This window comes from Pseudomonas sp. B414 (assembly GCF_055408445.1).
This window is the reverse complement of the sequence record NZ_JBUZTQ010000020.1, coordinates 1-57,671: the sequence shown is the minus strand read 5'-3', so window position 1 is coordinate 57,671 and position 57,671 is coordinate 1. Positions and strand designations below refer to the sequence as shown.

Here is a 57,671-nt window from a genome sequence, read left to right as displayed (position 1 = left end):
GCACCGCCCAGGGAGTTGCCGAGCAGGGTTGCGCGCTTGACCCCTACGGCCTTGAGAAAACCCGACATGGCCTTGACGAAAAAGTCGAGGTCGTACTGCACATCTTCCGGCTTGTCGGAGCGACCAAAACCGGGCAGGTCCACCACCAGATTGCGAAAGCCTGCGGCGACGAACTGCGGGTAGTTGCCTTTGAAGTTGCTGTAGCCGCTGGCGCCCGGGCCGCTGCCGTGCAGCCACAACACTACCGGGCCGCTGCCTTCGTCGAGAAAGTGCAGGCGCAGGCCGCAGTCCAGTGTCACAAAGTGGCCGACGGGCAGGGGCAGGTCTTGTTCGGTCATCTCTCAATCTCCAAAAGTCAGGCGGTGGCCGCAGCTGCCAGCGTTGGCGCAGTCGCGGTCTTGTTCATCAGGTGGTTGCGATAGCGCGGCAGGGCCATGGCCAGAAACACCGAGGCCAACACCAGCAGCGAAACACAGGAGGCCAGGGCATAGCGCAGGCCCTCGTTACCCAAACTGTGGGCGAAGCCGTCACTGAGCATGCCGATCAACAGCGGGCCGACGCCGACGCCGAGCAGGGTCATGGCCATCACGAAAATTGCCGTGGCCTGGGCCAGGCGGGTGGCCGGAAACAGGTGGGAGATGGCGCCCAGGCACGGTGTTGCCCACCAGGTGCCGAAAAAGCTGAACACGCTGTAAAACAGGAAGGCCGTCGGCACGGGGGTGTTGCCCACATAAAACGCAGTGCCCACCGGCCACAGGAAATAGGCCAGGGCGAAAGGGATGCTGATCAGAGTGCCGAGCAATGGCACACCGATTTGCCAGCCCTTGTCACGGCGTGCCAGGCGGTCGCACAGAATGCCGCAGGTCAGGGTGCCAAACGTAGCCCCGGCGCCACCTGCGACCCCGGCCAGCAGGCCAGCGTCCTGCAGGCTCAAACCGTGGGAGCGGATCAGAAAGCTTGGGCTCCAGGTGCCAATGGCATAACCGGCAATGGCTGCCGAGCCGCCGGTGAGCACGATCCAGAGAAAAGACGGGGTCTGGAACAGTTCGCGTACGGTGACCGCCCAGTGGGCTTGTGCCACCTGATCGGCGCTGACCAGCCTGGCAGGTTTGGGCGCGCGCACGGTGAGCAGCAACAGCAGGCCCAGAAATATCCCCGGGGCGCCGATGATCACAAATGCGAAGCGCCAGCCGTAATGCTGGGCAATCCAGCCACCCAGCCCGAGGCCGAAAATCGCCCCCAGGCTTGAGCCGAGCATCAAAACCGACAGGGCGGTTGAGCGGCGCTCGGGCGGGTACAGGTCCGAGACCATGGCCATGGACGGCGCTGTGCCCCCCGCTTCACCGATGGCCACCCCGATGCGCGCTATTACCAGCATGGCAAAGCTGGCGGCGAAGCCGCAGAAGATGGTCATGACGCTCCAGGCAATGCAACTGAAGGCAATCACCTTCTTGCGCCCGATACGGTCGGACAGGCGCCCCAGGGGAAAACCGAAAAGGGTGTAGAACACCGCAAAGGTCACGCCAGACAGCAGGCCGATACCTGTATCGGAAATGCCGAACTCGGCTTTTACCGGCTCAATCAAAATGGCCATCAGCAGCCGGTCTATGTAGTTGAAGATATAGATGGCTGCCAAAACGCCTAATGCGTAATGAGTTCGCCAGGTGGGGCGCAAGGGTATGGACACGACGGGCTCTCCCGGTTTTTGTTCTAGTGGATGAGTTATTCCACGAACTGGGTCGCAGGTACATCGTCCATTTAGACCAGCCGGTCATGTTCTCGGTGCAATTGGACTCTGTGGTAGCGGGCTTGCTCGCGATGCAGCTGCGATTTGTCAGGTGAACCACATGGATGCCATCGCAGGCAAGCCTGCTCCCACAGGTTTTGCGGTGCTCACAAAATTCGGAGCTTGCCGGGATCATTGTGTGGGAGCGAGCCTGCTCGCGATGGCATCACTGCGGTTCGCCCTGCATCGCAGGCAAGCCCCACAGGATTTGTGGTCGAGTGAACAGATGCTTAGTCCCATCGGACGATGTTCAGCTTTTTCCTCCAGTCAATGATTGCTCCCATACACCGTCCGGGTTTACCGGCGGGCCGACATCGGGCAGGTGGGAGAACAGAATGAAATTGCTGAATAAGGTGGCTTTTGTAACCGGCGCAGGCCAGGGCATGGGACGGGCGATAGTGCGCCATTTTGCCGAGCAGGGCGCCAAGGTAGTCGCGGCCGATATCAATCTTGAAGCCGCACGCCAGAGCATTGAGGGCTTGGGCGACCAGGCTCTGGCTGTGAGCTGCAACGTGGCCGACAGCGATTCGGTCGCCACCGCCATGGCTGCGGTGCACGCGCATTTCGGCAGCCTCGATGTGCTGGTCAACAACGCCGGTATCGGCTCCATCGATGCCTTCGCGCAAACCCCTGACGAGCACTGGCAGCGAGTGATCGGCGTCAACCTCACCGGCACCTTTTTCTGCAGTCGTGAGGCCGTGAAACTGATGCTGCAGGCCGCCACCCCTGGCGTAGTGATCAATATCTCCAGCACCGCCGCCCTGACCGGTGAAGGCCCGAGCCATTACTGCGCGGCCAAGGCCGGTGTAATGGGCCTGACCCGCAGCATGGCCCGCGAACTGGCCGGTAACGGCATTCGCGTCAACACCATCGTGCCCGGCCCCACCAACACCCCGATGATGGCCGATATTCCGGACGACTGGATGCAAAGCATGCTCAAGGCTATCCCTCTGGGCCGCATGGGCGAAACCGATGAAATCGCCCGTGTCGCAGCCTTCCTGGCCAGCGATGACGCCGCGTTTATCACCGGCCAGAACCTCGCGGTCAACGGCGGCATGGCGTTTATCTGACAGCCGAATGGGAGAGCAGAGCATGGGTACTCGTTTACAAGGCAAGGTTGCATTTGTTACTGGCGCCGGTTCCGGCATTGGTGCGGCCACGGCGCTGCGGTTTGCCGAGGAGGGCGCCCTGGTGGTGCTCTGCGGTCGGCGTATCGAGCCATTGCAGGCCGTTGCTGCACAAATCCGCGATGCTGGTGGCCGCGCCGAATGCGCGGTGGCCGATGTCAGCAATGAAGCGGCCTATGTCGCAGCCATTGGCGAAGCTGCAACGCGCCACGGCCGCCTGGATATTCTGGTCAACAACGCCATGGCCTACAGCTGGGGCGCGATTGACAGCACCTCGACCGCGGACTGGCATTCCAACTTCGCCACCACGGTGGACGGCACTTTCTGGGGCACCCGCACGGCCATGGGCCTGATGCGCACCCAGGGCGGTGGTTCGATCATCAACCTGGCCTCTATCTGTGGCCAGTTCGGCACGCCGTGGATGGCCGGTTACTCCGCTGCCAAGGCGGCGGTGATCAACTTCAGTCGCGCTGCCGCCAGCGAAGGCGCCAGCCACAATATTCGCTGCAACGTGGTCAGCCCTGGCGTGGTGGAAACCCCTGCCACCGCGGGCATGCTCACCGACGCCAAGACCCGCATCAATACCGAAAAACTGATCCCGCTCAAGCGCGTCGGCCAGCCGGTGGAAGTGGCTAACGCCATTCTGTTTCTGGCCAGCGATGAAGCTTCGTATATCACCGGCGCCTGTCTGCCGGTCGATGGCGGGCGCAGCAGTGAGCTGTACACGGTATTGGAATAAGGAATTTTTATGCAACAGAACGCCTTGCTTGAACGTCTCGATCGGCTGGAGTCAATTGAAGAAATCCGCCAGTTGGCCGGCAAATATTCGTTGTCGCTGGATATGCGCGACCTTGATGCCCACGTCAATCTGTTCGCCGAAGATATCCGTGTCGGCCGCGAGAAGACCGGGCGTGCGCACCTTAAAGCCTGGGTCGATGACACCCTGCGCGACCAGTTTCACGGCACCTCGCACCACCTGGGCCAGCACCTGATCGAGTTCACCGACCCGGACCATGCGGTGGGTGTGGTGTATTCCAAGAACGAGCATGAGACCGGCCCCGAGTGGGTGACCATGCAAATGCTTTATTGGGATGACTACGAGCGCATGCAGGGCCGCTGGTATTTCCGCCGTCGCCTGCCGTGCTACTGGTACGCCAGTGACCTCAACAAACCGCCGATCGGCACGCAGAAAATGCGCTGGCCGGGGCGCGAACCCTACGCCGGGACCTTTCACGACCTGTTTCCGTCCTGGACCGAGTTCTGGGCCAATCGCCCGGACAAGGAGCAACTGCCGCAAGTGGCGACAGCGGCCCCGGTTGAACACTTTCTGGCCACCCTGCGCCGTGGGGCTGGTGCACCGAAAATTCGCGTGCGCTGAGGATCATCTATGAGCATTTTGTTTGAACCTGTGCGCCTCGGCGAGCTGCAACTGGCCAACCGCATTGTCATGGCCCCCATGACCCGCAGTCGCGCCGACCAGCACGGCGTACCGACCCCGGAGATGGTTGAGTACTACCGCCAGCGCGCCAGCGCCGGGCTGATCGTGGCTGAAGGCACCGCGCCTTCGGCCAGTGGCCTGGGCTATTGCCGGACCCCGGCGATTTACAACGCAGAGCAGATCGCTGCCTGGAAGGCGGTGACTGATGCGGTCCATGCTGAAGGCGGTTTGATTGTGCTGCAACTGATGCACGTGGGCCGCGCCTCCAGCTTTCACAACAAGCCGGCCGGCGCCGCCACGGTGGCACCTTCTGCCTTGCGCGCCCGAACCCAACTGTTTACCGACACTGTCGGGATGGTCGATACCGACGAGCCTCAGGCCCTGTCGCTGCAGGACATCGAGCGGGTGATCGACGAATATCGCCAGGCCGCACTGAATGCCCGCGCAGCCGGTTTTGACGGGGTCGAGCTGCACTGCACCAGCGGCTACCTGCCGATGCAATTTATGGCCTCGGGCAGCAATCTGCGTGAAGACCAGTACGGTGGCAGCGTCGACAACCGGGTGCGCTTCCCGGCCCAGGTGCTGGCGGCGATGGCTGCAGCCATTGGTGCCGGGCGTGTGGCGCTGCGGTTGTGCCCGGGCAACCCGTTCAATGACATCATTGACGAAGACCCGTTGGCCACAGCCGTCGCGCTGTGCAAGGCCGCCGAACCCATGGGCCTGGCCTACGTGCATATCATGCGCTCGCCGCTGAGCGAGCTGGATGCCTTTGCTTTGGCCCAGCGCCATTGCAGCAACGGTCTGATTCTCAATGACGGTTTTGACGGCGAGTCTGCTGAAGCCGCATTGCAGGCCGGGCAGGGTGATGCGGTGTCGTTTGCCCGGCACTTTATCGCCAACCCGGATCTGGTCGAGCGTCTGCGCAAGGGCCTGCCTCTGGCCCGTTTCGACCGCAAAACCCTGTACTCCCCCGGCCCTGAAGGCTACAGCGATTACCCGCTGGGCGAGGCGGTGGCGCCATGAACGATATGTCGCGAATCAGCGCACTGACCACAACGAAACAACAACCGGTACCACGGGAACAGACCCAGGCGCTACTCGACCTGCGCTCTGCAGCCAGCGCGCAGATCAAGCCTGCCGACCTTTACACCCTGGCCGACCGCCTGGAAGCCCAGGCGCGAGCATTCCCTGAGCGCTCATTGCTGATCGACGGTGAGCAGCATTTCAGCTACGCCAGCGTCGATGCCCAGGCCAATCGCATGGCTCACGTGTTCTACGCCAAAGGCTTGCGCCCCGGTGATGTGTGCGCGATTGCGATGGAAAACCGCCCGCAGTTTTTCTTCAGCTGGTTCGGGTTGGTCAAGCTTGGCGTAGTGGTGGCTTTTATCAATACCCAGGTCAACGGCAAACCGCTGGTTCATGCACTGCAAACCACGGCCGCCAAGGCCGTGGTGGTAGGTGAGGAATGCCTGGCCAACCTGCTGGGTACTGAGGACCTGCCCGATGTGCCGTTATGGTTGGTCGAAGACTCGCTCAATCCTTTTGCGGGTGAGTTGCCAGCCAGTGTCGACAGCCAGTTTGGCGAGCTGATTGCCACTGCACCGGGCACGGCTTTCCCTCGTGACGTGCGTGCCGCGATCACCGCAGAAACCACCACGCTGCTGATTTTTACCTCGGGCACCACCGGCCTGCCCAAGGCGGCGCGCTACAGCCATATGCGCTGGATGTCCTCGGGTGATGTCATGGAAGTCACCCTGGGTGCCACCTGTGACGACGTGTTTTATTGCTGCCTGCCGCTGTATCACGGTGCGGCGGCCACGTCTGTTACCTCCACGGCGTTGCGAGTGGGTGCGAGCATCGTGGTGCGGCGCAAGTTCAGCGTGCGCGAATTCTGGTCCGATGTGCGCCGCAACCGCATCACCGTGTTCCAGTACATCGGCGAGATTTGCCGCTATCTGCTCAACCAGCCAGTGGTGGCCGGTGAGCGCGAGCACAGTTTGCGCTACATGCTCGGCGCCGGCCTGACGCCGGAGTCGTGGCAACGCTGGCTGGAGCGTTTCGGCCCGGTGCAGGTGTTCGAGGGCTGGGGTGCTACCGAGGCCAATGCCAACCTGATCAATGTCGACAACTATGTAGGCTCTTGCGGTCGTGTGCCGGACTGGAGTCGCACTAACCTGCGCCTGGTGCGTTACGACGTCGAAAGCGACAGCCACCCACGGGATGAAAACGGTTTCTACCAGCTGTGCCAGCCCGGTGAACTGGGCGAAGCCATGGGCTTTATCGTTGACCATCCGCAGATTGGCGGCGGGCGTTTCGAGGGCTATACCAGCGCAGCTGCCAGCGAGAGCAAGATCCGCCGCAATGTGTTCCAGAGCGGCGATGCCTACTGGAGTTCGGGCGATTTGCTGCGCTATGACGACGACGGTTATTTTTACTTTGTCGACCGCATCGGTGACACCTTCCGCTGGAAAAGCGAGAACGTCTCGACCCTGGAAGTGGCCGACACCCTCAGCGATATGCCGGGCCTTGAGCTGATCAACGTGTACGGCGTGCAGGTGCCCGAGCACGAAGGTCGCGCCGGGATGGCGGCGATCCTGATGCAGCCCGGGCATGCCTTCGATCCGCAGGCGTTCTATGCACTGACCGAAGCACGCTTGCCCCGTTATGCCGCACCGATATTTGTGCGGATTTCGCCAGCCGCTGACCTGACCAGCACCTTCAAGCTGCGCAAGGTCGACTTGCAGCGCCAGGGCTATGCGCCGCAATTGTTTGCTGACCCGCTGTTTGTGCGCGATGACAGCACCGGTACCTATCAGCCGTACTCGCTGCAAGTGCTGGCCCGTGCCGGTTTGCCGCCTTTTGTTGGTAACGGCCATGAGTGAACTCGACGCCCAGGGTCACCAATGGCGTGACGGGCTGCGCTACCCCTGGCCCCAGGCTCCGGCCAGCGGCCAGGTACAGCAAGTGGCCGAGGGCGTGCTATGGCTGCGCATGCCGCTGCCGTTCGGGCTCGACCATATCAACCTGTACCTGCTGCGCCACGGTGACGGCTGGGTGGCGGTGGATACCGGCCTGAACAGTGATCAATGCCGCGAGGTGTGGGAGCAGGTGTTTGTCGAGGTCATGGCAGGCTTGCCGCTCAAGGCGGTGATCTGCACCCACTTTCACAGCGACCACACCGGTGTGGTCGGTTGGCTGGCCGAGCGTTTTCGCTGCCCGGTGCTGATGACCCACGACGAGTTCGAAGCCCTGCACCACGGCCCGCCCCGTGCTGCAGAGCCGGACTGGGCATTTGTCGATTTCTATCAAAAGGCCGGGTTCAGTCCTGAGCAGACCCTAGGCATTTTGCCGCTGATCCAGGGCGAACATTTTCGTCCGCAATTGGTGGCGGGTTTTACCCGCTTAAGCCACGGCAGTGAACTGACCATCGGCGGGCGCCGCTGGCAGGTGGTGATGGGCAACGGCCACTCACCTGAGCACGCCTGCCTGTATGCACCAGACGATGGCTTGCTGATTTCCGGCGATCAGGTGCTGCCGCGTATCACTTCGACCATTGCGGTGTATGTCACTGAACCCGCCGCCAACCCATTGCGCGACTGGCTGGACTCCATCGAGCGGCTGCGGGTGATTCCCGACAGCGTGCTGGTGCTGCCGGCCCATGAGCGGCCGTTTTTCAACCTGCATCTGCGTCTGGATCAGTTGCGAGATCACCATCTCAATCATCTGCAGCAGTTACTTGAGGCCTGCGCGCAGCCGCGTACAGCGCTGGAGATGATGGCGGTGCTGTTTAAAAAGCTGTCAGGTCGTTTTGACGAACTGATGGCGCTTGGCGAGACGTTGGCACACGCCAATTACCTTATGGCCGAGGGGGCGCTCGTTCGTGAGGAGCAAGGAGGGCTGCATCGTTATCGGGTGGCCTCGACAGGAGTCGTGAAGTTCGACCCGCTTGAGTTGTTTTGAGCAGAACGCAATGACGCTTGAACCCATCGAAGCGGCCACCGAGTCGCGAATCAGGAGAGGCAGAGTGATCAATAAAAATAACAATAAATGTCTTGGGCCGCGCCCGCACAGCTATCAGGTTAGTGGCCTGGCAGTTGCCGTGGCACTGGTCAGCAGTCCGCTGTGGGCAGGGGATACCATTGAATTCGATGACGGCACCACTATCGATTGGTCGGTGACCACCAGCTACGGTATCGGCATGCGCCTGGCCAGCCCCAGTGACCGGCTGATGGGGGTCAACGCCGATGACCCGAACCGCAACTTCGAACAGCACAGCCTCACCACCAACCGGGTGGGCGCGCTGGGCGAGATGATTCTGCGCAAGGACAACTATGGCGCCGTGGTGCGTGCCAGTACCTTTTACGACGATGTCTACCACCGCAAGAACGACAACGACTCACCCGCCACCGTCAACAAATACGGCAGCAATGACGAGTTCACCAGCGACACCCGTTATTACAGTGGCGGCCGCACCCGCCTGCTCGACGCGTATGTGTTTGGCGGCTGGCGTTTCGAAAACGACACCATGCTCGACGTCAAGGCCGGTCGGCATATCGAATCGTGGGGCGAGAGCCTGTACTACCCCGGCGTAAACGGCGTGCAGAACCCGTCCGATGCGGTCAAGGCGGCGCAGCCCGGGGTTGAGGTCAAGGAAGTGTTGCTACCGGTGGGGCAGTTCTCGGCGTCGTACCGGATCAACCCGGAAATCACCCTGGGCGGTTATGTGCAGTACGAGTGGAAGGGCACCGAGTTGCCACCCGTGGGCAGCTATCTGTCGACCTCGGATGTGATCGGGCCGGGCCGCGAGTTTTTGTATATGGGCGCCAACAAGGTGCCTTATCTGGGTACCGATGAGCCGCGAGACAGTGGCCAGTGGGGCGCGCAGATTCGTTATCGCCCGGTCAGCGAACTTGAGCTGTCGCTGTTTCATGTGGTGTACCACGATAAAAACCCGGCCACTGCTCTGGTTGGCTGGGACCCGATCCCGGCCGGGCCGGGCGGGTTGGCGTACAAGGCCAACGGGTATCGGGTCAAGTATTTTGAGGACATCAAGCTGACCGGTATCAGTGCTACCACCAAGCTGGGCGAGTACCAGCTGGGTGCGGAATGGTCGTATCGCGACGGTGCCCCGGTGATGGTCAATACCGGGCTGGGGCCGGTGCCTGCCAAGGGCAAGGGCCAGCAGCTGCAGTTTTCGGCCATGCGCATTCTGGGTGACCGGCCATGGGCCAGCCAGACCACGCTGACCGGTGAAATCGTCACCGTACGTGCCGATCATGCCGACGACACTTCGGCAGCGCCGAACCTTGAAGGCTTGCCATTGTTGCCGTCGCTGGCGCCGTCGGTGCAACCGTCCAATGACTACACCTACAAGACTTCATCGGCCTGGCGCAGCCGCTCGGCGAGTGCTTATACCGTGGGCGCCTCGTTCAGTTATCCGGGTGTGTTCCAGGGCTGGGACCTGGAGGTGCCATTTACCTTCTCGAACGTGTTCAGCGGTGCTGCGCCGATGTCGGGGACCATTGCCGGGGTAGCGGGTGACCGTCGCCTGAGCGCAGGTACCACCTTCAAATACCTGAGCAACCTGGAAATGTCGTTCAAGTACATCGGCTACCTGGGTTCGCCGGACCCCATCAATCGCCCGCTGGCAGACCGTGACTACGCCACGTTCTCGATGAAATACACCTTCTAAAAATCGCCCCGCCCTCAGGTGTGGGAGTGGGCTTGCTCGCGATGGCATCACCTCGGTTTTCAGACAAACCGAGTCGCCTGTATCGCGAGCAAGCCCGCTCCCACAAAGGAGTACTGGATGCGCACATTAAAGAGAGAAACCCATGGGTCTTAAAGGTCATGCAGCCATTGTTGGCAGCGCGCAGTACAAACCGGAGAAATACGCCACGGCCCCGCGCATGTTCCATCTGGAGCAAGTCGCCGACCTGGCAGCCCAGGCTTTACAGGATGCCGGCCTGCAGGCCAGTGACCTCGACGGACTGGTGATCAACGGCCCGCAATTTCATGAAGCTTCGGTGTTTGTACCGGCCATGGCCGCCGAATACCTGGGTTTGCGTCTCAACTTTGCCGAAGTCGTCGATCTTGGCGGCTGTACCTCCGTGGGCATGGTCTGGCGCGCAGCCGCCGCCATCGAGCTGGGTTTGTGCCAGGCGGTACTCTGCGTATTGCCTGCGCGCATGGCGCCCATGGGCCCGGATGAAGATGCCAGCTGGATGGCTCGGGCCATGCGCTTTGGCGGCCACAGCACGGCATTTGGCGCACCTGAGGCCGAGTTCGACCTGCCCTACGGCCATATGGGCCAGAACACTGGCTACGCCATGATCGCCCAGCGCTATGCCGCACAGTATGGCTATGACCCCCGGGCAATGGCGAAAATCGCCGTGGATCAGCGCACCAATGCGCAGTACAACCCGCAGGCGATGTTCTACGGGCAGCCGCTGACCATCGAGCAAGTGTTGGCCAGTAAAAAAGTGGCTGACCCGTTGCATGTACTGGAAATCGTCATGCCGGTGGCCGGTGGCGCGGCGATGATCATCGCCTCCAAAGAAGTGGCAGCCCGCGCGCGCAAGCGTCCGTCGTGGATCACCGGCTTTGGCGAACACCTGGCCTTCAAGTCGCCGTCCTATGCCCAAGATATGCTGCAAACCCCGATCGGGCCTGCCTCACGCCGCGCTTTCGAGATGGCCGGGCTCAAGCCCGCCGATGTGGATGCGGCACAAATTTATGACTGCTACACCATCACCGCCTTGCTGACCCTGGAAGACGCCGGTTTCTGCGCCAAGGGCGAGGGCATGAGCTTTGTGCGTGAGCACGACCTGACCTGGCGCGGCGACTTTCCGATGAACACCCACGGCGGCCAACTCAGCTTTGGCCAGGCAGGTTCCGCGGGGGGCATGAGCCAGGTGATCGAGGCCGTGACGCAAATAGCCGGTGAGGCTGGTGAGCGTCAGCTCAAGCGTTGCGACACGGTGTATGTCTCAGGCACCGGCGGTGTGATGAGTGAGCAGGGCGCATTGATACTTCAGGGAGCTTGAATCAAATGTCGAATAACAAACCAATGCCGGTTGCGACCGAGATTTCTGCGCCGTTCTGGGAAGGCCTAAAGGCTGAGCGCCTGTTGATTCAGCAGTGTGAGCGCTGCAGCCACTGGGTGTTCTACCCGAGGCGGCATTGCCCGGCGTGTTTTACCCATGCCCTGACCTGGCGTGAAGTAAGCGGCGGGGCGACGCTGTACAGCTTTACCATTACTCGTATCGCCACCTTGCCCGACTTTGCCGATGAGATGCCGCAGATGCTCGCGGTGGTGGAGTTGGATCAGGGCGTGCGTATCAACACCAATCTGGTGGGGCTGGACGAGGCTGAAGTGAAAGTGGGCATGCGCCTGCAACCGGTGTTTGCCGAGGTGGATGCCAAGGGCAATCGGTTGCTGCGCTTTACCGGCCTGGACAAGGATGCAGAGGCGTTGAAAGCACAGCGTGTGGTCGAGCAACCGGTTGCAGAAAAGGTCGCCCCGGTGCGCCAGATTGCCCTGGATGACGAGGCTGCGTTGCAGGCGCTGGTCAGTGAAGAGTTCAGTCCCTGGAGCAATCAGGTGGTGGTGGATCAAGCGTTGATCGACACCTTTGCCCAGCTGTCGGGTGATGACTACTGGATTCACACTGACCCGGAGCGGGCGCGCAAGCAAAGCCCGTTTGGCGGCACTATTGCCCACGGTGCGCTGGTGCAGATCCTGCAATCGCGGATGAAGCTCAACCTTGGGTATGAGATCACCGGTTTCAGCAATATGGTCAACTATGGTTCAGACCGTTTGCGCTTTCCGGCGCCGGTGCCAGCGGGTTCGACCATTCATGCGCGGGCGCGGGTCAAAAAGGTGGAACGGGTCAAGAGCGGTACCCAGCTGACCCTGGAACTCAACACCCATGTGCTGGGCAGCGAGCGGCCATCGGTGATCAATGAATTGGTGATTTTGTATATGTAAAATCAAGAGCCCCTCACCCTAGCCCTCTCCCGGAGGGAGAGGGGACTGACCGAGGTGTTCCACACGATCTATCGACCTGAAAAGTCGAGTCGATTATGGATTCAAAACAGCACATGCAGGCGGCAGTAAATCTTCAATATCCCCCAATCAGCCCCCTCTCCCTCCGGAAGAGGGTTGGGGTGAGGGCAGCGCATTTGCTTTTAAATACAGGCCACACGTAAGGTCTAAGCTTCTATTTTATAGCGCCGACAGTGCAGTGTTGATCTGCACTGATTCAAAGGGTTCAGAAGCAGTGGGTAAATTTTTGTAGAGGTGATTTATGACAGGGTATGTGTGTGAGAATTTAAATATCATTCCTGGTATTTCCCATTCTTTCTGCACTGCGGAGGTCGCTGAAAAGCCTCAAGACCTGTTTTATTGCGCACAGCAGAATGGCGCTGGTGTAATTCAAGTGGGTGCCAGGCAGCAGGCAGGCACTATTGCGGCAGACGCTGTTTTTACTGGAACCACTCGCCCCATAGCAGTCGTTACCGCTGATTGTTTACCCATTCTGGTTGGGTCAAGTCATGATCAATTTGTTGCTGCCATTCATGGGGGATGGCAAGGCCTGGTTGACGGCGTCATAGAGAACTCATTTAACGCTTTTCAAAAATCCGGAATCTCCCTTCAATATCTTCACGTTGGAATAGGGCCCGCCATACAGGCGTGCTGCTATGAGGTTGATTTGCCCCTGATCGGGAAAATTGAGTCAGTGCATGGGCATTTGTGGCGTGGAAGACCTGCGCCCTGGACGGTTACTCAACGAGCTGCTTCAAAGATATCATTGGGCGTGAGTGCAACGGCCACCCACGCTAATGCCTGGCTTGATCTGTCTCTGTATTGCAAGTATTTGCTTGAAGCTGTTGGGGTGGAGAGTGAGCAGATCAATGTGGTGGACAAGTGTACTTATTGTTCGGGCATGGAGTTTGGTAGTTACAGACGCAGAGTTCATTTTAGTGAGCCTAAAGCCTTCCAGTACTCATGGATCAGACTGAAGGCGCCCTGCGAGCTGTACTGATTTTCTATTTTGTTTGATCCATCGACCTGAAATGTCGAGTCGATTATGGATTCAAAACTGCACGTACAGGCGGCAGTAAATCTTCAATATCCCCCAATCAGCCCCCTCTCCCTCCGGGAGAGGGTTGGGGTGAGGGCTGCTTTAGTCTCAACGGACGATGAACCCAACCCCCTTCCTTACCATACTGCTCCAAGCCAATAAATACAGGCATTGAGGAGCAGGCACATGATCGACATTCGTGGTTTGAGCTACTTCGTTGCAGAGTCCGCCGACCCCGTTCAATGGCAGCGCTATGCCGAAGACGTGCTCGGGATGATGGTCAGCGAAGCCCCCGCAGACGGCCTGTATGTGAAGATGGACGAGCGTCCGTTTCGCATGCTGATCGTGCCCGGCGGCGAGTCGCGCTACCTGGCTTCCGGTTGGGAGCTGGCCAGCGAAAAAGCTTTCAATACCGCCATCCAAGTGCTGGACCAGGCCGATGTGAACTGGCACCTGGGTACGAGCGAACAATGTGATCAGCGCGGTGTTCAAGCGCTGCTGCACGTTACCGACCCCTCGGGCAATCGCCATGAACTGAGTTGGGGCCATCGCTCCGACTGCCAGCCGTTTATCTCGCCGCAAGGCGTGCCGGGCTTTGTCACCGGCGATATGGGCCTGGGCCACACCGTGCTGCCCGCGCCGAATTTCGATGCCACCCTGGCCTTTGCCAAGGACGTGCTCGGCTTTGAACTATCGGACATCTTCAACTTCCGCCCCGACCCTTCGGCACCACCGGTCCGCATCCACTTTCTGCATTGCAAAAACAGCCGTCACCACAGCCTGGCCCTGGCCGAGTACCCGGTGCCGTCCGGTTGTGTGCATGTGATGGTCGAGGTTGATTCCATGACCGAAGTCGGCCGCGCCCATGACCGGCGTATCGCTCACAACGTGCCGTTGTCGGCCACCCTCGGCCAGCACCTGAACGACCGCATGACCTCGTTTTATATGAAAACCCCTTCAGGCTTTGACCTGGAGTACGGCTATGGCGGCCTGCTGGTGGACTGGCAGGAGCACAGCGCTTTTGAATTCACCCGGGTAAGCCTGTGGGGCCACGATTTCTCCGTGGGCCAGGAACAGTAAGGAGTCACCATGAACAAGCAAATGACAGCGGCAGATGTGGTCGGCCAGTTGCGTGACGGCATGACCATCGGCTTCGGCGGCTGGGGCCCGCGGCGCAAGCCCATGGCAATTGTGCGCGAGATCCTGCGCTCGGACGTCAAGGACCTCACCGTGGTGGCCTATGGTGGCCCCGAGGTCGGCATGCTCTGCGCTGCCGGCAAGGTCAAAAAACTGGTGTTCGGCTTTGCCACCCTCGATGCCATCCCCCTCGAAGCCTACTTTCGCAAGGCCCGTGAGGCCGGTGAACTGGAACTGATGGAACTGGACGAAGGCATGCTGCAATGGGGCCTGCGCGCCGCCGGCATGCGCTTGCCGTTTCTGCCGAGCCGTTGCGGCCTGGCCACCGATGTCAGCCGTCTGAACCCCGAGATCAAGCAGGTGCAGTCGCCCTATGACGATGGTGAGGTGCTGCTGGCCATGCCCGCGCTGAACCTGGATATCGCCTTTTTGCACGTCAACGTGGCAGACCGTCTCGGCAACACCCTGGTCACCGGTCCCGATCCTTACTTTGACCATCTGTATGCCCGCGCTGCGAAGCAATGCTTTGTCTCCTGTGAACGCATTGAAGAGCGCTTGAGCCTGGATGCGACCCAGGCCCGCTTCAACACCTTCGAGCGTTATCTGGTCAGCGGCGTAGTCCATGCCCCCTTTGGCGCGCACCCGACCTCCTGCCCGTCCGACTACGGCTGGGATATGAGCCACCTCAAGCGCTACAGCGCCAGCGCCGCTGAAGAGGGCGGCTGGGCAGGCTATATGGCCGAGTTTGTAACGCCGGGCGAAAGCGCCTATCAGGCCAGCAATGGCGGTGTCGATCGACTCAGCGCTTTGCCGCTGCCCGTGTTTTAAGGAGTTTGCACATGACTGCTACTTGCGAATTTACCCTGGCCGAATTGTTGATCGTGGCCGCCTGTGAAGCCTGGCGCGGCAATGGTGAAGTGATCGCTTCGGGCCTGGGTGTGATCCCGCGTCTGGGCGCGAGCCTGGCCAAGCTGAGCCACAGCCCTGAGCTGCTGATGACCGACAGCGAAGCCTTTCTGGTGGAAGAGCCGATTCCTTTGGGGCCGCGTGGCGATTACCAGCCGCGCTACTCGGGCTATCTGTCGTTCGAGCGGGTGTTTGAGTGTGTCTGGGGCGGGCGTCGCCACGCGATGATCGGCCCGACCCAGATCGACCGCTGGGGCCAGACCAACCTGTCGTGCATTGGCGACTATCAAAAACCCAAGGTGGCCATGCTCGGGGTGCGCGGCTTGCCGGGCAACAGCATCAACCATATCAACTCGTTTTTTGTCCCGGTCCATAACACCCGCGCTTTTGTCTCGGGTGAAGTGGACATGGTCTCGGGCGTGGGCTTCAAGGACGAGCGCTGGGAAGAGGGCATGCGCCGCGACCTGATGGATATCCGCCTGATTGTCACCGATCTCTGCGTGATGGACTTTGGCGGGCCTGATCGTGCGGTTCAGGTGCGCTCCCTGCACCCCGGCGTAAGTTTTGCAGAAGTCCAGGAAAAAACCGGCTTCCCGCTGCTCAAGGCGGCCGACCTCAAGCAGACCGTGGCCCCGACCCCGGAGCAACTGGCGCTGATCCGCCGTCTGGACCCCCACGACTATCGCGCAGCCGCGCTCAAGGGCAACCCGCCCGGTATCCGCCAAGCCTGAAGGCAAGGAGCTCATATGAGCCGCGACAGCGAATTTGTGCAGCGGGCTGATACCGCTGTGTATGAAACCGAAGAGCCGGTGCTCTATGCCGTGGCCGATGGCATCGCCACGGTGACGATGAACCGGCCCACGGTCAACAATGCGCAAAACTCGCAGATGACCTATGCCCTGGACGATGCCTTTCGCCGCGCCGTGAATGATGACGCAGTGAAGGTCATCGTGCTGCGCGGCAATGGCAAGCACTTCTCGGCGGGGCACGATATCGGTACCCCGGGGCGCGATATCAACAAGCAGTTCGATCGCGCCAGCCTGTGGTGGGACCACACCAACAAGCCCGGTGGCGAGTACCTGTATGCCCGCGAGCAGGAAGTCTACCTGGGCATGTGCCGGCGCTGGCGCGAACTGCCCAAGCCGACCATCGCCATGGTGCAGGGCGCGTGCATTGCCGGCGGGCTGATGCTGGCCTGGGTGTGCGATCTGATCGTGGCCAGTGACGAGGCATTTTTTCAGGACCCGGTGGTGCGCATGGGCATTCCGGGGGTGGAGTATTTTGCCCACCCCTACGAACTGAACCCGCGCATTGCCAAGGAGTTTCTGTTTACCGGCGACCGCATGAGCGCCGCACGTGCCTATCAAATGGGCATGGTCAACCGCCTGTTTGCCCGTGATGAGCTGGAAGCGGGCACCTATGCCCTGGCCGCTGCCATTGGCAAACAGCCACGCATGGGCCTGGCCCTGACCAAGCAGGCGATCAACCATGTTGAAGACTTGCAGGGCAAGCGCACGGCCATGGATGCGGTATTTGCCTGGCATCACTTCGCTCATAGTCATAACGAGCTGCTCTCGGGAGACAAGCTGGGCGGCTACGATGCCAAGGCCATGATTGAAGCGAACAAGAACGCTGCGGGAGAGCGTCAATGAGCGAGTATCTGCAAACGGCATTGACTGCTGCTCTGGGCTGCCGCTATCCCATCGTGCAAACCGCCATGGGCTGGGTGGCGGACGCCAATCTGGTGATCGCCAGTACGCGCGCCGGAGCCTTCGGTTTTCTGGCCGGTGCGACCCTTGCAGCGGACAAACTGGAAGCTGAAATCCAGAGGGTGATCGAAGCCACCGGTGGCAGCAATTTCGGTCTCAACTTTCATATGTTCCAGGAAAATGCCGCGCAGTGCGTGGACCTGGCCATCGAGTACCGTTTGCGTGCTGTCAGTTATGGCCGTGGTCCGGATCGCCAGACCATCGAGCGTTTCAAGAAGGCCGGGGTGTTGTGCATTCCTACCGTGGGTGCGCTCAAACACGCGATCAAGGCCGTGGAGCTGGGCGCGGACATGATTACCGTGCAGGGCGGTGAAGGAGGCGGGCATACCGGTGGTGTGCCGAGCACCATTTTGTTGCCCCAGGTGCTGGATGCAGTGCAGGTACCGGTGATTGCCGCGGGCGGTTATTCCACCGGCCGCGGGCTGGCCGGGGCACTGGCTACCGGCGCGGCCGGGATCGCCATGGGTACGCGGTTTTTGATGACCCAGGAATCGCCTACCCCCATTGCAACCCTGGAGCGCTATGTAAAAGTCGCCGACCCGCAAAAAATCCGCGTGACCCTGGCGGTGGATGGCATGCGCCACCGGATGATTGAAAACGCTTTTATCAATCGCCTGGAAAAGGCCAGCGCCTTTGGCCGTCTGCGTATTGCCCTGGGTAGCGCCTGGCACTGGAAGCAGCAGACCGGCATGAGCCTTGGGCATATGCTCGGTGTGTTTGCCCAATCGGTGAAGGAAGACCCCGGCGCCTTGGCGCAAACCGTGATGGCGGCCAACCAGCCGGTGTTGTTGCAGCGCTCGATGGTCGATGGCGTGCCCGATGAAGGCATCCTGCCGTGCGGCCAGGTGGCGGCCGCCATTGGCGAACTTAAAAGCTGCCAGACCCTGATCGACGAGATGGTGCAAGAGGCCGAGCGTTGTCTGCTCGCGGTGAGCGCACGTCATTCGCCAACGCGCTGTCAGGCGCTGGAGCCAGCAGCTATCTGAAACGCCTCTAAATGCTGTAACTGCATTTCTCCTGATACAAAACTGGCGCCATTAAGGCACTGGGGCATAGAACCTGATCACTACACTTTTTAATCATTGTGCAGTTCAGGAAGCTGACTTATGCCCCAAGCCTTGCATCGCCATACCCCCTCCCTGACGGCCTACGATCCCCGTGGCCTGGCCATTCGCTCAGTGGCCTACCATCGGCGTACCGCAGCAGAGGAGCCACAGGCGCGGGTCAGCCGCCAGATGTTCGGTGCCAGCGGTTATTTAACCGAGCAGTGGGACCCGCGCCTGACTGCAGCCCCCAATCTACGCAACCGCTATTCACTGTCGGGGCGTGTATTGCATAGCGACAGTGTTGATCGGGGTTCACGTATCGCCCTGTCAGGGGCTGGCGCAGAACTGCGTTACAGCTGGGACTCGCGGGGTACGCGGTGCAGTTATGAATACGACGGTTTACTGCGCCTGACGGCCGTCTTCGAACAGGCTGAGGGTGCGGAGCAAGCGACCTGCGTCGAGCGCTTGACCTATGCCGATAACAGCGCTGGGCACGCGGAGCATAATCGTTGCTCACGATTGCTGCGTCATGACGATCCCGCGGGCTCTGTGTGGTATGAGGACTACGATCTGCAGGGACAGGAGATCAATCAGTCGCGAAGCTTTTTGAGTGACAGCTTTCAACCTCCCGATTGGCCTGAGCAGGCAGAGCTGCGAGAGCGCTTTCTGGAACGTGAGGTATTTCGCAGCCAGTGGCGCTACGGTGCTTTAGGCCAGCTGCTTGAGCAGACGGACGCCAAAGGCAACCGGCAGCATTCGCGCTATGAGGTGGACGGTTTGCTGACGTCCCTGGCGGTCAATCTCAACAATGGCCGTCAGCATACCCTGGTGCAGCACAGAACCTACGGTGCGAGCGGCAATATAGAAGTTGAACGGGCGGGCAATGGGGCGGTAACTGTACGCACCTACAACCCGATGGATGAACGCTTGCAGCAACTCAAGACTCACCGTTCCGGCAAACCGGACGACGTGCTGCAGGACCTCACCTATGGCTATGACCGTGCTGGCAATGTGCTGAGCATCCGTGATGCCGCGCAGCCGCTGCTGTGGTCCGACAACACACGGCTGGAGGCATTGAGTACCTTTGGTTACGACAGTCTCTACCAGTTGATCGAAGCCACTGGCCTTGAAAACGCCGCCAATGGCAATGGCCCGCAATTGCCTGTTGCAGCACACTTCGGCGTGGCCAATGGTCATCGCCGACGTAACTACCGCCAGACATACAGCTACGATGCAGGCGGCAACCTGGCCAGGTTGCAACACACGCCCAGCCACGGAACCGGCTATACGCGAACCCTGAGCCTGTCGAACCTGAGCAATCACGGCCTTGAACTCAGGCCGGGCATGGCTGCCAGCCCTGGGTTGGGCGGGGGGTTCGACGGCAACGGCAACCAGCAGGCACTTGAGCCCGGGCAGGCGTTGGACTGGAACCTGCGCAATCAACTGCAGCGCGTTACCCAGGTCACACGGGCGAATGGCGCCAATGATGACGAAATTTACGGCTACGACAGCAACGGCGTCCGGGTGCGCAAGATCAGGCGGTTTAATGTTCGCAGCCAGACTCATCGCGACGAGGTGTATTACTTGCCTGGTCTCGAAATTCGCCGTAACAGTGCTACGGGTGAATGGCTGAACCTGCTGACTGTGGGCTCGGACCACAACAACGTGCGCATCTTGCAATGGGAACAAGGTCGCCCCGAAGGTATCGAAGATGGACAGGTGCGCTTCAGCTTCTCTGATCATCTGGGTAGCAGCACCCTGGAACTTGATCAAAGCGCCCGCCTGCTCAGCCATGAAGGCTTTTACCCCTATGGTGCGACCGCCTGGTGGGCGGCCCGAAATGCTCTTGAGGCTAGCTACAAAACCCTTCGCTATTCGGGTAAGGAACGGGATGCCAGTGGCCTCTACTACTTTGGCTACCGTTACTACGCACCATGGCTGGCACGCTGGATCAGTGCCGACCCGGGCGATGATATTGATGGTCTTAACCTGTATGCAATGGCTCGCGGCAACCCTGTCGGCAGGGCAGACGGGCAGGGGTTGCAAAGCTCCGATGTGGTTGAGCGCTCTGGCGTGTTTGCGGCGGTGCAGACCGCCGCCAAAGAAATGTCGAGCCTGGTCAGAGCGCGCTTGCAGGCCTCCAGTGCGGCCGCGATTCGTGATGCACTGGCAACTTACATCAGCAATGCCGTGGGGGCAGGGGTCGATATTGCTCTTTTTGAGGGGCGTCAGCCGGGTCGGGGGCTCAACAATACCCTTAGAAGTGCCGTAGCAGTCCTTGATGCATTGACCGTGATGCATATGAGCACCGGGCTCTTTGGGCACTTGACCCGCTGGAGCCCTTTGATCGGTTTTTTTGCCGCCACCGCAGCGGACAGGGGCTTTGAGCTGCGAGGTGCAAGCGAGGGCGGGGGCTCCGATGAGGTCTGGGACCCTGTGGCCCGAGTGCGGCTGGCAGGGCATGTACGTGCCTTTACCCGGGAAATCGTGCAACAGGCCTTGAGCGGCTTCGGTGAAAACGTGTCCTGGGGCCAGACCCCGGTGCGGGCCAGAATCCCGCGCACACTCATGGCTGCAGGTGCCTATGGTCTGGCCACTGTGCCCAATGCGATCTTCGGTCAGCATGTGCCGGGGCCGCTGGTGCCGAATCTGGGGCCTGCGATTGAGGCTTACGATGCGGCGGCGGGCACGGCCATTCGTGCCGGTCATGCCACTGCGCGGTTTGATCGTCATGTGCAAACGCTGCAGGTACCAGGGGTATTGGATACGCTGCAGGGTGGCTTGAGCCGAATGTTTAATCAGACCTGGAGTTACTGGGCCGGGGTCGCTATTGAAGCCATTGCCGCGTTTGCCACCGGCTCGCCGGTTGCTTCCCAAAGTGCCAGGGCCAGAGCCTGGGTGGGGGCTGCAAAAGGAGTAGTGTCGGCACTGACCGAAGTGCGCGGGCTGTTGCTGCAAACGGCCAAAAGTGGCTACAGCAGCCTGTTCAAACGCTGGAGCACAGTAAAAAACTGAATACAGCCTGATCTGCTTTTTGTGGGCGCCTCAAAGCCTGTGGGAGCGGGCTTGCTCGCGATGCAGGCGACACGGTCTTGCAGGTAAACCGCGTTGCTGCCATCGCAGGCAAGCCTGCTCCCACAGAGAGCAAACCAGTGCAAGCATGCAAGCCCACAAGCCAAGGGTGGGCTCAGGACAGGAAACCACCATCCACATTCAGCGATACCCCGGTGGTATAGCTCGACGCATCGCTGGCCAGATACAGCACGGCACCGGCCATCTCGCTCGGCTCAGCCACGCGTTTGAGTGGAATCTGTTGCAATGCGGTCTTGAGGATGGCGTCGTTGCTGACCAGCGCCGAGGCAAATTTTGTATCGGTCAGCCCCGGCAGCAGGGCATTGCAGCGGATGCCAAAGCCGGCGCATTCCTTGGCGAACACCTTGGTCATATTGATCACCGCCGCCTTGGTCATCGAATACACGCCCTGAAACACCCCCGGCGATACACCATTGATCGAGGCCACGTTGATGATGCTGCCACCACCCTGCTCACGCATCAGTTTGCCGGCTTCCACCGACATAAAGAAATAACCGCGGATATTTACATCCACAGTTTTCTGGAACGCGCCAAGGTCGGTATCCAGCACATTGCAAAATTGCGGGTTGGTCGCGGCATTGTTGACCAGAATATCGATACGCCCGAAGTGTTCGCGGATACGGGCAAAGGTCTGGGTGATTTGCTCCATTTCACCGATATGGCAGGCCATGGCCGTGGCCTTGCCGCCATCGGCGATGATTGCATCTGCCACTGGCTGGCAGCCTTCGAGCTTGCGGCTGGAGACGATGACATGAGCGCCTTGCTGGGCCAACAGCTTGGCGATGGCCTCGCCGATGCCACGACTGGCACCGGAAACAAATGCGATTTTGCCATCAAGGTCGAACAGTTGAGTCCTGGGCATGCTGATTCCTTGTGATATCGGTCTTAAAGACTGGAGCGGCGAATGACGTTGAGGCTCATCTGTTCCAGCAAGGCGTTCATTTGCACAAACTGCGCAAAACGTTTGTCCTGGGTCTGGCCGTGGTAGAAACGGTAGTAGATTTGCTGGACGATACCCGCCAGACGGAACAGGCCGTAGGTGTAGTAGAAGTCGTAGTTATCTATCTGCAGCCCTGAGCGTTCGGCGTAGTAATCGACGAACTCGCGGCGGGTCAGCATGCCGGGGGCATTGCTTGGCTGGCGCCGCATCAACTGCACCGGGGCCGGGTCGCCCGCTTCGATCCAGTAGGCAAGCGTATTGCCCAGATCCATCAGCGGATCGCCCAGGGTGGTCAGCTCCCAGTCCAGCACGCCGATGATTTGCATCGGGTCGGCAGGGTCGAGGATCACGTTATCGAAACGGTAGTCATTGTGCACGATGGCCGGGGTGGGGTGGTCCGCCGGCATTTTCGCCTGTAGCCAGTCCTTTACCGCCTCCCAGCGCGGTGCGTCCGGGGTCAGGGCTTTTTCGTAGCGCTCGCTCCAGCCGCTGATCTGGCGTTGCACATAACCCTGAGGCTTGCCCAGGTCGCCCAGGCCGCAAGCGTTGTAGTCCACCCTATGCAGTTCGACCAACCGTTCGACAAAGCTCTTGCACAGGGTTTGGCTGGCCTCGGCGCTCAGCCCCAGTTCGGCAGGGATATCCGAGCGCAAGATGATGCCCTTGACCCGCTCCATTACATAGAATTCGGAGCCGATCAGGGTTTCATCTGTGCAGTGGGCGTAGGCTTTGGGGCAGTAGGGGAAAGCATCCTTGAGCTGATTGAGGATACGGAATTCGCGGCCCATATCGTGGGCCGACTTGGCCTTTTGTCCAAACGGCGGGCGACGCAGCACCAGTTCCTGGCCCGGGTATTCAATCAGGTAAGTCAGGTTCGAGGCCCCGCCCGGGAACTGGCTGATCGCGGGTTGCCCCACCAGCCCCGGGATTTGCGCCTTGAGGTATGGATCAATGCGGCTGGCATCGAGTTCTTCGCCGGAACGCACGCGGGTGGACGAGTCGGTAAGCGCCATGTTTATCTCTTCTGCTTATATTTGTGGCAAGGCAACATTCGCTAATCTAATGGGCAAGGCGTGAGCCGACAAGCCACTCGCAGCCTTAATAGACAGGGGTGTTAGCAGGGCATCATCCCCCTTGATAACCATTGCCCGAGCAAAGCACAGGGCAAAAAAAACCGAAGCGCGTGGGCTTCGGTTTTGGCTGTTGCCCGCGGTTTAAGCCGGGAACAGTTCGCTCAGCTTCATGGCCAGCATCATGTCGCCTTCAGCGCGCAGTTTGCCGCCCATAAACGCTTGCATGCCGTCGGTTTCGCCGCTGACGATGCCTTCCAGGGTTTCCCCGTCCATGACCAGAGTGACCTGGGCGTCCGGATTCTCGCCTTCCTGCAGTTCACAGGTGCTGTCTTTGACGATCAGCGAGAAGTGCTTGTCTTCATCAATGCGGAAACCAAAAACCAGGTCCAGGCCTGCAGCAGCGGCTGGGTTGAATTTGGCTTTCATTGCTTGAACGGCATCAGCTACAGAAGTCATGGTTCGATCCTTATATAGGGTGGGTTACAGCGGCCCGGAGGCCACGGTTGCCATCGCTCAACGATAAGTGATGAGTGACGGCGTCTTCAACAGTTGCAAATGCACATGACTGTTGAAGGAAGCCAGGGTTACCTCGCGGCCATTGAACTTGAGCTGGCTGAGCGAGGTATTGACAATTTGCCAGGCCAGCTTAAAGGCATCACTGGCAGGAATCTGGGTCAGCAGGTGGATCAGCGCCGTAATGGTGCCTGCCGAGGTGAACACGGCAATGGATTGTTGGCCCTTGGCCAGATCCAGAATTCGGTTGAGCCCGGCCTGGGCCCGTTCGACAAAGCCCAGCCAGCTTTCCAGGCCAGGCGTGTCGTAGGTGCCGCTGAGCCAGCGCTCGATAATCAGTTCAAAGATGCGCTGGAATTCTGCCGGGTTGTGCGCGGCATTATGCATCGCCGCCAACGCTTCAGGCTCGTCTGGCAACAGGCCAGGCAGCAGGGCGTCAAGGATAGCGAAAGCGTCAAATTCGTTGAATGCTGCATCTACTTCAAGTGTGGGAGCAGGCAACCCGGCAGCGCTGAACTGCGCCATGACATGCTGCGCTGTGTCTTGCTGGCGCGACAGATCACCCGACAGGCAGCGGTCAAAGCGCAGGCCCAGATCAACCAGATGCTGACCGGTAATGTGTGCCTGGCGCACGCCCAGTGGTGACAACTTATCGTAGTCGTCTGCACCGAAGGAGGCCTGGCCATGTCTTATCAGATAGATGCTGCCCACGTCCGCGTCGTCCCGGTCCGCTGAAAGTCAGGCGAGGTTAGGAGGATGGCAAGTGGCTGTCAATGAAAAAACATACGCTTGTTTGAATTCCTGTCTGAGCCTGTGTCCAAGGTGTTTCACGGCTGGCAGCCCCCGGTTCGCGCCGGTATGCTGGTTGTCATTGCGCAGCCCTGACCCACGGGCTGCAGACGTTTTAAGGAGAGGCTGTGGAATTTCTTGCCGAGTACGCCAGTTTTCTGGCTAAAACCGTGACCCTGGTGGTCGCCATTGTGGTGGTGCTGGTGACCATTGCAGCATTGCGTGGCAAAGGGCGTCGCGCCACCGGGCAGTTGCAGGTCATCAAGCTCAATGATTTCTACAAGGGCCTGCGTGACCGTCTTGAGCAATCCCTGTTGTCCAAAGGTCAGCTAAAGGCGTTGCACAAGCAGACCGCCAAAGCGGACAAAAAGCTGAAAAAACAGCCTGAAGACAAGCCCAATGTCTTTGTTCTGGACTTTGCTGGCGATATCAAGGCTTCGGCAACTGAAAGCCTGCGCCACGAAATCACCGCCTTGCTGACCCTGGCCAAACCGACTGACGAAGTGGTGCTGCGCCTGGAAAGCGGCGGCGGCATGGTGCACAGCTATGGCCTGGCCTCATCGCAACTGGCACGTATTCGTCAGGCGGGTATTCCGCTAACGATCTGTATTGATAAAGTCGCGGCCAGCGGCGGCTATATGATGGCGTGCATTGGCGAAAAGATCATCAGCGCACCCTTTGCGATTCTGGGTTCCATCGGTGTCGTGGCACAGTTGCCCAACGTCAATCGCCTGCTCAAAAAGCATGATATCGACTACGAAGTCCTGACGGCGGGCGAGTACAAGCGGACCTTGACGGTATTTGGCGAAAATACCGAGAAAGGCCGTGAGAAGTTTCAGCAGGATCTGGATATCACCCACCAGTTGTTCAAAAACTTCGTGTCCAAGTACCGGCCGCAACTGGCCATTGATGAAGTGGCTACCGGGGAGGTCTGGCTGGGGGTGGCAGCGGTCGACAAGCTTTTGGTCGATGAGCTGAAAACCAGTGATGAATACCTGGCCGAGCGGGCGAAGGATGCACAGCTGTATCACCTGCACTATGCCCAGCGCAAAAGCTTGCAGGAGCGTGTCGGGCTGGCCGCCAGCAGTTCGGCCGAGCATGTAGTCGACTCATTGTGGAGCCGGTTGACTCAGTCGCGCTTCTGGTAAGGCGACAGGCACTGCTGCAGTTGAATAAGTGCGGCAGTGCCCTTTGAAGTGCGGTAGTTATATGTAGTTTTGATTCTTTTTTTAAATACATAATCTGAAAGTTGATCAGTTAATTAGCCGACTCGTATTTGGCGTTATCTATAAGCTTGAGGCTCGAGTCCTGTATCGAGCCAACGCCATGACCGACGCCATTAAATACATTTTGTCAGACCCTGAACGTTTCGCTGCTGAATATGCCCGCGAGTTGGCAAGTACGACGGTTGAAAATCAACACGAAACTTATATTCCTGAGTTGCTTGCCCCCTGGTTTAAATGTGCGTCGCCGCCATTGCGTGAAGCATTACGCAATAGCTTCAGGCGCGGGCATGAAACCCGACGCAAGGTCGAACAGGTATTGGCCGGGGTGCAGCCCATAGAGCAATTTGCCGAACCCTTGCTTAAACAAGCGCTGGCCGCTCGTGGCTGGGCAGATATCGATCCCAAGACCCATGGCATCAAACAGGTACGTTTTTTGAGTAACCTGGTGCTGTTTTTTGCCCGTGAGCAATTCAGGCTCGCTGACACACTGATCCAGCAAATATTGCCCGAGGTGCTCGCACCTGAGTCAGTGGAGCTGAATCTGGTTTCCAGTATCACCCGGCACAGCCTGCTGCAGGCGGCCATGCAGAACTTTGAAGCCGATGAGGCCGGTGAGGGCGGCTTCGACCAAGGATCGTGCATCTATGCAGTCAGAGGTGCCCGGCAAGTCGAGCTGGCCGCATTCAAGCCCATAGATTTTGCGCAGATCTGTCGCGACTTGAATCTTGGCATGCAGTATCAATGGCACCTGGCTCGCGTGTTTGAACCTGCGGATGACAACTTGCCCGCGGACAATGTCAATTCCACAGCCTACAAGCTAAAGGTTGTATTCAGTGAGAACATACGCAATGAGTTTGAAAGCGCCTTGCACATTGCCTATATGAAGGAGGAAATAACCTCACACACTTATTTTTTCATATTTAATTTTTTGAATGCTCCAACCGCCGTATATGCGCGGACGCAATCAGTCCATGGCACCCTTCAAATCATGGGTTTTGAAGTGCGCGGTGCGATGGTGTTCTGGCCGCAAGGCAAGTCTGCCGAACAACGGCAATCCTGTGTGTTGTATTTGCCCAATAGCCCAAACAACCCGTTCCATGAGTTTGAATCCTTTGATTTGCTCAAGGCCACGCTGCGCGACTGGTTGCGAAACAGTGAGTTCGCGAACTTCTTCTTCCAGTTGGTGCCACTTCGCTATCGAGCCGAGTTCATGCGGCGCACGGATATGAAAAACATGACTTGGGACTCGCTGCTGCTGCGTCGCCCGCCGATTATCAATGAGCCGGCGCTGATGGCCGAGACCCGGCATTTACCCCAGTCTGGAGATCCATTTATGTTGGCCTGGCGCCTGCAATTGGCGCAAATAAAAGATGATGCCAGGTTGTTGATAGTCCCGACCGAAGATGAAGACTCCAAGAGCCGCTTGGCGCGTCAGGCATCCTTTTTGAACATGGGTCTGAGTTTATTGACGCTGGCATTGGGATTTGTGCCCGTGCTGGGTGAGTTTTTGCTGGTAACCGGTGTCATCCAGTTGGGTGTTGAAGTGTATGACGGGATCAAGGCGTGGCAGCGAAATGACCGTGTAGCCGCGTTGGAGCATTTGTTTGATGTCGCCGAGAATCTTGGCCTGATCGCCGCTGGCAGCGCAGCAGCCAAAGTACTCAAGCCCTCGCCGGTGGTGGATGCACTGGTTGCGGTCAAAACGGTCAAGGGTGAGAAACGCCTGTGGCGGCCGGATCTGCGGCCCTACCAATACCCAAGCCAGTCTGTCAGCGGTCTTGAACCTGATGCGCAAGGGCTCTATCGCACGGGGAACAAGCAATTTATCAGGCTGGATGACAAGGTGTTCCAGGTCAAAACTGATGAACAGACGCAAAGATGGCATATCCAGCATCCCACAGAGCCGCAGGCCTACACCCCGCGAGTCAGGCATAACGACAACGGTGCCTGGATACATGAGCTCGATGACCCCATGCACATGTCGCCCTTGCAGTTGTTCCGTCGCCTTGGGCCTGAGGCCCAACGTTTTTCGGACGCAACGGCGCAACATATTCTGGCTGCGTCCAATACCAGTGACGCAGTCCTGCGCAAACTGCATATGAATAACCTGGCGCCATCACCTGCGCTGGCAGACAGCATGCGGCGTGTACGCTTGAGCGAAAAGATCGACAGTTTCATCCTGCAAATGCAGCAGGGCGTGAATCTTTCCCCGGATAATGCGCAACTGCACCTGGACTTGCTGACACGGCTCGAAGGCTGGCCGGCAGACAGGGTATTACGAGTGGTGGGTATGGACGGTGGCATAGTCAAGGAGTACGGGCCGACTCTCGATCCCCTGCACCCGCGAGTGCAAATTGCCCAGGCCCAGATTGAAAACGCAGACTTGCTCAAGACCACGCTGGAGTGTTTGTCATTGGCGCAAATCGAGGTTTTGCTGGGTGAACCGGTTGTGGGTCTTGAACCGCAGGTTCAGGCACTGTCGCGCAAGTTGGGCAGCCTGGCCCGGGCTACAAAGGCAGAACTGCTCTCCCGTCTTTATGCCCATGGAGAAGAGCTGACTGCCCGGATGAGCCCGCTGCAACAACAGTTCCCGAGCTTGCCAGCCAGTGTGATGGCTGAACTGCTGGACCATTTGAGCCCGGATGAGACTGCTGCGCTGGACAGTATCGGCCGGCTGCCGCTGCATGTTCTGGAGGAGGCACGAAGCTATGCGCAGACGCTGCGTTTGAACCGGGCGCTGGAGGGGCTGTATTTCGAGAATTTGAGCAGCGCTGACAGCAACGTACTGGCATGGCAGACCGTGACCGGTTTGCATGGCTGGCCAACCAGTCTGCGTTTGGTACTACGCGATAAAGCCACAGGTGAAGTGCTGAGCACTGTGGGCAATCCCTTGGCCAGGTACAGTCGGGAGTTTTTTAAAAGTGCTGGCGAATACCAGTTTTATGAGAGTAATACCGAGGATGTTTACACCAGTCCCTATCTCTCAAACTGTGTGGCCAGAGCGTTGTCGCCTGCAGAGCGAAACTTGCTTGGGCTTCCTGTGGCTGAACCGGCAGTAGTTTTGAGCCGGAAAATTGCTGACCTTGCGGCTCGCCAGCGCGCGCAAAGCGCGAGTGCGCTGGGTATGCAGCGGATCAAATCCTGGTTCAGATCGCCCATGCGGCTGGCCGATGGCCGGCTGGGCTATACGCTGAGCGGTCGTGCAGGGAGGGCTTTGGATGAGGGCAGGGCACTGCAACTCAAGGATATTGTGACGCAGTTGTACCCGTTGATGAGCGAGGAGCAGATCGGCCAGTTTTTGTACCGCATGGATCTCTCACCGGCGTTGACGAGCCGGGCGCTGGTCAGGCTCAAGGCCGAACTTGAAACCCTGCGCAGCGATCTTGACCAGTGGGTCGGTTCCATGGTCTGGAGTCAGCCGCGCAACGGGCCGCGGGTGCTGGTGTCGATGCGCGACAAGCGTGCCATCAGCCAGGCACTGACCCAGGCATGGCGCAGGCAGACCGAACGTGTGGAGTTTGGTGATCACGCAGGGTATGTACTGGATCTGAACTCCTGGCCGGTTGACTGCCTGCCGCTATTGTCGGCTGATTACCCGCATATCAGTGAATTGCGCTTGAGTAATTCAGCCAACGGTAATTTCCCTGGGGCATTTCTGGAAAAATTTCCAAACCTGCGTGCCCTGTCCCTGAAGAACAATCAGCTCAGCGACCTGCCTGGCGAAATAGCAGGCATGTACGAACTGATCGAATTGAACCTGCAGGGCAATCAGATCGTATTGAACAGTCGCAGTGCCTCGGTTCTTTCGGGACTGGTCAAGCTCAAGTCGCTGAACTTGACCGGCAATACCCTGGGCAGGCGCATCTCGGTGCGACGCATGGCTGATCTTGAGCACCTGCACTTGCGCTATACCGGCCTGCTGACCTGGCCTGAGGGAGTGGAGTCACTCAGCAAACTGCAGACCCTGGACCTGCGCGACAACGCGATCAGCCGTATACCGCAGGAGGTGTTTGCTGCGGACAGAACCGCCATCAACCGTGTCACCCACTTGCATGACAACCCCTTGAGCGCCGACTCCTTGCGTCGCCTGGAAAACTACCGGCGTGAGTACGGCATCAACTTTGGCATTGCTCCACGACATCAGCATGTGGTGCAGGCTCGGGGTATCTTGCATTGGGCGTCCCGGCCAACATTTGCAGAAACCAGCGTATGGAATGACCTGAGAGGAACGGCCCGGTCGACTGATTTTTTTCGCGTACTGGAAGATCTCAGCGTTTCCTCACAGTTTTTGCATCAGCGTGAGAGCTTAAGCCAGCGGGTATGGAAAATTCTCAATGCAATGCACAGCAACAGTGAATTGCGCGACCAGTTGTTTGAGGTTTCGGCCAACCCCAATACCTGTGCCGATGGCATTCCCATGATCTTTGCCGATCTGGAACTGCGCCACCTGATTTTTACTGCCCGCAGTGCCGCCAACGCTGAGGAGCAATTGCTGAAGCTGGGGCAAGGGCTGTTTCGCATTGAGCTGCTGGATAAACACGTGCAGGGAGTAGTCGAGGCACGGGTGGCTGCTATTCACGCCGAGCAGGCGGGGTATGTGCAGCAATTACAGGATTTGATAGATATGCAACGGGCGGACTTTGCCCCGCACCCTCTGGCTGACATGACGGCGGAGCAGCAGCAGGGCGTGGCTTATCGTCTTGGCACGGAGCAAGCCCTGGTGTTGGCGCAGAGGCTGAGCCCGGCTGATTTGCAGGCCCGTATCGATCAGGTCGAGCCACTCGAAGTGCAGATGTTTTATCAGGTCAAGCTGGCCGAGAGTCTTGATCTGCCAGCGCGGCCCGAGAGCATGATCTTCGAACGAATGGCCAAGGTGACACCTGAGCAGTTGCAAGTCGCCAAACAGTCTGTGCTCAGCGGGGACACGCACGCGGCGAAGATTGCTTACCTTGTAAAGCAGGGATTTTGGGAGAACTTCCTGGAGAAGAAATACCCCGAACATTTCCAGTCCGTGGATTCACCGCTGCATGAGCGCATGCAGTTGCTTTATATGGCGCGGGAAAAGCTGTCCAGTCAGGACTATGTGTCGAAAACCCAGGAGGTGGGAGATCTGAGGCTGGTGAACAGGCAAGAGCTGATTGCCCGCTTGACCCGTGAAGAAATCGAAAGGCATCCGTTTGCACCAGTGCAACCTTCAACCTCCAGCACCTTGTAAACGCAAAGACCCCAGGCGAACCCGGGGTCTTTCACATCATCAGCGACGGCGGAACAGCGGCATCGGCTCATCGGTTGAAGACTGGTAGGTCACCGAGAAATCCTTGAGACCTTGCAGCGCTTCGTACGGATCTTTATCGGCGCGAATGGCAAACGCGTCAAAGCCGCAGCGGTGCAGATAGAACAATTGGTCACGCAGGACATCACCAATGGCGCGCAATTCGCCTTTGTAACCATAGCGGTCACGTAGCAGGCGGGCATTGGAGTAGCTGCGGCCATCGGTGAAGGCGGGGAAATTCAGGGCAATCACCTGAAAGTTGGCCACGTCTTCGCCGATTTCTTCAGCTTCTTCATCGCTGTCCAGCCACACGCCGAGGCCGCCATCGCGGGCCTTGAGGGCATGGCCGTGTTCGCGCCACATTACCAACGGGACGATCAGGTCGTCGCAGTTGGAGATTTCGTCAAAGGTGGTTTCCTTGGGCAGCAAGTGCCAGGTTTCATCGATGACTTCGTTGTTCTTAATTATTCGCTGCATAGACGCGCTCCTTGAAAGGGTCGATGCCGATACGCTGGTAGGTGTCGATAAAGCGCTCATCTTCGGTACGTTTTTCAACATACACATCGATCAGCTTTTCGATCACGTCCGGCATGGCGTCCTGGGCGAAAGACGGGCCAAGGATTTTACCCAGGCTGGCATCACGGCTGGCGCTGCCACCCAGGGAAACCTGATAGAACTCGGCGCCTTTTTTGTCGACACCCAGAATCCCGATATGACCGACGTGGTGGTGACCACAGGCGTTCATGCAACCGGAGATGTTCAGGTCCAGCTCGCCAATGTCGAACAGGTAATCCAGGTTTTCGAAGCGACGCTGGATCGATTCGGCAATCGGGATCGATTTGGCGTTGGCCAGCGAGCAGAAATCGCCGCCGGGGCAGCAGATCATATCGGTCAGCAAACCAATGTTCGGCGTGGCGAAACCGTTTTCACGCAACTCGCCCCACATGGTGAACAGTTGGCTCTCTTCAACATCGGCCAGGATGATGTTCTGCTCATGGGAGGTGCGCAGTTGGCCAAAGCTGTAGCGATCGGCCATTTCGGCAATGGCGTCCCACTGCTTGTCAGTCACATCGCCCGGCGCTACGCCAGTAGGCTTGAGCGACAGGGTGACGGCGACATAGCCCGGCTTTTTGTGGGCCAGGGTATTACGGGTGCGCCAGCGGGCGAAACCCGGGTGCTGCTTGTCGAGTTCGGCCAGTTCAGCGCCGAAGTCGGGCAGGGCTTTGTAGTCCGGGTCCACGAAGTGCTTGGCAATCCGCTGCACTTCAGCTTCGGTCAGGGTGTTCGAACCACCGCGCAGGTGCACCATTTCGGCTTCCACGCGCTCTGCGAACACTTCAGGCGTCAGTGCCTTGACCAGAATCTTGATCCGCGCCTTGTACTTGTTGTCACGACGGCCATAGCGGTTGTAAACCCGCAGGATGGCTTCGAGGTAACTGAGCAGGTCCTGCCACGGCAAGAACTCATTGATAAAGGCGCCGATGACCGGAGTACGGCCCAGACCGCCACCCACCAGTACGCGGAAGCCAACCTCGCCAGCCGCGTTGTATAACGGCTCCAGACCAATGTCATGCACTTCAATGGCGGCACGGTCAGAGCTGGAACCGTTGATCGCGATCTTGAACTTGCGTGGCAGGTAAGCGAATTCCGGGTGGAAGGTGGTCCACTGACGCACGATTTCGCACCAGGGGCGCGAGTCAATCAATTCGTCGGCGGCAACACCGGCAAACTGGTCGGTGGTGACGTTGCGCAGGCAGTTACCGCTGGTCTGAATAGCGTGCATTTGCACGGTGGCCAGCTCTTCCAGGATATCCGGGATGTCTTCCAGCGCAGGCCAGTTGAACTGCACATTCTGGCGGGTACTGATATGGGCATAGCCCTTGTCATAGTCGCGGGCGATTTTGGCCATCATCCGCGCTTGACGCGAAGTCAGCTGGCCATACGGTACAGCGACCCGCAGCATTGGGGCAAAGCGTTGAACATAAAGGCCATTTTGCAGGCGCAGGGGGCGGAACTCTTCTTCGCTCAGCTCACCTGCCAGATAGCGTCGGGTCTGATCCCGGAACTGCTTGACGCGGTCCTCGATGATCTGCTGATCGTACTCGTCATATACGTACATATAGGTCCTGTTCTCAGGCTGCTAACAGCTTATCTGCGCGCACGGCCGCGCACTCCCCAAGGAGCGAGGCAAGATACCAGTTTGTAGTTATGCGCAAAAGTGATGTTTAAGCATATGCAAAGAACCAAAACGACTATAAGCGGTTGATTCTCAATCCCTTACTTGAAAGAAGGGCATTGCTGGGCTTAACTGTTCGAAGGACTTCAAGCAATCACCCATAAAACCGAAAAAAGGCGATGCGATGAGTACTCCAGTCAAAGCGCGTAAAAGCGACAGCAAGGTCGATGCATGGGCCATTTTCTTTCTGATTGTGCTGGTGGTTGCCACCGCCGTGTTCTGGGTCAGCCACCAGTAATACTCAGCCTTTTATACACCCGCCAGGTACAGGACCAGCTTGACGATCCCGTACAGGGCCAGCGCAAAACACAAGGTAAACAGCAAGCCCAGAATCAGGAACTGGCCGGGTTTGCCGTGGGTGAAATCCCTGGCGCGGTTTTTTCCGCTTTGCACGCCAAAGGCTGCGGCCATCACGCTGTGCAGTACTTGCCAGAAGGTCGGCGGCTTGTTGTCTGGATCATCCATGAGGTCCTCCGGTGCCAGTAAGTGGTGCTGCCTACGATAGAGCGTAGTCAAGAACGATATATAGATACCGCCAAATACACTGACTCTTTGGTTGTACTGAGGCTTCTCAAGCGAGCTATCAGGAGAGGCTCAATGACCAAATGGCGAGTATCCGCAGGCCTCGGCCCGCACGCAGCATTTATCAAAAGCAGGCTGCCCGGCTGGATCAGGCACAGCAGGGTGGTGGACGTACAGCGCCTGAAGCAGGGCCTGCTGGCGCGCCCGCGGGCCGAAGATGCCCAGGCACCGTTATGGTTGCGTGAGGCACTGGCTGGCTGCCAGGCGCGCAGTCGCCAGGCCAATCAAGCACTGGCGCGTACTCTGAAAGACTTGCAGGGCATCACCCAGTTTGCCGAACCCAGGCTCAAGGAGGCGCTGCACAGTCACAGTGCACCAGGCGTAGAAATCGATGTTAACAAGAACCGCCTGTTTTACCTGCGCCGTGACCAGCCGGTGCAGCACCAGAGCCTGCTGCAAGCAGCGCTGCTTAACTTTGAAGGCAATGAAGAATTCTCCCTGATGGTCAATGGCCAGGTCAGTGCCCTGGCACCCGAAGGGGCCTTGGCGGTAGACAAGTGGGTCCCCGAAAGCGCAACGGATACCTACTCGCAGCTTGCCGATACGCTCGTGCATGGTACCGGTGAAGTCGTCGGTGAGCTTGAGCAAACGCGGAAAAACCTGAGACCTGTACCCGGCTTTGAATATCGGGAAAAGCTCACTATGACGCCCGAGGTTTTTTCCCGTCTCTGCCGGGCGCTGGATCTGGGCCAGCAATATCAGGAGCATCTTTACCAGGTGTTCGAGGCGCCCGACAAGGCTCCGAGGGTGAGCTACCAGATGATTCGGGCGCAAAAGGAACTGCTGGGCGTGCGCCAGAATATTGCACTGATGCAAAAGGACATCTCCCTGCACGCCTACGACATGCTGCAGGCGGTGCTGGACAGGGCGCCAGCGCCAAAACTGCATGGCAAGCCCGTGGCCTTCAGCCAGTTGCAGCTGTATGGCTTTACCCTGGGCGAGATTTTGCTTATTGGGCCCTATCGCTCAACGCTGCCGGTGATGGAGTGGGCAGGCTCACGGCTCGGGTTCGAAATGCCGGTGATGAAAAAGCCGGATATGGAACCTTTGCTGGTGTATATACCGGGGGCACCGTTGTATCCACTCAAGGAATACCCCTCACTCGAAGCATTCCAGTATGAGCTGGGGCTGAATTTGCGTACTGAGGAGTATCAGCAACTGTTTGCCAGCCTGGTACCCGAGGGGCAAGCTCAGACTTTTTTGGCTCGCCTCAACGCCCAGCTTTACAAAACCCGGCCCGACCCCGCTACGGGGCAAGCGGCGGTTTATGTTGACGAGGTGGATCTGCGGCTGGGCCAGCGTTACCTGGATACGCCCCCCGCTGCTCTGTTCGAGGCGTTGCACCGCCTGCATGTGCAGCGTCTGAAGGGCAACGCGCGGTTGCTCGCCGTGCCCACCGCCGATGCCGACAGCCAGTTGTTGCAGCAGCGTCTGGATTACTACCTGGGCCTGGGCATGGATGCGGTAAATGTGGCCGCTTTTTTTGTCCCCGGCCTGGGGGAAGTCATGATGGCAGTCATGGCCCTGCAAATCGGCATGGAGGTTTATCACGGTATCGAGTCATGGGGAGTCGGCGACCTTGAAGGGGCCTGGGCGCATTGTGAGAGTGTGGCGATAAACCTGGCCGTGGCCGGTGTTGTGGCTGGCGCCGGTCATGGGATCAGTAACGTTGCGGGCGGCACCCTGGCCCGATGGGGCGATCAACTGATCCCGATCAAGTTGCGCGATGGCCAGACCCGCCTGTGGAAACCGGACCTGACCCCTTATCAGTGTGATCCCCGGTTACCTGCTCAGCTCAAGCCCAACGCCCTGGGGCAGTATGAGATGCAGGGCAGGCTCTATGTGCAAGTGGATCAGCAGTTTTATGAACTGACCTCTGATCAGGCGCTCAACGAATGGAGAATCAGGCACCCGACGGACGACAAGGCGTATCAGCCAGAACTCAGGCACAACAATGCCGGTGCCTGGCGCCACAGTCATGAGCAACCGCTGCAATGGCAGCGCCAGACCTTGTTGCGGCGGCTGGGATTTATGACCCGGGGGTTCGATGACGCAACCCTGGCCCAGATGGCCGATGTTTGCGGGGTGGGTGACGATGCACTGCGCAAGGTGCATGTGGACGGGCTGCTACCGCCGGCACTTCTGCTCGATACCCTGGAGCAGTATTGGGTTGAGCGGGAATTGGGCCAGCTCCAGCCATCGCGTAACCGGCATCTCGCTGATAAGTTGCGCACCGAGCAAAAAGCCCTGTTCAGAAGCCTGACGCAAAGCGGCGAGCAGGAAGACGCGCGAGTTGAGGGGCTTTGCCGCAGGTTTCCCCTGTTGTCAGAGCGCACGGCCAGGGAAGTCCTTGCCCAGGCCGGCCCGGCAGCCCTGACCTCGGGCACCCTCGATGATCTGGCCCGTGCTGCTGCGCAGCAATGCAGGTTGAGCCGGGCGCTGGCCGGTTTGTACTTGCCGGGCCTGGCGTCGGCCGACAGCGAGCGTCTGGCGGCGCATTGCCGGGAAATCCCCGGGGTCGGTCAAGGCACTGAGGGGCGCTATGCAACCTCGCATCGCCGCGAGATGGCGCGTGTGCTGAAGCTGCGCGAACCGCGCGCAAGGCCCGACCTGCAATGGCTTAATGGTCAGATCGGCTATGCCTTGTCCGGGCGTGGCGACGCATTTGATGTCGACCCATCTCTGCTCAGCAGAATGCGCACCATCTATCCGAACATGACTGACGAAGTGGTCAGCCGTTATCTCTACGAGCGTCAGAGTGGCGGCGAATCGTCGCAGCATCTGTTTCATTTTCTGGCCAATCAGGAGCGTGAACTGGGGCAATTACGCGCCACGCTCGAACATTGGCAGCACTCGGGGAACCAATGGGAGCGCCAGCCGGTGGTCGACAGGGTGATCGCCTGTTGGCGAGAGGGTTTGCAACGTACTCAGGAGCCTTTTGCCTGTCTTGATTTCGGTTCCGTCGGAGATTTTCCGGTTCTGGACGCCGACTTTTCCCATGTGCGGGCATTAAAGCTGGATGCGGACCTGATGCTCAGTGAACCGGAAGCAGGGTTTGTGAAACGCTTCCCGACTGTGCAGCGTCTTGAATTGAGCGATATCCGTGAAAGACTGATGGCGGTGGTCGAGGCGCTGGCGCAACTGCCGGGCATCAAGGAGCTGTCCCTGTACGCGGGGTATCCGGGGTTCACCCAGGCCTTTATGAGCCGGCTTTCCTCAATGGAGCAACTTGAACAGTTGACCCTCCTGGGCTCTCTGGACGAACTGGACGTCAGTGCCTGGCCGGGGCTACGGGTGCTGCGGCTATCCGGGCATCTGCAACAGTGGCCGGCCGGGGTGTTCGGACTGGAGCATCTGCAGGCGCTGGACCTGTTTGGTACCTCAATCAGAACCTTGCCCGACGAGTTGTTCACAGAGCCGCGCAGCTTATGGCGCAGCTTGCGTCTGGACTGGTCGAGCATAGATCCGCCAATGGTCATCAAAGCCTTTGATTACCTGCGTGATGAGCCTGCCCACCTGGTAGATCTTGATCAATGGATGGCGCAGTACTGCCAAGGTTGCCTGAGGCAGTTTGGCCATCTGGGTCAGTACTCCTTCGACGAGGTATTCGCCCGATCCTCTCTCAGAGGGCAGGGATTGCCAGAACTGTTCAGGCAGATCAACGCGTTGCACGCAGAGCATCAGGCGCTTATGGGGGTTGTAGAGGCCTGGGTGAATAAGAGGCCGTTGTCGGCAGACATGTTTTTTCGCAGGCTTCTGGCTGACAAGGTCCAACACTGCTGGAGGGCCGGAATTACCCTGCGGTTGGGGGTTGATGAGCCGGTTGCCGGGCCTGCCTGGCGGCGACCTTCAAACCGCGGGGTTCTGGATCTATCGGACGGGGTGGTAAGCGACTTGCCACAGTTGCCCGCGAGTGGCTTTAGCCATGTTGAGCATCTGGACATGAGTAATCTGAATGTGCCACCAGATGAAATTAATGGATTTATCGGTTTGTTCAGCAACATTCGCAGGCTGAATCTAAGTCGCAACAACCTGATTGCATTACCGCCAGCGCTGAGTGAACTGCGGCAGATCACTGAACTGAATCTGGCTTTTAACGAGTTGACGGTAAACCCGTCTACCCAGGGCTGTTTGAACCGCATGGGCGAGCTGCGAAACCTGAATTTGCAGCGCAACCGGGTTACATCCCTGGATGTGCGCATGCTGCCCCGACTGCAGGTGCTCAACCTCAGTGAGACGTGTATCCGGGAATGGCCCGCCGGTGTGCTGCAACTGACCTCCCTGCGCCAATTGAATCTTGCCCGCAGTGCGATCACAGGCGTCCCGCAGGCGGCATTGACAGGTCATGAACAGTTGCTGGCCGGCACCTATCTGAGCGGCTGCCTGTTGTCGCCCGCCAGTTGTGCCGAGTTGCTGGCCTATGCGCAACGCACAGGTCACGACAATGTCGCAGGGATCGACGTGGGGTTGCTGGCACAAGGTAAAACCGGGGGCACGCCCGAGTATTTCCCCCAGTCGGTATCAGACAACCCGGAACTTTTGCTGGCCGATCTGCCCCAGCTGTCCCCCGGTGAGGTGCAATTGACCCCGGCAGCTTTGCTGCAGAGATTGAATCCTGATTTGACCCTGGCTGAGGCAATTGCGGGCATCGACGGCATGCAGGCCAATATGGGGGCACAAGAGCTTGCTGCCCGACTTGCGCAATGGGCCGCGCAGCAGGGCGAGTTGATCCACAGGCTCAACAACTGGATTGATACGCCAGGCTATAGAGAGGGTGGACGCTGGGTCAGTGCGCTTGATCGCAGGCGGGCGGCTGACCGGATCATGGGTTCCTGGCGTCAAGCCCTGGTGGGTGTGCGAGGGCAGGGCAGCCATACCCTGGACTTTTCAGATCTGTGTTTGGGGGATATACCGGCATTGCCTGTCACGCTTGAGCATATAACGACCTTGAACCTCAATGGCGTCAGGCTTGGCGGCGAGGGTACTGTTGCCTTTATCGCTGACTGTCCTGCATTGAACACCTTGCAGCTCAGTAATAACGGGCTCACCCGCCTGCCCGAAGTGGTTGGCTGGTTAGCCAGTCTCAACCGGCTTGAAGCCAGTTACAACGGCCTGGAGGACAGCGAACAGTTGCATCGGCAATTGCAAACACTGCCCCGCCTGGAGTGGCTCGACCTCAGCCATAACCGTCTGGAGCGTTTCGATTTGACTGGATTGAACCAGTTGCACACCCTCGACCTGAGCGGTAACCGACTGGTGCAGTGGCCTTCTAATGCCCTGAATACGCCCACGCTCAGAACCATGAATCTGAGCAACAATCTCATCGAGGACATCCCCACAGCGTTGTTTGAAGGCAACAACGACAGGCTGATGGCTGACACCGATGTCTCAGATAACCTGCTGTCGTCCTCGGGGTATCGAACCTTGAGGGATTACATGGACTTCTCCGGCAATGGCCTGGGTTTCACCCGGGAAGAAATCGAGATGGCGCTGCTTGATAGCGACGAATCAGACAGCTCTTTTGGCGCGATGGATGAGGATCTGGAAAACGCGATCTCAGAGCCTGAGGAGGAGCAAAAGGCCCGCTGGTTCGAAGGCGTTGCACATGACTCACCCAAACATGGGATCTGGTCGGGCCTGCAGGCTCAGGAGGGCAGTGAAAGCCTGTTTCATTTGCTCAGTGAACTGAAGCATTCCCGTGACTTTATTCAGGACAGGGCCGACCTGACCAGACGGGTATGGGAAGTGCTGCAGGCCATAGAGTCGGACGCAGGGTTGCGCAGCGATGTGTTTACCCGCGCACGTTCGCAGTACACCTGCGGTGATGGCCGGATTCTGCTGTTCAGCAATATCGAAGTGAAAGTCTATGAATTCAATGTGCTGAAATCAGTAGTTGCGGGGGAAGAAGGGGCCGCTCTTCTAAAACTCTCCAGAGGGCTGTTCCGGCTGGGGCAGGTAGAGGAAATCGCCCAGGTGCAGGTGAACCGGCGACCGAGAATAGACCCGGCTGAAATTCGTATGGCCTATCGCGTCGATCTTGCCAAGCGTCTGGATCTGCCCCGCCAGCCCCAGGACATGCTCTACAGAAACGTTGCCAAAGTCAGTGCCGAAGATCTTGAAGCTGCTTATGTTGCGGTGCTGGCGGCAGAAAACACTCCAGCCTATCTGGAGCAGTTGCTGGCACGTGAATATTGGGTGGATTATCTGAAGCGCAAGTACCCACAGGAATTTGCCCAGATGGAGCAGGCTCGCCAGGAGCAGGCTGACGAACTGGAAGACCGTCATCCGGATTTCGGCGCGGCTTACAGTATTGAGGTAGAAGCGCTGGGCAAAAAGAACACCCGTGAAGAACGGGAGTTGTTGGTGCGTCTCACGGAACGTGAGCGCGCTGAAATCGAACACCTTTGAGAAAAACCGCAGGAGCCGTGATGACTCCTGCGGGGGTTTCAGCCCTTAGTTGTCATACCCCAGGTTGGGTGCCAGCCAGCGCTCGGTCACGGTCAGATCCTGGCCTTTGCGCGCGGTGTAGCTGTCAATCTGGTCCTTGTCGACCTTGCCCACGGCAAAGTACTGCGCCTGCGGGTGGGCGAAGTACCAGCCGCTGACCGCTGCCGCCGGGAACATGGCGTAGTGCTCGGTCAGGAACACCCCGCTTTTGCCTGCGCGCATTTCTTCGGCTTCAGGCTCCAGCAAGGCGAACAACGTGCCTTTCTCAGTATGGTCCGGGCACGCCGGGTAGCCGGGAGCAGGGCGGATACCGCTGTATTGCTCCTTGATCAGCTCTTCATTGCCCAGCTGTTCGTCCTTGGCGTAGCCCCAATAATGGGTTCGTACCTGCTGGTGCAGCCATTCGGCACAGGCTTCGGCCAGACGGTCGGCCAGGGCCTTGACCATGATCGAGTTGTAGTCGTCGCCTGCGTCCTGATAGGCCTTGGCCACTTCTTCGGCACCGATGCCTGCAGTGGTGATAAAGCCGCCCACGTAGTCGGTCACGCCGCTGTCCTTTGGCGCGACAAAGTCGGCCAGGGAGAAGTTTGGCTTGCCGTCGGTCTTGATGATCTGCTGGCGCAGATGATGCAGTTTGGCGATTGGCTGGCCGTCTTCGCCATACAACTCCAGATCGTCATCGTTGACCTGATTGGCCGGCCAGAAGCCAAATACCGCACGGGCGCTGATCAGTTTCTCGTCGATCAGTTTTTTCAGCATTTCCTGGGCATCGGCATACAGCGCGGTGGCCGCTTCGCCGACCACTTCATCGGTGAGGATGCGCGGGAATTTGCCAGCCAGGTCCCAGGAGATAAAGAACGGCGTCCAGTCGATATACTCGGCCAGTACCTTGAGGTCGATATTGTCCAGCACCTTGGCGCCGGTGAAAGTCGGCTTGACTGGTTGGTAGCCGGCCCAGTCGAACTGCGGCTTCTTGGCGATGGACGCGGCGTAGCTCAGGCGTTCGGTACGGGCACTGCGGTTGGCGGTGCGTTCGCGAACTTCGACGTACTCGTCGCGGGTTTTCTGCACAAAGGCGGGTTTGAGTTCCTTGGACAGCAACTGCGTGGCCACGCCCACGGCGCGGGAGGCGTCGGTCACGTAGATCACCGCATCGTTCTGGTACTTGGGCTCGATCTTGACCGCGGTGTGCGCCTTGGACGTGGTCGCGCCGCCAATCATCAGTGGCAGATGGAAGTTCTGGCGCTGCATCTCGCGGGCCACATGAACCATTTCATCCAGCGACGGGGTGATCAGACCGGACAGGCCGATAATGTCGCACTTCTGCTCCTTGGCCACCTGGAGGATTTTCTCCGCAGGCACCATCACGCCCAGGTCAACGATGTCGTAGCCGTTACAACCCAGCACCACGCCGACAATATTTTTGCCGATATCGTGGACGTCACCTTTGACGGTGGCCATCAGGATCTTGCCCTTGGCCTCCGGCTTGTCGCCTTTTTCCAGTTCGATAAATGGAATCAGGTGAGCCACGGCCTGTTTCATCACACGGGCGGACTTGACCACCTGCGGCAGGAACATTTTGCCTGCGCCAAACAGGTCGCCAACGATGTTCATACCCGACATCAACGGCCCTTCGATCACTTCGATCGGACGTTTGAACGACAGGCGCGACTCTTCGGTGTCTTCGACGATATGGGTGGTGATGCCCTTGACCAGCGCGTGCTCCAGGCGTTTGTTGACGTCCCAGCCGCGCCATTCTTCAGTCTCGGCTTCCTTGACGCTACCATCGCCCTTGTACTTGTCGGCGATGGCCAGCAGGTTGTCGGTGGCATCCGGGGTGCGGTTGAGCACCACGTCTTCCACGGCATCGCGCAGCTCGGTCGGGATCTGGTCGTAGATCTCCAACTGACCGGCGTTGACAATACCCATGGTCAGGCCGTTGCGGATTGCGTATAGCAGGAACACCGAGTGGATCGCTTCACGCACCGGGTTGTTGCCGCGAAACGAGAACGACACGTTGGACACGCCGCCGGAGGTCAGTGCGTACGGCAGTTCGTCGCGGATGTAGGCGCAGGCGTTGATAAAGTCGACAGCGTAGTTGTTGTGTTCTTCAATACCGGTGGCCACGGCGAAAATGTTCGGGTCGAAGATGATGTCTTCCGGCGGGAAGCCGACGTCGTTGACCAGAATGTCGTAGGAGCGTTTGCAGATTTCCTTTTTGCGCGCTTCGGTATCGGCCTGGCCGGCTTCGTCGAAGGCCATCACCACCACGGCGGCGCCATAGCGCTTGCACAGTTTGGCGTGATGGATGAACTGCTCGACGCCTTCTTTCATGCTGATCGAGTTGACGATGCCCTTGCCCTGGATGCACTTGAGGCCGGCTTCGATCACTTCCCACTTGGAGGAGTCGATCATGATAGGTACGCGGGAGATATCCGGCTCACCGGCGATCAGATTGAGGAAGGTGACCATGGCCTTCTTCGAATCGAGCATGCCCTCGTCCATGTTGATGTCGATGATCTGCGCACCGGCTTCAACCTGTTGCAGGGCCACTTCCAGGGCTTCGGTGTAGTTGTCTTCGCGGATCAGCCGGGCAAAGCGAGCAGAACCGGTGATGTTGGTACGTTCACCGACGTTGACGAACAACGAGCTGCGATCGATGGTAAACGGCTCAAGGCCCGAGAGGCGGCAAGCCTTGGGGATATCCGGGATCTGGCGCGGCGCATAACCGGCCACGGCATTGGCGATGGCCTGGATATGCCCCGGCGTGGTGCCGCAGCAACCGCCGACGATGTTGAGAAAGCCGCTTTGGGCGAATTCTTCAATGACCTTGGCCGTTTCTGCTGGCAGTTCGTCGTATTCACCGAATTCGTTGGGCAAGCCCGCGTTGGGGTGAGCCGAAACGTAAGTGCTGGCCTTGTTCGACAGCTCTTCCAGGTAAGGACGCAGTTCGCTGGCGCCCAGCGCGCAGTTCAAACCCACCGAGATCGGTTTGGCGTGGCTCACGGAGTTCCAGAACGCTTCGGTGGTCTGGCCCGACAGGGTGCGACCGGAGGCGTCGGTGATGGTGCCGGAAATCATGATCGGCAACTCGATGCCCAGCTCTTCAAATACACCCTGTACAGCGAAGATCGCGGCTTTAGCGTTGAGGGTGTCGAAAATGGTCTCGATCAGGATCAGGTCCGAGCCGCCTTCGATCAGGCCTTTGGTGGCCTCGGTGTAGTTTTCCACCAGTTCATCGAAGGTGACGTTGCGGTAGCCGGGGTTGTTGACGTCTGGCGACAACGAGCAAGTACGGCTGGTAGGGCCGAGCACACCGGCGACAAAACGTGGTTTGTCCGGGGTTTCCAGCGTCTTCGCATCGGCCACCTTGCGCGCAACGCGTGCGCCTTCTACGTTTAGCTCGTAGGCCAATGCCTGCATGCCGTAATCGGCTTGTGAAACCTGGGTGGCGTTAAAAGTGTTGGTTTCGAGAATATCGGCACCGGCATCCAGATACGCCTTCTCAATGGCCCCGATCACATCGGGACGGCTGAGGATCAAAAGGTCGTTGTTGCCTTTGACATCGCTCGGCCAGTCGGCGAAGCGTGTGCCACGATAGTCGTGTTCCTCTAGACGGTAGCTTTGGATCATAGTGCCCATGCCGCCATCGAGAATCAGAATGCGCTCTTTGAGGGCTTGCTGAAGTGCTTGTAGACGAGCGCTGCGGTCAGACATAGGACTACCTGTTAGAGCCATGCAAAAGATGCGAAATCATAACAAACCTGCGTGGGATTTGAGCGCTCGCTGATTTACATGAATTTCGCTCATGTTGACGAGTGTGACGTACAGGTAGAATCGCGACATATTTTTGATATCAGGACACTGGCACATGCTTTTTCGCCTCCTCACCAGCGCCGTGACGCTGGTGGTGTGCAGTACCGCGCTGGCACAGGCGCCGTTGGTCAGCCCGGCTATTTCCTACACCAGGGACATTCAGCCGATCCTTACGCAAAAGTGCGTTGCCTGCCATGCCTGCAACGATGCTGCCTGCCAGCTCAACCTGGGGAGCGCGGAGGGCGCCACTCGTGGTGCCAGCAAAGTGCCGGTCTACAAGGGGGATCGTGTCGATGCCGTAGCGCCGACGCGAATTTTCTACGATGCCAGTGGCCAGGATGAGTGGCGACGCAAAGGCTTCTATTCGGTGCTCGATGCCCAGGGCGCGCAGGCGGCCTTGATGGCGCGCATGCTGGAACTGGGCCACAGCACACCGCTGACGCCTAACGCCAAATTACCCGAAGAAATTGTCCTGGGTCTTAACCGCGAGAACGTCTGCCCGGCGCCGGGCGAGTTCAATGCCTACGCCCAGAGCCATCCCAAAGAGGGCATGCCGCTGGCCGTAACCGGGCTGACCGACAAGCAGTACACCACTGTACAAACCTGGCTGGCCCAGGGTGCGCCGGTGGATCAGCACGCGATCAAGCCCAGCGCAATTGAAGCGGCGCAGATTGACGAGTGGGAAGAACTGCTCAACCGTCCGGGCTCAACCGAAGCCCTTGTGGCGCGCTGGTTGTACGAGCACCTGTTCCTCGCGCATACCTATTTTGACAACGGTGTGCCGGGGCATTATTTCCAGTGGGTGCGTTCGCGCACGCCCCGTGGGCAACCGATCGACCTGATCGCCACCCGCCGCCCGAATGACGATCCGGGAACGACTTTTTACTATCGACTGATGCCGGTGCAGGGTGTAATCGTACACAAAACCCACATTACCTATCCAATGGGGGCGCACAAGTTGGCGCGGGTCAAACAGCTGTTCTACAGCGGCGACTGGCATGCCACCCGACTGCCGGGCTACGGGCCTCGCGGGCGGGCCAACCCGTTTGAAACCTTTGAAGCGATCCCGGCGGTGGCGCGTTACCAGTTTATGCTCGACAACGCCGAGTACTTTGTCCGTACCTTTATCCGTGGCCCGGTGTGCCGCGGGCAAATTGCGACTGATGTGATTCGCGACAACTTCTGGACCGTGTTCCAGGAACCGGCCCGCGACCGCTATGTCACCGATGCCGTTTACAGAGGCATCGCTACGCCGTTGTTGGCCATGCCCGGCCAGATCGACAACGTTGGCAGCATTATTTCGCTGTGGCACAACTATCGTGATAAACGCAACGACTATGAAAAGCTGCGTCAGGAAGCCTATGCCGATATGCCGCCGCCAAGCTGGTCGACCCTGTGGGCAGGCAACGACAATGCCTTGCTCACGGTATTCCGCCACTTTGACAGTGCCAGCGTGAGCAAGGGGCTGATCGGTGAAGTCCCGCAGACCCTGTGGCTGTTTGACTACCCGTTGCTGGAGCGCACCTACTATCAATTGGCGGTTAACTTCGATGTGTTCGGCAACGTCTCGCACCAGGCGCAGACCCGTCTGTACTTTGACCTGATCCGCAACGGCGCCGAGGTCAATTTCCTGCGCCTGATGCCCGCCGATTCGCGTGCAGCCATCTTGAGCGACTGGTATCAAAACAGCGGCAAGCTGAAGATGTGGATGGACTATCAAAAAATTGATACCGACACCCCGACCGGCATGAAGCTCGATCCGGCAGACCCCAAGCGTGACTTTGCCCTCAAGCTGATCGAGCGCACGGGTACCCTCAATGCCCGGCCTGATCCGATCAACCGGTGCACGGGTGCCTACTGTTCGCGGCCCAATATCCCTCAGGAGTTCAGGTACGCCGAGCAATCGCTAAGCCGTCTGACCTCGCGACCTGCGGCGGGGCTGGCAGTGATCAATCAGTTGCCGGAAGCAACCATGCTGCGCATCGAGGGTGCTGACGGCAAGCGCGAGATGTACAGCATGCTGCGCAACCGGGCGCACACCAACGTGGCCTTTATGCTGGGCGAGGAATACCGCCTGGAGCCGGGGCTGGATACCCTGACCATTTACCCGGGCGTGCTCAGCAGCTACCCGAACTTTATGTTCAATATCCCGGCAGGCCAGGTCGAAGCCTTTGTCGAAGCGATGGAGCAAAGCAAGGATCAGGCGACCTTCGACAGCATCGTCGAGCGTTGGGGCATCCGCCGCAGCCACCCACAGTTTTGGCAGTACTTCCACGATATTGGCGAGTACATCAATGAAACCGACCCGGTCGAAGCGGGCGTGCTGGACATGAACCGCTACGAAAACCTGTAAAGGGCCGGTTGTATTTGAAGGAATGGGACGCAGCTTTCCTGACAAAAACACTAGGACTTTGTCAGGCGCGCCGATTGGCGTAAACTGCTTCCCATGTCTGCGAGGAGATTCCATGAGCGCCATAACGATTACCGACGCTGCCCACGATTACCTGGCTGATCTGCTGTCCAAGCAGAACACCCCGGGCATCGGCATCCGCGTCTTTATCACCCAGCCCGGTACCCAGTATGCTGAAACCTGCATTGCTTATTGCAAGCCGGCTGAAGTCAAATCTGAAGATACTGCCATCGGCCTTAAAAGCTTCACGGCCTGGATCGATTCGTTCAGCGAACCCTTCCTGGACGATGCCGTGGTGGACTACGCCACCGATCGCATGGGTGGTCAGCTGACCATCAAGGCACCCAACGCCAAAGTGCCGATGGTCAATGCCGACAGCCCGATCAACGAGCGCATCAACTACTACCTGCAAACCGAGATCAACCCCGGTTTGGCCAGCCACGGTGGTCAGGTCAGCCTGATCGAAGTGGTTGAAGACGGTATTGCGGTGCTCAAGTTCGGTGGCGGTTGCCAGGGCTGCGGCCAGGCGGACGTGACCTTGCGTGAAGGCATCGAGCGCACCCTGCTTGAGCGTGTACCGGAGCTCAAGGGCGTACGTGACGTGACCGACCACTCGCAGAAAGAAAACGCCTACTACTAACAGGGCGTTCGCTGCGAAGCTGAAGAAAAAACGGTGCCCCGTGAGCACCGTTTTTTTATGCCTGTGGATTGTGGTGTGAGGCTTGGTAGTCGCTGCCGAAGGCTGCGAAGGGTTGCGGAGCAACCCGTTTTCCTTGAGCCCACCACAACGCCGCTTCGCAGCCTTCGGCAGCGACTACAGATTTCCCGTTGCGCCGCTGAATCAGGGCCGATACAAATGCGCATGCCCCGCCCGGTACAGCGACGACTCGGCAAAACTGTCACTGGCCAGTACCCGGCCCACCAGAATCAGCGCCGTACGCCGAAAACCCTTGGCCTCAACCCTGGCAGCAATATCCGCCAAGGTGCCCTGTACCCAGTCCTGGTCCGGCCAGCTGGCGCGGTGAACCACTGCAATCGGGCAATCACTGCCGTAATGCGGAGTCAGCTCGGCGACAATCTTTTGCAGATTCTTGACCCCAAGGTGAATGGCCATGGTTGCCTTGTGCTGCGCCAGGCTGGCCAGCTCTTCACCGGTGGGCATCACAGTTTTCTCCGCGTAGCGGGTCAGGATTACGGTCTGGGAAATATCCGGCAGGGTCAGTTCGGCACCCAAAATGGCCGCGCAGGCCGCAGTGGCTGTCACCCCCGGAATGATCTCAAAAGCGATGCCCAGCTCACGCAGGCAGCGTATCTGTTCACCAATCGCGCCATACAGGCTCGGGTCACCGGAATGCACACGGGCCACATCCTGGCCTTTGGTGTCGGCAGCCTTGATCAGATCGATAATCTGCTCAAGGTGCAGCTCGGCACTGTTGATCACCTGTTCTGCCTGATGGCCTTGCAAGACCGCTTCAGGTACCAGGGAGCCGGCGTAAATGATCACCGGGCAGCTACGAATCAGGCGCTGGCCCTTGACGGTAATCAGCTCTGGATCGCCGGGCCCGGCGCCGATGAAATAAACGGTCATGGCAGTCTCGTGAAAAGTTCAGGATAGAGCTGTTCTTGAACAACGCTCATAGTGAGGCGGGGGATTATCGCGGGTTTTACCCGATCGAGGCCAACGCAAAGGTCGCCAATGGGGATTTTTGTCGTGTGATCAGCAGCTTGGGAGTCGCACCAGAGAATTGTTCGGCCAGGGCCAGTGCGGCACTTTCGGCAATGCCAAAACACCCGGTTTGTTCGAAGGCAATATCTGAGCGATGACTCAGTTGCTGCACATACGGGGCAAGTTGCTTGGCACTGAACACCTCAAATCCCAGGTTTAATTGCGCTGCCAGTTGCCGCAGTCCGGGTTCATGGCGCTTGTGATCGATGCTGGCCAGGGCGCTGATCGCACTCAATGCGATCCCGGCCTGGCCCAGCGAGTCTTCTATCAACTTCAATAATTGCTCAGCGCTGCAACCCTGGCGACAGCCCAGGCCAATTACCAGGATTGGCGCTGTGCTCATGCCGAGTACTGGCCTTCGGACTTGCGGCGGAACAGCCAGGCGCTGATCACGCCTAAAGCCAGCCAAAAGGCGAAGTTGGTCAGTTGTGAGGCGATCTTGAATTGCGCTTCCAGCGCTTCAGGGGCCAGGCTGGAATGTACCAGTGGCTGCGGTGCGCCAAAAATATGCGGAACCAGCAGAATCGCCACGCCCAGCACTTTCAATGCCCAATGTCTGCCAAATACCAGCAACGCGATGCCCACGGCAGTTGAAGCCGCAGTGCTGACCCACCAGATTTGCCGTTGCAGCAGGTCAGCCGCAGCGGTGCCCGGTAACTCTGGCGGCAGGCCCAGGGTTGGCGCCAGGCAGAACACCGCATAACCGGCCAGACCCCACAGCAGGCCCTGGGAGGTGCGGGTAGGGGCGCGCAAGGTGTACAGGCCCGCCAGCATCAGGGCAAAACCGACAGCCACTACCAGATTACCGCCCGTAGTGGACAGTACGCGCTGCCAGCCATCTTCTGGCTCCCAGGCTTCGGCGTCGTGTTCGTGGGCAGGCATGGCCATATCGGCATGCTCATGGACTTCGCTGGCGGCCGGTTTTTCGTAGGTTTCTGCTTGCAGAATCAGCGGGGCAACCCAGAAACTTTGCAGCAAGGTCAGCAACAGGGCGGCCAGCAAGCCGGTGAAGCCTGCGGTTTGAGCGATACGCTTGATCATGGCAGGCAATCTCAGTGGCACGGGAAGGCGGAGCTATGACGGGTGTCATGGGCCGCGTTATGGACCGCATCGATATGCGAGAAACCGGCGAAATAAACCAGAAATATCCCCAGCACGGCGGCGCCGACAGCGGCCACGATGCGTTGGCTCTGGGTCGCGGTGGTAGCGGCGGAATGGGTGCTGCTGGTGCTGATGGACATGGCGCTTGCCTCTGGGTCAGACGACGGGCAGCAAAGCGCAAGAAAACCCCGCGAACGAAGCTCGCAGGGTTTAACAGCGCCCGCCCACCGCGGGTTTGTTATTCGAAATAACCAGGCCGGTCTCCGGGCTTGCGAGGGGCTCATGGCTTGAGCCTGCAAACATCTCCTTCCCATGCCAGTGGCACAGTGGATTTGATGTTTCTCTCGCTTACCGTTGCGGGGGCAGCGCCGGACTTGTCAGGGCATAAAGCCTGACGCACCGGTTTCCCGTTTCACCCTGTGAAGGGCACCTGATACAAGATGTGTAGGAAACCACAAGCAAGCGGGTCTGCACAACCCCTGTGGGCCTGCCTGTGAGAGCGGGCTTGCTCCCACACTCTCCACTGCAAGGTTTGGATTCTGTGTACGATGCAAAACCTGTGGGAGCCGGGCTTGCCCGCGATGCAGGCGCTGCGGTTAGTCGGGTAAACCGCGCTGATACCATCGCGAGCAAGCCCGCTCCCACAGTGCAGTGCAGTGCAGTGCAGTAGGGTTGAGGTTATGCAGTTGCCAGCATGCTTTTGACCTTGTCGCGCAGTTGGTCAATGGAGAAGGGCTTGCCGATCACCGCCATGCCGTCTGCAATCTCCAGGCTCTCGGCGTAACCGCTGGCAAACAGGATGGGCAATTGTTGGCGCAACAGCCGGGCCTTGCCTGCCAGTTCACGGCCATCCATGCCTGGCAATCCGACATCAGTCATCAGCAGATCAATGTGCTGGCTATGGTCCTCTAGCAGTTCCATGGCGCGCTCGCTGCCGTCGGCCTCAAGCACGCTGAACTGCAGTTCTTGCAGCACGTCTACGATCAGCATCCGAACAATGGCGTCGTCTTCGACCACCAGGATGGTGGAGGGTGTTGCGGACATAATCATGATCTCGATAAAAATTTGAGCGCTGCTCTCACAGCCATCAAGGATAGCCTTCACCCGCAACTGAGTCTGTTTCTTTGTATGAAAATGACCATTTAAAGGCAAGAAAATAGAACTATTACTCGATAATCCGGCAAACTCCTGTTTTTTATGACTGTCCACGGGCCAGAAAAATGAATGCACCTGCATCAATTGATGAGCGCAGCTTTCGCAAGCTGCTGAATCGAAACGTTGGCTTGCCGCTGGCCGTGGGTGTGCTCAGTGCCGTGCTGTTCGTGGTGATGGTCAGCTATTTGCTCTCGGTGATCAGTTGGGTAGAGCACAGTGATCGAGTGATCAGTAACGCCAACGAAGCGGCGAAGCTGACGATCGACCTTGAGACCGGCATGCGCGGTTATCTGATTACCGGGGATGAGCATTTTCTCGACCCCTATATCGTCGCCAAGCCGCAAATCAGCGCGCAGCTGAAGAGCCTGCAGGAGTTGGTCAGCGATAACCCGCAACAGGTCGATCGCCTCAAGCGCCTTGAGGCGATGCAAAGCGAATGGGCCACCTACGCGCAGACAATGATTGATATGCGGCGTGCGAGCGGCGATTACCGTTCTGCGGTACAGGCCGGTCGTGGCAAGCGCCTCACGGATGAAATTCGCAAGGAATACGACGACTTCATTCAGGTGGAGCAGCAGTTGCGGGTAGAACGCAGTCATGAAGTCAGCCAGAAAACGGTTTTCGGCGTCAGTCTTTACCTGTTCTTTATACTGGGTTTCAGCGGTTTTCTGGCCTATGTTGGTCGTCGTGATTTGCTCGCTCTTTCAGAGAATTACAAGAAAAACTTCGAGTCGCAAATTAAGACCGCTGAGCGCCTTGAACGCCAGGCATGGTTGCGCAACGGCCAGACCGAACTGGCCGAACAGGTGCTGGGGCGTCTGACCCTCAATATGCTGGGGCGCAATATCCTGCAATTCTGTGCCCAGTATCTGGGTACCGTTGTCGCGGCGGTTTACGTGCGAGAAGATCACGGCGGCCTCAAGCGTGTGGCCAGTTATGGCTTTTCCCGTGAGCAAGAGGCGCAGGACCAACTGATCCACAATGACGAAGGCATCGTGGGTCAGGCAGCGCAGCAGGATAAGTTGATTCGCCTGGACGAGGTGCCGGCCGATTACTTCTTCAAAGTCAGTTCCGGGTTGGGTGAAGGCAGCCCGCGCAGCGTGCTGGTGGTGCCGACCAGTGATGATGACCGGGTCAACGGCGTTATCGAACTGGGTTTTCTCAGGCCTTTGGAGGAGCGTGATATCGAGCTGTTTGAATTGATCGCCGACAATATCGGCATGTCAATCGAGGCAGCACGCTACCGTCAGCGTTTGCAGGAGGTTTTGGCCGAGACCCAGCAGCTCAATGAGCAGTTGCAAGTGCAGCAGGAAGAACTCAAGACCGCCAACGAAGAGCTCGAAGAGCAGTCGCGCATCCTTAAAGAGTCGCAGACCAGCCTGGAAACCCAGCAGGCGGAGCTGGAGCAGACCAATGAAGAGCTGGCCGGCCAGCGCGATGCCATGGACCGCAAGAATAGCCAGCTCAATCAGGTGCAGGTGCAGCTGGAGGAGCGAGCTGTAGAACTGCAGCGTTCCAGCAAGTACAAATCCGAGTTCCTGGCCAATATGTCCCACGAGCTGCGCACACCGCTGAACAGCTCGCTGATTCTGGCCAAGTTGCTGTCGGAAAACCCGCAGCAGAATCTCAGTGCAGAACAGGTCAAGTTTGCCGAGTCGATTTACTCGGCAGGTAACGACCTGCTTAACCTGATCAACGACATCCTGGATATCTCCAAGGTTGAAGCCGGCAAGCTCGAAGTGCGCCCCGAGAACACCAGTGTTACGCGGGTGGTTGAAGGTTTGCGCGGCATGTTCCAGCCCCTGGCCGGGGACAAGTCCCTGGGCTTCGAGGTGCAGGTGCAGCCTGGCACGCCGCCCATGATGTACACCGACACTCAGCGTCTGGAGCAGATCCTGAAGAACCTGCTGTCCAATGCGGTCAAGTTCACCGAGAAAGGCCAGGTCAGCCTCAGCGTATCCGGTCAGCCGGGCGAAGGGGTCGCGTTCACGGTCAGGGACTCGGGCATAGGTATTTCTGTCGACCAGCAGGACAGCATCTTTGAAGCCTTCCGTCAGGCTGATGGCACCACCAACCGCCGTTATGGCGGCACCGGGCTTGGCCTGTCGATTTCCCGTGACCTGGCAACGCTGCTTGGCGGTTCGATTACGGTCAGCAGCGAACCGGGGCAGGGCAGCACCTTTACTCTGGTCCTGCCGCAGCAGTATGTAGAAGACGCTCAGGAACTGGCGCATATGCCAGCAGCTCCCGCACCACGGCCGGCCGCGCTGGTTCACCAGCCGCTGCCTGCTCTTGTCGCACTGTCCGATATTCCGCGCTTTATGGATGACCGCGAGCAGGCTCCGTTCACCACGCGTTGCATTCTGGTGATCGAAGATGAGCCGAACTTTGCGCATATCCTCTTCGATCTGGCGCATGAGTTGGGTTACCGCTGCCTGGTAGCCCACGGTGCCGACGAAGGCTTCAGCCTGGCCGCACAGTTTATTCCCGATGCCATCCTGCTCGATATGCGCCTGCCGGACCACTCCGGGCTGACGGTATTGCAGCGCCTCAAAGCGCTGGCACCGACCCGACATATCCCGGTGCATGTGATCTCTGTCGAGGATCGGGTCGAGGCGGCCATGCATATGGGCGCGGTGGGTTATGCGGTTAAACCGACCACCCGTGAAGAGCTGAAAAACGTGTTCGCCCGCCTTGAGGCCAAGCTGACGCAGAAGGTCAAACGCGTGCTTCTGGTTGAAGACGATGATCTGCAACGTGACAGTATTGCCCGCCTGATCGGCGACGATGACATTGAAATCACCGCGGTAGGCTACGCCCAGGAGGCCCTTGATCTGCTGCGTCGCAACGTCTACGACTGCATGATCATCGACCTCAAACTGCCGGATATGCTCGGCGGCGATCTGCTCAAGCGCATGTCCACCGAGGACATTTGCTCGTTCCCGCCGGTGATCGTCTACACCGGGCGCAACCTGACCCGGGATGAAGAGGCTGAACTGCGCAAATATTCGCGCTCGATCATCATCAAGGGCGCCCGTTCACCGGAGCGTCTGCTCGATGAAGTCACATTATTTCTGCACAAAGTTGAATCTCAGTTGTCCCATGAACGGCAAACGATGCTCAAGACCGCCCGCAGCCGCGACAAGGTCTTCGAAGGGCGCAAGATTCTGTTGGTGGATGATGATGTACGAAACATCTTTGCCCTCACCAGTGCCCTGGAACAGAAGGGCGCCATTGTGGTGATTGGGCGTAATGGCCGCGAAGCCATCGAGCGCCTGGAAGAGGTGGAAGATATCGATCTGGTGCTAATGGACGTCATGATGCCGGAGATGGACGGCTACGAGGCCACTGTCGAAATCCGCAAGAACCCGCGCTGGCGCAAGCTGCCGATCATTGCGGTGACGGCCAAGGCCATGAAGGACGATCAGGAGCGTTGCCTGCAGGCGGGGTCCAATGATTACCTGGCCAAACCTATTGACCTGGACCGACTGTTTTCGTTGATCCGGGTCTGGCTACCGAAAATGGAACGACTCTAAGTGCAACGAAACACCGATATCGAGTTACGGCTGCTGATTGAAGCGATCTACCTCAAATACAGTTATGACTTTCGCGATTACGCCGGTGCTTCGGTCAAGCGCCGGGTCAATCACGCGCTGCGCCAGTTTGACTGCAAGACCATCTCGGCCCTGCAGGAGCGGATCCTGCACGATCCCACGGCCTTTATGCAGTTGTTGCAGTATCTGACGATCCCGGTCAGCGAAATGTTTCGTGACCCGGAACACTTCCTGGCCATTCGCCAGGAGGTGGTGCCGATCCTCAAGACTTATCCGTCACTGAAGATCTGGATTGCGGGGTGCAGCACCGGCGAGGAGGTGTACTCGATGGCCATCCTGTTGCGCGAGGAAGGCCTGCTGGATCGCACCATCATCTACGCGACTGACATCAACCCGCGCTCACTGGAAAAGGCCAAGCAGGGCATCTTCTCCCTGGAGAATGTCCGTGCCTATACCCACAATTATCAAAAGGCCGGTGGTCAGCGATCCTTTGCCGATTACTACACCGCCGCCTATGACTACGCGATCTTCGACAAGTCCCTGCGCGAGAATGTGACCTTCGCCGATCACAGCCTGGCGACGGATAGCGTGTTTTCAGAAACCAATTTAATTTCATGTCGTAACGTATTGATTTACTTTAATAAAGATCTCCAAAACAGAGCCTTTGGACTGTTTCATGAGTCGCTGTGCCATCGCGGTTTTCTGATGCTGGGCAGCAAGGAAACCCTGGATTTTTCGGACTACAGCAAACAGTTCACGCCTGTGCTCAAGCAAGAACGGATCTATCGCAAGCTATGAGTGTCCAACTGGGTCATAGGGTTCGACGCAACCCGGTGGAGGCGGTGGTAATCGGAGCCTCTGCGGGCGGAGTCGAAGCCTTGCTGACGATTTTTGCCGATCTCAAGCCAGGTTTTCGCTTGCCGATCATTGTGGTTCTGCATTTGCCTGATGAGCGTCGCAGCCAGTTGGCCGAAGTGTTTGCCCGGCGGTTGTCGTTGCCGGTCAGGGAGGCTCAGGACAAGCAGCAGATTGTACCGGGTACCCTGTATTTTGCGGCCCCGGGGTATCACCTGTCGGTCGAGCACGACCGCAGTTTTTCCTTGAGCCAGGAGGAGCGGGTGCATTATTCGCGACCTGCAATTGATTTTCTTTTTGAGTCTGCGGCTGATGTCTATCAACAGCGTCTGGCCGCGATTTTACTGACAGGCGCCAATCGGGATGGTGCGCGGGGGCTGAGTGTGGTCAAACAATTGGGTGGTCTGACCATTGTCCAGGATCCCCATGAGGCCCAGGCATCAACGATGCCGCAAGCTGCGCTGGAACTGTGCCAACCGGATTGCATTCTTCCCTTGCGCGGCATTGGCCGTCTGCTTGTCGAGCTGGAACCTACCGAATGCTACTAAATGATATTCAAGCCAAGCTGTTGATCGTCGACGATCTGCCGGAAAACCTGCTGGCCCTCGAAGCGTTGATCAAGCGCGAGGACCGTATCGTCTACAAGGCCTTGTCTGCGGACGAGGCGTTGTCGCTGCTGCTGCAGCATGAATTCGCCATGGCCATTCTTGATGTACAAATGCCGGGCATGAACGGCTTTGAACTGGCCGAACTGATGCGTGGCACGGCCAAGACCAAGAACATCCCCATCGTGTTTGTCAGCGCCGCCGGGCGCGAAATGAACTATGCCTTCAAGGGCTATGAAAGCGGCGCGGTCGACTTTTTGCACAAGCCGCTGGATATCCACGCGGTGAAAAGCAAGGTCAATGTATTTGTCGAACTCTATCGCCAAAGCAAGGCCATGAAGCAACAGGTCGAAGCTCTGGAACAGAGTCGGCGCGAGCAGGAAACGTTGCTGGCGCAGTTGCAACTGACCCAGGTCGAGCTGGAGCATGCAGTTCGCATGCGCGACGACTTTATGTCGATCGTCTCCCATGAGGTACGAACGCCGCTCAACGGGCTGATTCTGGAAACCCAGTTGCGCAAGATGCACCTGGCCCGGGACAACGCTGCCGCGTTCACCCTGGACAAGATGCACGCGATGGTCGAGCGTGACGAACGCCAGATCCAGAGCCTGATTCGACTGATTGAAGACATGCTCGACGTGTCGCGTATCCGCACCGGCAAGCTATCCATCCGCCCCGGCGAATTTGACCTGGCCCATGCGGTGGGGCAGTTGCTGGAAAATTTTGCGGCGCAGATCAGCGCGGCGCAATCGAGCGTCAACTTCACGGCATCGCAGCCGGTGGTGGGGCAGTGGGATGAGTTCAGGATTGAGCAGGTGATCAGCAACCTACTGACTAACGCCCTAAGATATGGTGCGAAAAAGCCCATTGATGTATCGGTTTATATCGAGGGTGACCAGGCTGTGGTTGATGTGCGCGACCAGGGTATTGGCATCAGCGAAGAAAACCAGCAGCGGGTTTTTCAGCAATTCGAGCGGGTTTCAGCCAGCCATGTAACGGCTGGGCTGGGGTTGGGGCTGTTTATTTCGGAGCAGATTGTGGCCGCCCATAGCGGCACAATCAGTGTGCAGAGCACATTGGGTGAGGGTGCCTTGTTCCGGGTTTGCCTGCCGTTGGCACAAAAGGCTTAAACTCGATGCAACCTGTGACCGTCCCCGGGGTCATACTTGGCAGCGACTGCATGAATTAAGGTTCCCCATGAGTGAAGATGCGCAAGATGTTGTTTTGATTGTCGAAGATGACCCTTCGATCCTGATGGTCCTGAGTGCCTATTTATCGGGTGAGGGCTACAGGGTGTTGCAGGCCGAAAATGGCGAACAGGCGTTCGAGATTCTGGCTAGCAAGCCCCATCTGGATCTTATGGTCACCGACTTTCGTTTGCCGGGGGGAATTTCCGGGGTTCAGATTGCCGAGCCTGCACTGAAGTTGCGGCCTGACCTGAAAGTGATTTTCATCAGTGGTTACCCGGCGGAGATCCGTGACACGGGCAGCCCGATCACCCTGACGGCGCCGATCCTGGCCAAACCGTTCGACCTTGATACCTTGCAGGCCCAGATCCAGAAGCTGTTGGCGTAACCCCATAGCAGTGGCACGGGCGAGGCGGCCGTAAGGGCGGAACCCGTAGAACGCCGTGACACATCGAATGCATATGTACTCGGTGGTTCTAACTGGAATTGCGAGTACATATCCAGCATTCGCGTCTAACTGGAATATAGGTTTCGCCCTTACGGCGAGGCACTTTTGTCAAACCGCCACAAGAGTACCCAAAAAGGCCTTGCCCCATCGTACGGTCTCCCGGAGGGCGGTAGATCAAGAGCCGCCGAGGCGGCCGACCGGCCGGCCTGATTGGAGGCAGTACGTGTATCTGTCCAAGATTTGTTTTGCTTTTGCTTTTGCTTTTGTAATGCGATTGTTCAGACGACGCGAAAGCCCATCACAGAAGGCCGAACGCAGGTGCTGTTATGGGGGTGGCGCGGCAGGACG

General features: G+C 58.6%; 41 protein-coding genes and 1 riboswitch (1 of these 42 running past the window's edge). Of the genes, 26 read left to right on the top strand and 15 right to left on the bottom strand.

Features of this window, described 5'->3' with window-relative positions; translation table 11 throughout:
• A protein-coding gene (locus tag ACZRMH_RS17015; protein WP_464014413.1) for an alpha/beta fold hydrolase crosses the window boundary here: on the bottom strand, window positions 1-338 show its 5' end (the start). The gene continues 490 nt to the left of window position 1, outside the view; only the first 338 of its 828 coding nucleotides appear in the window; it begins with the start codon at window positions 336-338; its stop codon lies beyond the left edge, outside the window.
• A 17-nt stretch (window positions 339-355) separates the two neighbouring features.
• Window positions 356-1,687 carry a spinster family MFS transporter gene (locus ACZRMH_RS17010; RefSeq protein WP_464014412.1) on the bottom strand — a complete coding sequence of 444 codons (1,332 nt, stop codon included), beginning with the start codon at window positions 1,685-1,687 and terminating at the stop codon, window positions 356-358.
• A 434-nt stretch (window positions 1,688-2,121) separates the two neighbouring features.
• On the opposite strand from ACZRMH_RS17010, the gene ACZRMH_RS17005 reads away from it, so the two are divergent.
• From ACZRMH_RS17005 to ACZRMH_RS16930, 16 genes are all read left to right on the top strand, one after another.
• Complete coding sequence (locus ACZRMH_RS17005; RefSeq protein ID WP_464014411.1) at window positions 2,122-2,856, top strand: SDR family NAD(P)-dependent oxidoreductase; 735 nt, start codon at window positions 2,122-2,124, stop codon at window positions 2,854-2,856.
• A gap of 22 nt (window positions 2,857-2,878) precedes the next feature.
• Window positions 2,879-3,652 (top strand): SDR family NAD(P)-dependent oxidoreductase, encoded by a 774-nt coding sequence (locus ACZRMH_RS17000; protein ID WP_464014410.1) that lies wholly within the window; start codon window positions 2,879-2,881, stop codon window positions 3,650-3,652.
• A 9-nt stretch (window positions 3,653-3,661) separates the two neighbouring features.
• The gene (locus ACZRMH_RS16995; RefSeq protein ID WP_464014409.1) at window positions 3,662-4,291 is read left to right on the top strand and encodes a nuclear transport factor 2 family protein; all 630 of its coding nucleotides are present in this window, start codon (window positions 3,662-3,664) and stop codon (window positions 4,289-4,291) included.
• Window positions 4,292-4,300: 9 nt separating this feature from the next.
• Entirely contained in the window at window positions 4,301-5,374 is a 1,074-nt protein-coding gene (locus tag ACZRMH_RS16990) for an alkene reductase (RefSeq protein WP_464014408.1), read from the top strand.
• A complete protein-coding gene (locus tag ACZRMH_RS16985; protein WP_464014407.1) occupies window positions 5,371-7,233 on the top strand; it encodes a long-chain-acyl-CoA synthetase in 1,863 nt (620 codons plus the stop codon). The genes ACZRMH_RS16990 and ACZRMH_RS16985 overlap by 4 nt, the downstream gene beginning before the upstream one ends.
• Entirely contained in the window at window positions 7,226-8,311 is a 1,086-nt protein-coding gene (locus ACZRMH_RS16980) for an MBL fold metallo-hydrolase (RefSeq protein WP_464014406.1), read from the top strand. The genes ACZRMH_RS16985 and ACZRMH_RS16980 overlap by 8 nt, the downstream gene beginning before the upstream one ends.
• A gap of 64 nt (window positions 8,312-8,375) precedes the next feature.
• Window positions 8,376-10,043: a DUF1302 domain-containing protein gene (locus ACZRMH_RS16975; protein ID WP_464014405.1), complete on the top strand. Its 1,668-nt coding sequence runs from the start codon at window positions 8,376-8,378 to the stop codon at window positions 10,041-10,043.
• A 142-nt stretch (window positions 10,044-10,185) separates the two neighbouring features.
• Entirely contained in the window at window positions 10,186-11,397 is a 1,212-nt protein-coding gene (locus ACZRMH_RS16970; protein ID WP_464014404.1) for a thiolase family protein, read from the top strand.
• A 5-nt stretch (window positions 11,398-11,402) separates the two neighbouring features.
• Window positions 11,403-12,341: a bifunctional OB-fold nucleic acid binding domain-containing protein/MaoC family dehydratase gene (locus tag ACZRMH_RS16965; RefSeq protein ID WP_464014403.1), complete on the top strand. Its 939-nt coding sequence runs from the start codon at window positions 11,403-11,405 to the stop codon at window positions 12,339-12,341.
• A 319-nt stretch (window positions 12,342-12,660) separates the two neighbouring features.
• Entirely contained in the window at window positions 12,661-13,398 is a 738-nt protein-coding gene (locus tag ACZRMH_RS16960) for a purine nucleoside phosphorylase YfiH/LACC1 family protein (RefSeq protein WP_464014402.1), read from the top strand.
• A 225-nt stretch (window positions 13,399-13,623) separates the two neighbouring features.
• Window positions 13,624-14,517, top strand: coding sequence for a VOC family protein (locus ACZRMH_RS16955; RefSeq protein ID WP_464014401.1), 894 nt, complete (start codon window positions 13,624-13,626; stop codon window positions 14,515-14,517).
• 9 nt (window positions 14,518-14,526) lie between these two features.
• Window positions 14,527-15,402 carry a CoA transferase subunit A gene (locus ACZRMH_RS16950; RefSeq protein WP_464014400.1) on the top strand — a complete coding sequence of 292 codons (876 nt, stop codon included), beginning with the start codon at window positions 14,527-14,529 and terminating at the stop codon, window positions 15,400-15,402.
• Between the two features lie 11 nt (window positions 15,403-15,413).
• On the top strand, window positions 15,414-16,211 hold the full coding sequence (locus ACZRMH_RS16945; RefSeq protein WP_464014399.1) for a CoA-transferase subunit beta: 798 nt from the start codon (window positions 15,414-15,416) through the stop codon (window positions 16,209-16,211).
• A gap of 15 nt (window positions 16,212-16,226) precedes the next feature.
• Window positions 16,227-17,132 carry an enoyl-CoA hydratase gene (locus ACZRMH_RS16940; RefSeq protein WP_464014398.1) on the top strand — a complete coding sequence of 302 codons (906 nt, stop codon included), beginning with the start codon at window positions 16,227-16,229 and terminating at the stop codon, window positions 17,130-17,132.
• Window positions 17,129-18,235, top strand: a complete 1,107-nt coding sequence (locus ACZRMH_RS16935; RefSeq protein ID WP_464014397.1) for an NAD(P)H-dependent flavin oxidoreductase — start codon at window positions 17,129-17,131, stop codon at window positions 18,233-18,235. Before ACZRMH_RS16940 ends, ACZRMH_RS16935 begins: the two co-directional genes overlap by 4 nt.
• Before the next feature lie 120 nt (window positions 18,236-18,355).
• Window positions 18,356-21,310 (top strand): RHS repeat-associated core domain-containing protein, encoded by a 2,955-nt coding sequence (locus ACZRMH_RS16930; RefSeq protein ID WP_464014396.1) that lies wholly within the window; start codon window positions 18,356-18,358, stop codon window positions 21,308-21,310.
• A 172-nt stretch (window positions 21,311-21,482) separates the two neighbouring features.
• Here ACZRMH_RS16930 and ACZRMH_RS16925 read toward each other — a convergent pair whose 3' ends face one another.
• From ACZRMH_RS16925 to ACZRMH_RS16910, 4 genes are all read right to left on the bottom strand, one after another.
• The gene (locus tag ACZRMH_RS16925) at window positions 21,483-22,250 is read right to left on the bottom strand and encodes an SDR family oxidoreductase (RefSeq protein WP_464014395.1); all 768 of its coding nucleotides are present in this window, start codon (window positions 22,248-22,250) and stop codon (window positions 21,483-21,485) included.
• 23 nt (window positions 22,251-22,273) lie between these two features.
• Window positions 22,274-23,341 carry a phosphotransferase family protein gene (locus ACZRMH_RS16920; RefSeq protein WP_464014394.1) on the bottom strand — a complete coding sequence of 356 codons (1,068 nt, stop codon included), beginning with the start codon at window positions 23,339-23,341 and terminating at the stop codon, window positions 22,274-22,276.
• A 201-nt stretch (window positions 23,342-23,542) separates the two neighbouring features.
• A complete protein-coding gene (locus tag ACZRMH_RS16915) occupies window positions 23,543-23,857 on the bottom strand; it encodes an SCP2 sterol-binding domain-containing protein (protein ID WP_122394693.1) in 315 nt (104 codons plus the stop codon).
• A 57-nt stretch (window positions 23,858-23,914) separates the two neighbouring features.
• Window positions 23,915-24,625 carry a histidine phosphatase family protein gene (locus tag ACZRMH_RS16910; protein ID WP_464014393.1) on the bottom strand — a complete coding sequence of 237 codons (711 nt, stop codon included), beginning with the start codon at window positions 24,623-24,625 and terminating at the stop codon, window positions 23,915-23,917.
• 206 nt (window positions 24,626-24,831) lie between these two features.
• Between ACZRMH_RS16910 and sohB the strand changes: the two genes are divergently transcribed.
• The gene (sohB, locus tag ACZRMH_RS16905) at window positions 24,832-25,851 is read left to right on the top strand and encodes a protease SohB (RefSeq protein ID WP_464014392.1); all 1,020 of its coding nucleotides are present in this window, start codon (window positions 24,832-24,834) and stop codon (window positions 25,849-25,851) included.
• Between the two features lie 178 nt (window positions 25,852-26,029).
• On the top strand, window positions 26,030-31,144 hold the full coding sequence (locus ACZRMH_RS16900) for an NEL-type E3 ubiquitin ligase domain-containing protein (RefSeq protein WP_464014391.1): 5,115 nt from the start codon (window positions 26,030-26,032) through the stop codon (window positions 31,142-31,144).
• Between the two features lie 39 nt (window positions 31,145-31,183).
• Here the strand turns inward: ACZRMH_RS16900 and ACZRMH_RS16895 are convergent, their stop codons facing one another.
• From ACZRMH_RS16895 to ACZRMH_RS16885, 3 genes are all read right to left on the bottom strand, one after another.
• Window positions 31,184-31,678, bottom strand: coding sequence for a DUF934 domain-containing protein (locus tag ACZRMH_RS16895; RefSeq protein ID WP_464014390.1), 495 nt, complete (start codon window positions 31,676-31,678; stop codon window positions 31,184-31,186).
• The gene (locus ACZRMH_RS16890; RefSeq protein WP_464014389.1) at window positions 31,662-33,320 is read right to left on the bottom strand and encodes a nitrite/sulfite reductase; all 1,659 of its coding nucleotides are present in this window, start codon (window positions 33,318-33,320) and stop codon (window positions 31,662-31,664) included. Before ACZRMH_RS16890 ends, ACZRMH_RS16895 begins: the two co-directional genes overlap by 17 nt.
• 366 nt (window positions 33,321-33,686) lie before the next feature.
• On the bottom strand, window positions 33,687-33,902 hold the full coding sequence (locus ACZRMH_RS16885; protein ID WP_464014388.1) for a DUF2970 domain-containing protein: 216 nt from the start codon (window positions 33,900-33,902) through the stop codon (window positions 33,687-33,689).
• A gap of 132 nt (window positions 33,903-34,034) precedes the next feature.
• Between ACZRMH_RS16885 and ACZRMH_RS16880 the strand changes: the two genes are divergently transcribed.
• Complete coding sequence (locus tag ACZRMH_RS16880; RefSeq protein ID WP_464014387.1) at window positions 34,035-40,427, top strand: NEL-type E3 ubiquitin ligase domain-containing protein; 6,393 nt, start codon at window positions 34,035-34,037, stop codon at window positions 40,425-40,427.
• 45 nt (window positions 40,428-40,472) lie between these two features.
• Here the strand turns inward: ACZRMH_RS16880 and metH are convergent, their stop codons facing one another.
• Window positions 40,473-44,183 carry a methionine synthase gene (gene metH / locus ACZRMH_RS16875; RefSeq protein WP_464014386.1) on the bottom strand — a complete coding sequence of 1,237 codons (3,711 nt, stop codon included), beginning with the start codon at window positions 44,181-44,183 and terminating at the stop codon, window positions 40,473-40,475.
• A 154-nt stretch (window positions 44,184-44,337) separates the two neighbouring features.
• On the opposite strand from metH, the gene ACZRMH_RS16870 reads away from it, so the two are divergent.
• Complete coding sequence (locus ACZRMH_RS16870; RefSeq protein ID WP_464014385.1) at window positions 44,338-46,635, top strand: fatty acid cis/trans isomerase; 2,298 nt, start codon at window positions 44,338-44,340, stop codon at window positions 46,633-46,635.
• A gap of 112 nt (window positions 46,636-46,747) precedes the next feature.
• Window positions 46,748-47,332 (top strand): Fe-S biogenesis protein NfuA, encoded by a 585-nt coding sequence (nfuA, locus tag ACZRMH_RS16865; RefSeq protein WP_019827280.1) that lies wholly within the window; start codon window positions 46,748-46,750, stop codon window positions 47,330-47,332.
• A 201-nt stretch (window positions 47,333-47,533) separates the two neighbouring features.
• On the opposite strand, the gene cobM is transcribed toward nfuA, so the two are convergent.
• The 5 genes from cobM to ACZRMH_RS16840 all read right to left on the bottom strand — a co-directional run bounded on the left by cobM (window position 47,534) and on the right by ACZRMH_RS16840 (window position 50,563).
• Window positions 47,534-48,280, bottom strand: a complete 747-nt coding sequence (gene cobM, locus ACZRMH_RS16860) for a precorrin-4 C(11)-methyltransferase (protein ID WP_464014384.1) — start codon at window positions 48,278-48,280, stop codon at window positions 47,534-47,536.
• A gap of 76 nt (window positions 48,281-48,356) precedes the next feature.
• Window positions 48,357-48,761: a cobalamin biosynthesis protein gene (locus tag ACZRMH_RS16855; protein ID WP_464014383.1), complete on the bottom strand. Its 405-nt coding sequence runs from the start codon at window positions 48,759-48,761 to the stop codon at window positions 48,357-48,359.
• A complete protein-coding gene (locus ACZRMH_RS16850; protein ID WP_464014382.1) occupies window positions 48,758-49,459 on the bottom strand; it encodes a CbtA family protein in 702 nt (233 codons plus the stop codon). The genes ACZRMH_RS16855 and ACZRMH_RS16850 overlap by 4 nt, the downstream gene beginning before the upstream one ends.
• 11 nt (window positions 49,460-49,470) lie before the next feature.
• Complete coding sequence (locus ACZRMH_RS16845) at window positions 49,471-49,659, bottom strand: CbtB domain-containing protein (protein ID WP_464014381.1); 189 nt, start codon at window positions 49,657-49,659, stop codon at window positions 49,471-49,473.
• Window positions 49,660-49,756: 97 nt separating this feature from the next.
• Window positions 49,757-49,968, bottom strand: a riboswitch (cobalamin riboswitch).
• A gap of 229 nt (window positions 49,969-50,197) precedes the next feature.
• Complete coding sequence (locus ACZRMH_RS16840; RefSeq protein WP_464014380.1) at window positions 50,198-50,563, bottom strand: response regulator; 366 nt, start codon at window positions 50,561-50,563, stop codon at window positions 50,198-50,200.
• Between the two features lie 176 nt (window positions 50,564-50,739).
• Between ACZRMH_RS16840 and ACZRMH_RS16835 the strand changes: the two genes are divergently transcribed.
• The 5 genes from ACZRMH_RS16835 (at window position 50,740) to ACZRMH_RS16815 (ending at window position 57,263) form a co-directional block, all read left to right on the top strand.
• On the top strand, window positions 50,740-54,210 hold the full coding sequence (locus ACZRMH_RS16835; RefSeq protein ID WP_464014379.1) for a response regulator: 3,471 nt from the start codon (window positions 50,740-50,742) through the stop codon (window positions 54,208-54,210).
• Complete coding sequence (locus ACZRMH_RS16830; RefSeq protein ID WP_464014378.1) at window positions 54,211-55,026, top strand: CheR family methyltransferase; 816 nt, start codon at window positions 54,211-54,213, stop codon at window positions 55,024-55,026. It abuts the gene before it with no gap.
• The gene (locus tag ACZRMH_RS16825) at window positions 55,023-55,631 is read left to right on the top strand and encodes a chemotaxis protein CheB (RefSeq protein ID WP_464014377.1); all 609 of its coding nucleotides are present in this window, start codon (window positions 55,023-55,025) and stop codon (window positions 55,629-55,631) included. Before ACZRMH_RS16830 ends, ACZRMH_RS16825 begins: the two co-directional genes overlap by 4 nt.
• Window positions 55,622-56,818, top strand: a complete 1,197-nt coding sequence (locus ACZRMH_RS16820; protein ID WP_464014376.1) for a hybrid sensor histidine kinase/response regulator — start codon at window positions 55,622-55,624, stop codon at window positions 56,816-56,818. Before ACZRMH_RS16825 ends, ACZRMH_RS16820 begins: the two co-directional genes overlap by 10 nt.
• 67 nt (window positions 56,819-56,885) lie before the next feature.
• Window positions 56,886-57,263 carry a response regulator gene (locus ACZRMH_RS16815; RefSeq protein ID WP_095000393.1) on the top strand — a complete coding sequence of 126 codons (378 nt, stop codon included), beginning with the start codon at window positions 56,886-56,888 and terminating at the stop codon, window positions 57,261-57,263.
• The last annotated feature ends 408 nt before the right edge of the window (window positions 57,264-57,671 follow it).

Excerpts from the sequence above, each read along its gene's own strand:
- ACZRMH_RS17005 (WP_464014411.1), top strand. The coding sequence starts at position 2,122 with ATGAAATTGCTGAATAAGGTGGCTTTTGTAACCGGCGCAGGCCAGGGC.
- ACZRMH_RS17000 (WP_464014410.1), top strand. The coding sequence starts at position 2,879 with ATGGGTACTCGTTTACAAGGCAAGGTTGCATTTGTTACTGGCGCCGGT.
- ACZRMH_RS16995 (WP_464014409.1), top strand. The coding sequence starts at position 3,662 with ATGCAACAGAACGCCTTGCTTGAACGTCTCGATCGGCTGGAGTCAATT.
- ACZRMH_RS16990 (WP_464014408.1), top strand. The coding sequence starts at position 4,301 with ATGAGCATTTTGTTTGAACCTGTGCGCCTCGGCGAGCTGCAACTGGCC.
- ACZRMH_RS16985 (WP_464014407.1), top strand. The coding sequence starts at position 5,371 with ATGAACGATATGTCGCGAATCAGCGCACTGACCACAACGAAACAACAA.
- ACZRMH_RS16980 (WP_464014406.1), top strand. The coding sequence starts at position 7,226 with ATGAGTGAACTCGACGCCCAGGGTCACCAATGGCGTGACGGGCTGCGC.
- ACZRMH_RS16970 (WP_464014404.1), top strand. The coding sequence starts at position 10,186 with ATGGGTCTTAAAGGTCATGCAGCCATTGTTGGCAGCGCGCAGTACAAA.
- ACZRMH_RS16965 (WP_464014403.1), top strand. The coding sequence starts at position 11,403 with ATGTCGAATAACAAACCAATGCCGGTTGCGACCGAGATTTCTGCGCCG.
- ACZRMH_RS16960 (WP_464014402.1), top strand. The coding sequence starts at position 12,661 with ATGACAGGGTATGTGTGTGAGAATTTAAATATCATTCCTGGTATTTCC.
- ACZRMH_RS16955 (WP_464014401.1), top strand. The coding sequence starts at position 13,624 with ATGATCGACATTCGTGGTTTGAGCTACTTCGTTGCAGAGTCCGCCGAC.
- ACZRMH_RS16950 (WP_464014400.1), top strand. The coding sequence starts at position 14,527 with ATGAACAAGCAAATGACAGCGGCAGATGTGGTCGGCCAGTTGCGTGAC.
- ACZRMH_RS16945 (WP_464014399.1), top strand. The coding sequence starts at position 15,414 with ATGACTGCTACTTGCGAATTTACCCTGGCCGAATTGTTGATCGTGGCC.
- ACZRMH_RS16940 (WP_464014398.1), top strand. The coding sequence starts at position 16,227 with ATGAGCCGCGACAGCGAATTTGTGCAGCGGGCTGATACCGCTGTGTAT.
- ACZRMH_RS16935 (WP_464014397.1), top strand. The coding sequence starts at position 17,129 with ATGAGCGAGTATCTGCAAACGGCATTGACTGCTGCTCTGGGCTGCCGC.
- ACZRMH_RS16930 (WP_464014396.1), top strand. The coding sequence starts at position 18,356 with ATGCCCCAAGCCTTGCATCGCCATACCCCCTCCCTGACGGCCTACGAT.
- ACZRMH_RS16925 (WP_464014395.1), bottom strand. The coding sequence starts at position 22,250 with ATGCCCAGGACTCAACTGTTCGACCTTGATGGCAAAATCGCATTTGTT.
- ACZRMH_RS16920 (WP_464014394.1), bottom strand. The coding sequence starts at position 23,341 with ATGGCGCTTACCGACTCGTCCACCCGCGTGCGTTCCGGCGAAGAACTC.
- ACZRMH_RS16915 (WP_122394693.1), bottom strand. The coding sequence starts at position 23,857 with ATGACTTCTGTAGCTGATGCCGTTCAAGCAATGAAAGCCAAATTCAAC.
- ACZRMH_RS16900 (WP_464014391.1), top strand. The coding sequence starts at position 26,030 with ATGACCGACGCCATTAAATACATTTTGTCAGACCCTGAACGTTTCGCT.
- ACZRMH_RS16895 (WP_464014390.1), bottom strand. The coding sequence starts at position 31,678 with ATGCAGCGAATAATTAAGAACAACGAAGTCATCGATGAAACCTGGCAC.
- ACZRMH_RS16890 (WP_464014389.1), bottom strand. The coding sequence starts at position 33,320 with ATGTACGTATATGACGAGTACGATCAGCAGATCATCGAGGACCGCGTC.
- ACZRMH_RS16885 (WP_464014388.1), bottom strand. The coding sequence starts at position 33,902 with ATGGATGATCCAGACAACAAGCCGCCGACCTTCTGGCAAGTACTGCAC.
- ACZRMH_RS16880 (WP_464014387.1), top strand. The coding sequence starts at position 34,035 with ATGACCAAATGGCGAGTATCCGCAGGCCTCGGCCCGCACGCAGCATTT.
- metH (WP_464014386.1), bottom strand. The coding sequence starts at position 44,183 with ATGTCTGACCGCAGCGCTCGTCTACAAGCACTTCAGCAAGCCCTCAAA.
- ACZRMH_RS16870 (WP_464014385.1), top strand. The coding sequence starts at position 44,338 with ATGCTTTTTCGCCTCCTCACCAGCGCCGTGACGCTGGTGGTGTGCAGT.
- nfuA (WP_019827280.1), top strand. The coding sequence starts at position 46,748 with ATGAGCGCCATAACGATTACCGACGCTGCCCACGATTACCTGGCTGAT.
- cobM (WP_464014384.1), bottom strand. The coding sequence starts at position 48,280 with ATGACCGTTTATTTCATCGGCGCCGGGCCCGGCGATCCAGAGCTGATT.
- ACZRMH_RS16855 (WP_464014383.1), bottom strand. The coding sequence starts at position 48,761 with ATGAGCACAGCGCCAATCCTGGTAATTGGCCTGGGCTGTCGCCAGGGT.
- ACZRMH_RS16850 (WP_464014382.1), bottom strand. The coding sequence starts at position 49,459 with ATGATCAAGCGTATCGCTCAAACCGCAGGCTTCACCGGCTTGCTGGCC.
- ACZRMH_RS16845 (WP_464014381.1), bottom strand. The coding sequence starts at position 49,659 with ATGTCCATCAGCACCAGCAGCACCCATTCCGCCGCTACCACCGCGACC.
- ACZRMH_RS16840 (WP_464014380.1), bottom strand. The coding sequence starts at position 50,563 with ATGTCCGCAACACCCTCCACCATCCTGGTGGTCGAAGACGACGCCATT.
- ACZRMH_RS16835 (WP_464014379.1), top strand. The coding sequence starts at position 50,740 with ATGAATGCACCTGCATCAATTGATGAGCGCAGCTTTCGCAAGCTGCTG.
- ACZRMH_RS16825 (WP_464014377.1), top strand. The coding sequence starts at position 55,023 with ATGAGTGTCCAACTGGGTCATAGGGTTCGACGCAACCCGGTGGAGGCG.
- ACZRMH_RS16820 (WP_464014376.1), top strand. The coding sequence starts at position 55,622 with ATGCTACTAAATGATATTCAAGCCAAGCTGTTGATCGTCGACGATCTG.
- ACZRMH_RS16815 (WP_095000393.1), top strand. The coding sequence starts at position 56,886 with ATGAGTGAAGATGCGCAAGATGTTGTTTTGATTGTCGAAGATGACCCT.